At 74.9% G+C, this 56,701-nt stretch carries 48 protein-coding genes; 23 read left to right on the top strand and 25 right to left on the bottom strand.

Annotation, left to right across the window (positions count from 1 at the left end; translation table 11 throughout):
• Window positions 1-63: 63 nt before the first annotated feature.
• From AB0D10_RS15865 to AB0D10_RS15835, 7 genes are all read right to left on the bottom strand, one after another.
• Window positions 64-951 (bottom strand): NAD(P)H-binding protein, encoded by an 888-nt coding sequence (locus AB0D10_RS15865; protein WP_360256140.1) that lies wholly within the window; start codon window positions 949-951, stop codon window positions 64-66.
• Between the two features lie 218 nt (window positions 952-1,169).
• The gene (gene fabV / locus AB0D10_RS15860; RefSeq protein WP_360256138.1) at window positions 1,170-2,384 is read right to left on the bottom strand and encodes an enoyl-[acyl-carrier-protein] reductase FabV; all 1,215 of its coding nucleotides are present in this window, start codon (window positions 2,382-2,384) and stop codon (window positions 1,170-1,172) included.
• A gap of 371 nt (window positions 2,385-2,755) precedes the next feature.
• Window positions 2,756-3,694, bottom strand: coding sequence for an NAD(P)-dependent oxidoreductase (locus AB0D10_RS15855; protein ID WP_360256136.1), 939 nt, complete (start codon window positions 3,692-3,694; stop codon window positions 2,756-2,758).
• Window positions 3,694-4,797, bottom strand: coding sequence for a cytochrome P450 (locus AB0D10_RS15850; protein ID WP_360256133.1), 1,104 nt, complete (start codon window positions 4,795-4,797; stop codon window positions 3,694-3,696). The genes AB0D10_RS15855 and AB0D10_RS15850 overlap by 1 nt, the downstream gene beginning before the upstream one ends.
• A gap of 110 nt (window positions 4,798-4,907) precedes the next feature.
• Entirely contained in the window at window positions 4,908-6,554 is a 1,647-nt protein-coding gene (locus AB0D10_RS15845; RefSeq protein WP_360256131.1) for a class I adenylate-forming enzyme family protein, read from the bottom strand.
• Between the two features lie 84 nt (window positions 6,555-6,638).
• On the bottom strand, window positions 6,639-7,382 hold the full coding sequence (locus AB0D10_RS15840) for a glycosyltransferase (protein WP_360256128.1): 744 nt from the start codon (window positions 7,380-7,382) through the stop codon (window positions 6,639-6,641).
• A complete protein-coding gene (locus tag AB0D10_RS15835; protein ID WP_360256126.1) occupies window positions 7,379-8,392 on the bottom strand; it encodes a 3-oxoacyl-[acyl-carrier-protein] synthase III C-terminal domain-containing protein in 1,014 nt (337 codons plus the stop codon). The genes AB0D10_RS15840 and AB0D10_RS15835 overlap by 4 nt, the downstream gene beginning before the upstream one ends.
• Before the next feature lie 190 nt (window positions 8,393-8,582).
• Between AB0D10_RS15835 and AB0D10_RS15830 the strand changes: the two genes are divergently transcribed.
• A complete protein-coding gene (locus AB0D10_RS15830; protein WP_360256124.1) occupies window positions 8,583-14,339 on the top strand; it encodes a hypothetical protein in 5,757 nt (1,918 codons plus the stop codon).
• Between the two features lie 32 nt (window positions 14,340-14,371).
• Window positions 14,372-15,889: a hypothetical protein gene (locus AB0D10_RS15825; RefSeq protein WP_360256122.1), complete on the top strand. Its 1,518-nt coding sequence runs from the start codon at window positions 14,372-14,374 to the stop codon at window positions 15,887-15,889.
• Between the two features lie 71 nt (window positions 15,890-15,960).
• Here the strand turns inward: AB0D10_RS15825 and AB0D10_RS15820 are convergent, their stop codons facing one another.
• The 4 genes from AB0D10_RS15820 to AB0D10_RS15805 all read right to left on the bottom strand — a co-directional run bounded on the left by AB0D10_RS15820 (window position 15,961) and on the right by AB0D10_RS15805 (window position 19,995).
• Window positions 15,961-16,821, bottom strand: a complete 861-nt coding sequence (locus AB0D10_RS15820) for a YhjD/YihY/BrkB family envelope integrity protein (protein WP_360256120.1) — start codon at window positions 16,819-16,821, stop codon at window positions 15,961-15,963.
• Window positions 16,822-17,142: 321 nt separating this feature from the next.
• Window positions 17,143-17,697 carry a hypothetical protein gene (locus tag AB0D10_RS15815; protein ID WP_360256118.1) on the bottom strand — a complete coding sequence of 185 codons (555 nt, stop codon included), beginning with the start codon at window positions 17,695-17,697 and terminating at the stop codon, window positions 17,143-17,145.
• A gap of 319 nt (window positions 17,698-18,016) precedes the next feature.
• Entirely contained in the window at window positions 18,017-18,532 is a 516-nt protein-coding gene (locus AB0D10_RS15810) for a MarR family transcriptional regulator (protein WP_360256115.1), read from the bottom strand.
• Window positions 18,532-19,995, bottom strand: a complete 1,464-nt coding sequence (locus AB0D10_RS15805; protein WP_360256112.1) for an MFS transporter — start codon at window positions 19,993-19,995, stop codon at window positions 18,532-18,534. The genes AB0D10_RS15810 and AB0D10_RS15805 overlap by 1 nt, the downstream gene beginning before the upstream one ends.
• Window positions 19,996-20,161: 166 nt before the next feature.
• Here AB0D10_RS15805 and AB0D10_RS15800 point away from each other — a divergent pair, with 166 nt between their 5' ends.
• The 4 genes from AB0D10_RS15800 to AB0D10_RS15785 all read left to right on the top strand — a co-directional run bounded on the left by AB0D10_RS15800 (window position 20,162) and on the right by AB0D10_RS15785 (window position 25,188).
• On the top strand, window positions 20,162-21,718 hold the full coding sequence (locus AB0D10_RS15800) for an MFS transporter (RefSeq protein WP_360256110.1): 1,557 nt from the start codon (window positions 20,162-20,164) through the stop codon (window positions 21,716-21,718).
• Complete coding sequence (locus AB0D10_RS15795; RefSeq protein WP_360256108.1) at window positions 21,715-22,314, top strand: TetR family transcriptional regulator; 600 nt, start codon at window positions 21,715-21,717, stop codon at window positions 22,312-22,314. Before AB0D10_RS15800 ends, AB0D10_RS15795 begins: the two co-directional genes overlap by 4 nt.
• A 322-nt stretch (window positions 22,315-22,636) precedes the next feature.
• Window positions 22,637-23,095, top strand: coding sequence for a hypothetical protein (locus AB0D10_RS15790; RefSeq protein WP_360256107.1), 459 nt, complete (start codon window positions 22,637-22,639; stop codon window positions 23,093-23,095).
• A 644-nt stretch (window positions 23,096-23,739) separates the two neighbouring features.
• A complete protein-coding gene (locus AB0D10_RS15785; protein ID WP_360256105.1) occupies window positions 23,740-25,188 on the top strand; it encodes a condensation domain-containing protein in 1,449 nt (482 codons plus the stop codon).
• A gap of 119 nt (window positions 25,189-25,307) precedes the next feature.
• Here the strand turns inward: AB0D10_RS15785 and AB0D10_RS15780 are convergent, their stop codons facing one another.
• The 5 genes from AB0D10_RS15780 to AB0D10_RS15760 form a co-directional block, all read right to left on the bottom strand.
• On the bottom strand, window positions 25,308-25,952 hold the full coding sequence (locus AB0D10_RS15780; protein ID WP_360256103.1) for a response regulator transcription factor: 645 nt from the start codon (window positions 25,950-25,952) through the stop codon (window positions 25,308-25,310).
• Window positions 25,943-27,043, bottom strand: coding sequence for a histidine kinase (locus AB0D10_RS15775; protein WP_360256403.1), 1,101 nt, complete (start codon window positions 27,041-27,043; stop codon window positions 25,943-25,945). Before AB0D10_RS15775 ends, AB0D10_RS15780 begins: the two co-directional genes overlap by 10 nt.
• A 143-nt stretch (window positions 27,044-27,186) precedes the next feature.
• Entirely contained in the window at window positions 27,187-27,849 is a 663-nt protein-coding gene (locus tag AB0D10_RS15770; RefSeq protein ID WP_360256101.1) for a DedA family protein, read from the bottom strand.
• Window positions 27,850-28,005: 156 nt separating this feature from the next.
• Entirely contained in the window at window positions 28,006-28,764 is a 759-nt protein-coding gene (locus tag AB0D10_RS15765) for a TetR/AcrR family transcriptional regulator (RefSeq protein ID WP_360256099.1), read from the bottom strand.
• 33 nt (window positions 28,765-28,797) lie between these two features.
• Complete coding sequence (locus AB0D10_RS15760; RefSeq protein ID WP_360256097.1) at window positions 28,798-29,991, bottom strand: NAD(P)/FAD-dependent oxidoreductase; 1,194 nt, start codon at window positions 29,989-29,991, stop codon at window positions 28,798-28,800.
• Between the two features lie 148 nt (window positions 29,992-30,139).
• Here AB0D10_RS15760 and AB0D10_RS15755 point away from each other — a divergent pair, with 148 nt between their 5' ends.
• A complete protein-coding gene (locus AB0D10_RS15755) occupies window positions 30,140-31,069 on the top strand; it encodes an aminoglycoside phosphotransferase family protein (RefSeq protein WP_360256094.1) in 930 nt (309 codons plus the stop codon).
• Window positions 31,070-31,113: 44 nt separating this feature from the next.
• On the opposite strand, the gene AB0D10_RS15750 is transcribed toward AB0D10_RS15755, so the two are convergent.
• Complete coding sequence (locus AB0D10_RS15750) at window positions 31,114-32,208, bottom strand: WYL domain-containing protein (protein ID WP_360256092.1); 1,095 nt, start codon at window positions 32,206-32,208, stop codon at window positions 31,114-31,116.
• Window positions 32,209-32,321: 113 nt separating this feature from the next.
• On the opposite strand from AB0D10_RS15750, the gene AB0D10_RS15745 reads away from it, so the two are divergent.
• Window positions 32,322-32,720: a VOC family protein gene (locus AB0D10_RS15745; RefSeq protein WP_360256090.1), complete on the top strand. Its 399-nt coding sequence runs from the start codon at window positions 32,322-32,324 to the stop codon at window positions 32,718-32,720.
• Here the strand turns inward: AB0D10_RS15745 and AB0D10_RS15740 are convergent.
• The gene (locus AB0D10_RS15740; protein ID WP_360256088.1) at window positions 32,710-32,889 is read right to left on the bottom strand and encodes a hypothetical protein; all 180 of its coding nucleotides are present in this window, start codon (window positions 32,887-32,889) and stop codon (window positions 32,710-32,712) included. The genes AB0D10_RS15745 and AB0D10_RS15740 overlap by 11 nt on opposite strands.
• Before the next feature lie 222 nt (window positions 32,890-33,111).
• Here AB0D10_RS15740 and AB0D10_RS15735 point away from each other — a divergent pair, with 222 nt between their 5' ends.
• From AB0D10_RS15735 to AB0D10_RS15720, 4 genes are all read left to right on the top strand, one after another.
• Complete coding sequence (locus AB0D10_RS15735) at window positions 33,112-34,428, top strand: diaminopimelate decarboxylase (protein ID WP_360256086.1); 1,317 nt, start codon at window positions 33,112-33,114, stop codon at window positions 34,426-34,428.
• Window positions 34,429-34,687: 259 nt separating this feature from the next.
• Complete coding sequence (locus AB0D10_RS15730) at window positions 34,688-34,870, top strand: hypothetical protein (protein WP_360256084.1); 183 nt, start codon at window positions 34,688-34,690, stop codon at window positions 34,868-34,870.
• A gap of 253 nt (window positions 34,871-35,123) precedes the next feature.
• The gene (locus tag AB0D10_RS15725; protein WP_360256082.1) at window positions 35,124-35,957 is read left to right on the top strand and encodes a DUF4389 domain-containing protein; all 834 of its coding nucleotides are present in this window, start codon (window positions 35,124-35,126) and stop codon (window positions 35,955-35,957) included.
• A 63-nt stretch (window positions 35,958-36,020) separates the two neighbouring features.
• A complete protein-coding gene (locus tag AB0D10_RS15720; protein WP_360256079.1) occupies window positions 36,021-36,482 on the top strand; it encodes a hypothetical protein in 462 nt (153 codons plus the stop codon).
• Window positions 36,483-36,678: 196 nt separating this feature from the next.
• Here the strand turns inward: AB0D10_RS15720 and AB0D10_RS15715 are convergent, their stop codons facing one another.
• A complete protein-coding gene (locus tag AB0D10_RS15715) occupies window positions 36,679-37,533 on the bottom strand; it encodes an NPP1 family protein (RefSeq protein WP_360256077.1) in 855 nt (284 codons plus the stop codon).
• 449 nt (window positions 37,534-37,982) lie between these two features.
• On the opposite strand from AB0D10_RS15715, the gene AB0D10_RS15710 reads away from it, so the two are divergent.
• Window positions 37,983-38,402 (top strand): TOBE domain-containing protein, encoded by a 420-nt coding sequence (locus tag AB0D10_RS15710; protein ID WP_360256074.1) that lies wholly within the window; start codon window positions 37,983-37,985, stop codon window positions 38,400-38,402.
• 43 nt (window positions 38,403-38,445) lie between these two features.
• Here AB0D10_RS15710 and AB0D10_RS15705 read toward each other — a convergent pair whose 3' ends face one another.
• Complete coding sequence (locus tag AB0D10_RS15705; RefSeq protein WP_360256072.1) at window positions 38,446-39,663, bottom strand: MFS transporter; 1,218 nt, start codon at window positions 39,661-39,663, stop codon at window positions 38,446-38,448.
• Window positions 39,664-39,723: 60 nt separating this feature from the next.
• On the opposite strand from AB0D10_RS15705, the gene AB0D10_RS15700 reads away from it, so the two are divergent.
• Entirely contained in the window at window positions 39,724-40,737 is a 1,014-nt protein-coding gene (locus AB0D10_RS15700; protein ID WP_360256070.1) for an ArsR family transcriptional regulator, read from the top strand.
• A 176-nt stretch (window positions 40,738-40,913) separates the two neighbouring features.
• Here AB0D10_RS15700 and AB0D10_RS15695 read toward each other — a convergent pair whose 3' ends face one another.
• Both AB0D10_RS15695 and AB0D10_RS15690 read right to left on the bottom strand, forming a co-directional pair.
• On the bottom strand, window positions 40,914-41,447 hold the full coding sequence (locus AB0D10_RS15695) for a flavodoxin domain-containing protein (protein WP_360256067.1): 534 nt from the start codon (window positions 41,445-41,447) through the stop codon (window positions 40,914-40,916).
• A gap of 94 nt (window positions 41,448-41,541) precedes the next feature.
• Window positions 41,542-42,420 carry a universal stress protein gene (locus tag AB0D10_RS15690; protein ID WP_360256064.1) on the bottom strand — a complete coding sequence of 293 codons (879 nt, stop codon included), beginning with the start codon at window positions 42,418-42,420 and terminating at the stop codon, window positions 41,542-41,544.
• Between the two features lie 309 nt (window positions 42,421-42,729).
• Between AB0D10_RS15690 and AB0D10_RS15685 the strand changes: the two genes are divergently transcribed.
• Both AB0D10_RS15685 and AB0D10_RS15680 read left to right on the top strand, forming a co-directional pair.
• A complete protein-coding gene (locus AB0D10_RS15685) occupies window positions 42,730-43,347 on the top strand; it encodes a hypothetical protein (protein ID WP_360256062.1) in 618 nt (205 codons plus the stop codon).
• A gap of 107 nt (window positions 43,348-43,454) precedes the next feature.
• Window positions 43,455-46,175, top strand: coding sequence for a GNAT family N-acetyltransferase (locus AB0D10_RS15680; RefSeq protein ID WP_360256060.1), 2,721 nt, complete (start codon window positions 43,455-43,457; stop codon window positions 46,173-46,175).
• Window positions 46,176-46,241: 66 nt separating this feature from the next.
• On the opposite strand, the gene AB0D10_RS15675 is transcribed toward AB0D10_RS15680, so the two are convergent.
• Entirely contained in the window at window positions 46,242-46,586 is a 345-nt protein-coding gene (locus tag AB0D10_RS15675) for a hypothetical protein (RefSeq protein WP_360256058.1), read from the bottom strand.
• Window positions 46,587-47,017: 431 nt separating this feature from the next.
• Between AB0D10_RS15675 and AB0D10_RS15670 the strand changes: the two genes are divergently transcribed.
• The 6 genes from AB0D10_RS15670 to AB0D10_RS15645 all read left to right on the top strand — a co-directional run bounded on the left by AB0D10_RS15670 (window position 47,018) and on the right by AB0D10_RS15645 (window position 52,267).
• Window positions 47,018-47,389, top strand: coding sequence for a hypothetical protein (locus tag AB0D10_RS15670; protein ID WP_360256401.1), 372 nt, complete (start codon window positions 47,018-47,020; stop codon window positions 47,387-47,389).
• Window positions 47,390-47,760: 371 nt separating this feature from the next.
• Window positions 47,761-49,131, top strand: a complete 1,371-nt coding sequence (locus tag AB0D10_RS15665; RefSeq protein WP_360256055.1) for a cation:proton antiporter — start codon at window positions 47,761-47,763, stop codon at window positions 49,129-49,131.
• Between the two features lie 283 nt (window positions 49,132-49,414).
• Window positions 49,415-50,017, top strand: a complete 603-nt coding sequence (locus AB0D10_RS15660) for a CBS domain-containing protein (protein ID WP_360256053.1) — start codon at window positions 49,415-49,417, stop codon at window positions 50,015-50,017.
• Window positions 50,018-50,158: 141 nt separating this feature from the next.
• Window positions 50,159-50,833, top strand: a complete 675-nt coding sequence (locus AB0D10_RS15655; RefSeq protein WP_360256050.1) for a response regulator transcription factor — start codon at window positions 50,159-50,161, stop codon at window positions 50,831-50,833.
• A gap of 125 nt (window positions 50,834-50,958) precedes the next feature.
• Window positions 50,959-51,249, top strand: coding sequence for an SHOCT domain-containing protein (locus AB0D10_RS15650; protein ID WP_360256047.1), 291 nt, complete (start codon window positions 50,959-50,961; stop codon window positions 51,247-51,249).
• 31 nt (window positions 51,250-51,280) lie between these two features.
• On the top strand, window positions 51,281-52,267 hold the full coding sequence (locus AB0D10_RS15645; RefSeq protein WP_360256045.1) for a hypothetical protein: 987 nt from the start codon (window positions 51,281-51,283) through the stop codon (window positions 52,265-52,267).
• Between the two features lie 140 nt (window positions 52,268-52,407).
• Here the strand turns inward: AB0D10_RS15645 and AB0D10_RS15640 are convergent, their stop codons facing one another.
• Window positions 52,408-54,093: a GAF domain-containing protein gene (locus AB0D10_RS15640; RefSeq protein ID WP_360256399.1), complete on the bottom strand. Its 1,686-nt coding sequence runs from the start codon at window positions 54,091-54,093 to the stop codon at window positions 52,408-52,410.
• A gap of 356 nt (window positions 54,094-54,449) precedes the next feature.
• Between AB0D10_RS15640 and AB0D10_RS15635 the strand changes: the two genes are divergently transcribed.
• Window positions 54,450-55,493: an alcohol dehydrogenase catalytic domain-containing protein gene (locus AB0D10_RS15635; RefSeq protein ID WP_360256042.1), complete on the top strand. Its 1,044-nt coding sequence runs from the start codon at window positions 54,450-54,452 to the stop codon at window positions 55,491-55,493.
• 24 nt (window positions 55,494-55,517) lie between these two features.
• On the opposite strand, the gene AB0D10_RS15630 is transcribed toward AB0D10_RS15635, so the two are convergent.
• Window positions 55,518-56,558, bottom strand: a complete 1,041-nt coding sequence (locus AB0D10_RS15630) for a hypothetical protein (RefSeq protein WP_360256040.1) — start codon at window positions 56,556-56,558, stop codon at window positions 55,518-55,520.
• Window positions 56,559-56,701: the final 143 nt, after the last annotated feature.

Here is a 56,701-nt window from a genome sequence, read left to right as displayed (position 1 = left end):
GGGTCGCGGAAGCCCGCCGCCGGTGGTCTCGGGGGCGGGCGGGGCGGGCTTCCGTGCCGGACCTCAGGCGAGGACGGCGGGCTTGAGCACCTGGGCGCACCACTGCTCGAAGGTGGTGGGGGAGGAGGTGGCCGGGGTGCGGGTGACGCCGGTGTCGAGTCCTTCGTCCTTGGCCCGCTTCATGTCGACGAGGGCCTGGACGAACTCCTCGTCGAGGCCGTAGCCGACGAGGGTGGTGTGCATCTCGTCGAGCGGCTGGCGTTCGTAGCGGACGGGGCGGCCGAGCTGTTCGGTCATGATGCGGGCCAGGTCGGCGGGGGAGAGGTCCTGCGGCCCGAGGACGGGGACGCTGCCGGTGCCGGTCCACGAGCGGTCCAGCAGCAGGGCTTCGGCGGCGGCCGCGATGTCGGCGACGGCGACGAGGGGGACCTTGCGGTCCGGGTCGACGGTGTCGGTGAAGACGCCGTGCTCGCGGATCGAGTCGGCCTCCTCCAGGAGGTTCTCGAAGAACGACGGGTTGGCCAGGGCGCGGTAGGAGACGCCGGAGCCGGCGATGAGGTCGTCCATGGCGAGGGAGGCGGTGACGAGGCCGGCCCGGTCGGCGAGCGGGGTGCCGCGGCCGAGCGCGGACACGCCGACGACGTGGCGGACGCCGTGGGCGGCGAACGCCTTGACGGCGGGTCGGGTGAAGCGGCTGAAGCCGTCCCGCGGGGGGAGGGAGGCGTCCGGGGGAACGAGCCAGAAGACGGCGTCCGCACCCTCGAAGGCCCGGTCGAGGACCGCGGCGTCCCCGTGCGAGCCGGTGACCACCTCGACGCGGCTGCGCGCCGCGTCCGGAAGCCGCGCGGGATCGCGCACGATCACGCGCAGGTCCTCGCCGCCGGCGGACTCCAGGAGCCGGGGGAGCAGGTGACGGCCGATGTTCCCGGTGGGAGCAGTGATGACGATCATGAAAAAACCTCGTAGGTCGTGCCGGTGCGGTACGTCCCTCATCCTGCTGAGGACCACTGCGGCGCGACAACGGGAACTTCGGCACGGAATCATTGATGGAAACGGAAAAGTGCTGGTGGGAAGCCCGGGTCGGGCATCGTCGGCGCAGAATCCCGCGATCGCTCCCGGCCCCCGCCGGCCGGGCCGGGACGCCCGGCCGGGGCAGGACGCCCGGCCGGTCAGGACGCCTGGCCGGGCCAGGGGACGTCGACGGTCACCGCCGCGCCGTAGTCGACGCCCGGCACGGAGAACCCGTACAGGCGCCGGACGTGGGCGCGGAACCAGTCGAGGTCGGCCAGGCCCGCGATGGTGTCGGTGGTGGCGGCCTCCCAGCGTTCGGCGACGGCCGCCTGGACGTCGTCGGCGAGTTCCCAGGTGTCCAGCCGGATCCGGCCCTCGTCGTCCGGGGTGAGCGGGGCGGCACCGGTGAACTGGTCCCAGAGGGCGGCGAGTTGGTGGATCGGCGGGACCAGGCCGTCGCCGAGGACACCGCGCAACAGGCCGGTGTACAGGGCGATGCCCGGGATGGCGGTGGAGGACTGGGTGACGGCGGCGCCGTTGACGGAGGTGACGGCGCGCCCGCCCACCGTCCTGCCGAGCCGCTCGTCAAGGGTGCGGGCGGTGGCCTCCAGGTGGGCCTTGGCCGCGCCGATGGTGCCCTGCCGGTAGATCGCCGCCGTCAACGGCGAGCCGATGTACGACAGTGCGGCGGTGGTGAAGCCGTCGGCCAGCAGGCCCCGGCCGGCGAGGTGGTCGATCCAGCGTTCCCAGTCCGCGCCGCCCATCACGGCCACGGTCTGTTCGACGTCGTCGCCCCCGGCCGCTTCGGTCTCGACCTCGCGGACCTCGGGGACGCCCTGCTCGTCGAAGAGGAGGGTCTTGGTGCGGTCGGCCCGGCCGATCGGCTTCAGGACGGAGGCGTACGTGGCGCCGCTGTCGGGGTCGGTGCGGCGGGGTGCGGCCACCGAGTGGATCAGGAAGTCCAGCCTGCCGCCGAATCGTTGCTCGACGAGGTCGGCGACCCGGTCCTTCATCGTGTCGGAGAACGCGTCGCCGTTGAGGAAGACCAGGTCCCGCCCGGCGGTGCGGGCGAGGTCGGCGGTGGCCGCCGTGCGGTACCAGCCGGCCGTGGCGGTCCGCCGGTCGGTGGCGGCCTTCTCGAAGGAGACCGCGATCCCGCGGATTCCGGCGCGCTTGAGCCCGGCGAGGGTGGCCGCGAGGCCGTACCCCGCGGAGGAACCGACGATCAGCGCCACCGGCCCGGCACCTGACGGCACGTGGTCGGGCGCCGGGCAGTCCTGCCACATGTCGGCCACCAGCTGCCGGCAGCCCGCGGGGTGGGAGTCGAGGAAGAGGAATCCCCGGTTGCGGGGGGTGAGAACGCGCTCGCTCACGACGGCAGTCCTTCGGTCGGGCCGGAACAGGATCGCGGCGACCGCCCGGGCCGCCGCACCGGTGCAAGTCTGGGACCGCACGGAACGCGGGCAGGAGCCCTGCCTGGGACAATGATCACGAGCCGATCTTGGAGTGTTGCCACATCGCGGGCGCGGCCGGCACGGGCTCGGGCTCAGGCTCGGGTGCCGGCACGGGCTCGGGTGCGGGCACGGGCTCGGGTGCGGGCGGCGGACACCGCACGTGCGGGTGGGCGGTGGGGCCGGCGCTCGGATACGAACCACCACGGAGACGGAAGCGGCCGTGCGGCGGGCGCGCACGCCGGTGGACCGGGAAGGCGACTGCGGTCCGCCGCTCGGGTGTTGACCGTACGTCAGGGGCGGTAGTCGGTGAGGCCGTGGGTGGGGTACCAGCCCTGGGCGCGGGCGCGGGTCAGGTCGAGGACGACGCCGCGGCTGAGGAGGTCGACGGCGTACGGGGTGAGGCCGGGGAGGCGGCCGGTGCGGGCGGCGAGGCGGGCGAGGCCGGCGGGGAGGTGGGTGATGCGGGCGGGGAGGCGGTGGGCGGTGAGGACGTGGCGCAGGGCGGCGTCGCGGCGGTACGGGGTCGCGTCGGCGATGTTGTAGGCGCCGGGTGGCCAGGGCGGGGTGCCGGTGAGGCCGAGGGCGGCCAGGCAGGCGTCGGTGAGGTTGGCGACGGCGGTGAGGCTGAGCGGGATGTCACGGCCGGGCAGCGGCAGCAGGCCGTACCTGACGCGGGCGAGCAGTTGGGGGAGGAGGTGCGGGTCGCCGGGGCCGTAGACGGCGCGGGGGCGCAGGACGACGGCGCCGGCCGTGAGGGCGAGCCGTTCGGCGGCGGCTTTGGTGCGGCCGTAGCCGTTGAGGTGGCCGGCAGCGGTGGGGTGGTCCTCGGTGAGGGTGCGGATGGTGCTGCCCGGCCGGGTGGCGCGGGTGGCGTCGGGTCCGCTGGTGCGGGCGGGGGTGCGCGGGTCGTAGACGCTGGCGCTGCTGACGTGGACGAGCGGACGGCCTGCGGCGGCGCGCAGGACGCGTTCGGTGCCGGTGACGTTGACGGTGTGCTGGTGGGCTTCGGCGGGGTGGCCCGGGGGCAGGTCGGCGACGGCGGCGGCGCAGTGGACGACGAGGTCGGCGTCCGTGAGGTCGGGGTCGCCGGCGGTGGCGTCCCAGGGGCGGTGGCGGCCGACCGGGCCGGGGCGGCGGCCGTGGCAGGTGACGTCCAGGCCGAGGGCGGCTGCGGTGCGGGCGAGGTGGGCGCCGCAGAAGCCGGTGGCGCCGGTGATCGCGAGGCGCATCAGGGCCTTCCGGGTCGGAGGGTGAGCTCGGCGTAGCCGGGCAGGGCGGAGCGGCGGTCGACCCGGGCGCGGGTGACGACCGGCTGGTGGGGCGCCAACGCGAGGAGCACATCGGCGAGTTGGGTGCGGGCGAGGCCGGCACCGGGGCAGGCGTGCGGTCCGGCGCCGAAGACGGCCTGGGTGGCGTCCCGGCTGACGGCGGTGGGATCGCCGGCCGGGGGCCGGCGGTGGGCCCGGGCGGCGTGCCGGGCGACCAGGATCAGCCGGTTGCCGGCCCGTACGGGGTGCCCGGCGAGGGTGGTGTCGGCGGCGGCGACGCGGGGCAGCAGCGGGGTCGGTGCGGTCAGGCGCAGGAGTTCGGCGGCCAGACGGGGTGCGGTCGTCTCGTTGACGGCGGGCCAGAGTCCGGCGTCGGCGCACCAGGCGACGGCCCGGGGCACGGCGGCCACAGTGGTGTTCACGGCGGCGACGGCGACCATGGCGTCGCACGGCCCGGGCAGCAGGGCGGTGAGCCGGGCCGCGGCGGCGGCCGCGCCTTGCCCGCGGCGGCGGAGGCCGGGGAGGTGGTCACGGGCGGCGTGGGCGGCGGCCTCGGCAGCCGCGTGCGCGAGCCGGTGCGGGCAGCCCGTCGCGCCGGTCAGGGCGGCGGCGGTGACACCGGCCAGCTCCCTTGCCAGCGCGACGAGTTCGATGTCGAGGTCGATGTCGCCGTCGGCCCGCTCCGGGATCCGTTCGGTGAGGACGGCCTGCCAGTGGGGGCGGATCCGCTGCAGCGCGGCGGTGTTCAGCCCGGCGGAAAGGGCTCGGCGGGCGGTGCGGTGTTCGGCGCCGTCCTGGTCGAACAGCACGTCTCCGGCGGTGAGTTCGGCGGCCGCGCCGCCGGTGGTGCCGGATGCGGTGCGGTCCAGCGGCACCCGGGTGAGCGTCTCGTGGTAGGCCTCGGTGCCGTGCACCAGCAGGGTGCGGCCGAGCCGGACCACGGGGCGGCGGCGGGTGGCGGCGAGCAGGGCGAAGAGCAGTGGGTGGCTGTGGGTGTAGACCCGGCGGTCGCGGCGGCGGGCCCGGCGGGAACGGGCGGCGAGGGACACGACGTCGGGCGGCACCGGCCCGCCGGAGAGGCCCGTTCGGGCCGCTGGGCGGACGGCTGGGCGGACGGCTGGGCGGACGGCTGGGCGGCCAGGCAAGGGTACGGGCGGGTGTACGGGCGGGCGGTTCATCGCGTCAGCTCCCTCGCGCAGTGGGCGGCGGCCGCGGCCCGGTCGGGTTTGCGGGAGCGGCCCGCGAGCGGGACCTCGCCGAACAGGACGGCGTCGGGCCGCGCCGCGCCCATCCGGTCGAGCGGTCCGCGCAGGGCGGCGCGCAGCCGTCGCGGATCCGTACCCGGGGAGGGCTGGACCAGAGCGACCAGTCGTTCGTCACCGTCGCCGGCCGGAACCCCGACCAGGACGGCGAGTTCGACGCCCGGCAGGTGCAGTGCCGGTTCGTACAGGCCGGGGTAGATGTTCTCGGCGCGTCGCAGCACCATGTCCTTGAGTCGGCCGCCGAGGACGATGCGCCCGTCCGGGGTGAGGCCGGCGCGGTCGCCGGTGCGCACCCAGGGGTCGGGCTCCTCGCCGAGGTAGCGGTGGCGGACGCCCGGTCCGGTGAGCAGCAGTTCGCCGGTGCCGTCGCCCGAGCCGGTGCTGTCGCCGTCGCCGTCGCCGTCGCCGCCGCCGCCCGAGCGCTTGCCGGAGCCGTCGTCGGCGAGACGGGCGCGGACGCCGGGCAGGGGAGCGCCGACCAGGTCGCCGTCCCCGTCGTAGGCACTCTTGTCCGCCTCCTCGACCGCGGCGGCCGGGAACAGCTCGGTCAACGCGTAGACGCTCCAGGCCTGTTCGGCACCGGACTGCTTGACGCGCCGCAGCAGACCGGCGTCGGCGGGGGCGGAGCCCGTCCAGACCCGGCCGGTGAAGTGGGCCCCGGCGGCGAGCGCGGCGCGCAGCTGTGGCGGGGTGAGGTAGGTGTGGGCGGGGGCGAGCCGGTCGAGCTGGCGGCCGAGTGCGGCGGGCCGGCGGGCGGGCAGGGCGACGGTGGCGCCCGCGGCGAGTGCCGGGACGAGGACGAAGAAGGTGCCGCCGAGGACGACCGTCCCGGGGCGTGGAGCGACCAGGTCGGCGACGGTGCGCAGCCCGGCGGCCAGGCCGTCGCGGGTGTGCACGACGGCGCGCGGACGGGCGGTGGTGCCGGAGGTGAAGACGATCACCGCGTCGTCGCCGTCGAGGCCGTCGAGGCCGTCGAGGCCGCCGATGCCGGCGATCCCGCTGCCGATGCCGTCGCCGATGCCGTCGGGAATGGGGATACCGCCGTCGAGGCCGCCGCCGGCCCCGAAAGCGGCGGGCGGGGCGGCACCGGCCGGGCGCAGCCGCGGGGCGCAACCGGGCAGGCGGCGGCCCAGGGTGGCGACCGGTCCGAGCGCGGCGAGGCGGGGCAGCGCGAGGTCGGCGCGGCGGGCGAGGGGCCCGGCCCAGCCGGCCACGGCCTGGGCGGCGGCGTCGGCGAGGACGAGGTCGGGGTGGGCCAGGGCGAGCCGGGCGGCGAGCACGTCCGGCCCGGCGGTGGGGTCGAGGACGGCGATGCGCAGGCCCAGCCGCTGCGCGGCGAGCATCACCGCCAGCGCGCGCGGTCCGGGGCGGACCGCGACGCCGACGGTCGCGCCGGGGCCGAGGCCGCGGGCGTGCAGAGCGGCGCCGTAGCCGTCGGCGAGGTCGGCGAGTTCGCCGCGGCGGATCACCGGGCGGACGGCGCCGGTGCGGGTGTGACGCAGGACGGCGGGCCGGTCGGGGTGGACGGTGCGCAGGGCGTGGGCGAGGCGATCGAGCACGGCAGGGGCTGCTTTCGGGGCTCGGGAGCGATAGGGCCACGGGAACGGCGGAACGGCGGAACGGAGGAGCGGGGGCCGGAGGCCTCAGCGGACGTCGACGGGGCGCGGGCCGGCGCCGCGTTCCAGGTACCAGCGCGCCGTGCCCAGCACGCCGTACGCGCGGATCCGCCGGGTGGAGTTCTGCACCACCATGTCGCGGCTGCGCACCACCGCCGTGGTGTGCAGGCGGACCTTGTTGAGGAAGGCCCGGTCGGTGGGGGAGGGTCGGCGGGGCATACCGCCGACGGCCTGGTACAGCTCGGCGGTGATCGCCATGTTGTTGCCCGCGTGCATCCGGTACGGCGTCAGGTAGCCGTGCCGGCGGCGGTGCGCGGGCCGGACCCGGCCGAAGAAGGCGCCGAGCGCGACCAGCACCAGGAACACCGCGCGCCCGGCCGGCCCGTGCTCGTCGCGGCGGGCGGTGACCCGGCCGCAGACCAGCCCGCCCGAGGCGACCATGGCGGCCCGGGCGGCGGCCGTCCAGCCGGGTTCGGGCAGGCAGTCCGCGTCGGTGCGGGCGAGCAGGGTGGCGCCGAGGGCGATGGCGTGGCGGAACGCGGTGTCCACCGCGGAGCCGACGCCCTTCTCCGGTTCGACCAGCACCTCGACCGGGAACGGCGCGCGGGCGGCGAAGTCCCGGACGGCGTCGGTGGTGCCGTCGGTGGAGCCGTTGTCGACGACGAGCAGGGTGAAGTCCCGGTCGTGCTGGGCGGCGAGGGCGTGCAGCACGCCCCTGATCCGGGCCTCCTCCTGGTAAGCGGGGACCACCACCCACAGGTCGGTCCTCACGACGCCTCCCAGACCATGGCCATCAGGCTGACGCCGCCACCGAGACCGATCAGCAGGACCTTCTCACCGGGCGTCAACGTTCCTTGGATCCGGTCGAGTTGCACTCCCAGTGTGGCACTGGCGACGTTGCCGAGCTCCGGCACGGTGACCACCAGCTTCTCCGCCGGCACCCCGGTCAGTTCGACGAAGCCCTCCAGGTACGGGACCGTCACCTGGTGCACCAGGACACGGGCGTAGTCGTCCCAGCCGAGGCCGGTGCGGGCGGCGAGCCGGGCCAGGACGGCGGGGCCGATCTCCTCGAAGATGCCGCGCAACTCCTTGCCGCCGCCCCGGAAGTAGCTGTGTTCGTCGCCGCGCGGGTGCCGGGAGCCGCCGCCGGGAATGCCACCGGCCTCCCAGTGCTGCGAGGCGGTGGCGGTCTCGACCTCCAGGATGCCGCCGCGCTCCACGGCCTCGACGACGACGGCCGCCCCGGCGTCGCCGAAGGTGTAGCCGGCGAAGCCCTCCCGGACCTCCTTCGCGGAGACCGGAGTGCGGCGCATCGCCCGGCTCGGGGTCTCGCCGGTGACGACCAGGGCCCGCCGGGCCCGTCCGGCCAGGATCATCGCCCGGGCCAGGTCGATCCCGTTGAGGAAGCTGTTGCAGGCGTTGCTGACGTCCAACGCGTGGGCTTGTGTGCCGAGTTCGGTCTGCACGATGTGGGCGGTGGCCGGTTCGCAGACGTCCCGGGTGGCGGAGGCGAACAGCAGCAGGTCCACGTCCCGCGGGTGCAGCCCGCGCGCGGCGAGGGCCCGCCGCGCGGCGCCGACGGCGAGGGTGGAGGCGAACTCGTCGTCGGCGGCGAAGTGCCGGGTGCGGATGCCGGTCGCCTTCTCGAACAACCCGTCCGGCAGGGCGAGCCGGCCGCCCGCGCAGACCTCGTCCTGGAGCTGCCGGGAGCCGAGCCGGCGGGCGGGCAGATGGGAGCCGACGGCGGTGATGCCGATCCTCGGTATCGCTGCTGGATGCATGCCTCCCATGCTCCGGCGCTCACGGGCCGGCGAGCCTGAGTACGGGTACTCATCCCGGCCCGACCGGCTACCCGGTTCGGTCCGGGGCCGGCGGACGGGTGCGGTCCTGCTCCGGTGCGGAACTCCGTTTCACCGCCCTTGCCTTGGTTTTCGTGCGCACCTGTGGCGAGATCTGGCAGACTCCGTGGCCATGCCCCCAGTTGTGAGCGAGCTGCGCGGCTGGCTCGCCGGGTTGGACGACGACCAGCTCGGCCGACTCCTGCAGATCCCGACGGACCTCCCCGGCGCCGCGGGTATCCGGACGCAGGGAAGAGCCCCGGGGAGCGGGTGGCGCCGGCGCGAGCTGCGCGCCGCGCGGACCCACCTCGCGACCCTGCCGCTCGCCGGGCTGCGACTGATAACCCGCCAGGCCGGCGGCTACGCGGCCCATCTGCTCGCCCACGGTCACGACTACCCGGACCAGGACGCGCTCTCCCCCGGTCCGGAACAGCTGCGGCAGATGCTGACCGATCTCGAACCCCTTCTGGCGCGGGCCTATCTCCACGCCCTGGCCGATCTGGACCCCTCGGTCCTGGGACCGTACGGGGAACAGTTGCCCGAACTCGCCGCCTGCGCCGACGCGCCGGGCGTACCGGTGCGGTGCTTCTGCGGCGGCACATCACCGGAACCGTCCGATCCTTCCTGCCCGACCTCCGAGTCAGAGAGTCACGATCAGGTGAAGAACCAGCCCGCCACCGCTGCGGAACTCTCACTCTCCGCGGCCGAATTGCGCGAGACCGCGAGCGGACTGGCGGCCGTGCTGCGCGCCACCGCCGACCTCGCCGACGCCGGACGGCCGGTCGGACCGGACCTGGTGGAGGCGCTGTCCGCCTACACGGACACTCGGGAGGCGCTGCGCGACCGGCTGGCAGCGGCAGTGGCAGTGGCAGGGCACGGATGGCCGGCGGACGGGACGTTCACCGACCTCGACCGGCTGCTCGCCGAGCTCGCCGAAGCGGAGGACGACGCCCGCAACCGGGAGGCCAGGATCGCCGACCTCCGGGCCCGGTACGAGAAGTACGCGGACCTCCTGGCCCAGGAGGAGGACGAGATCGTCCGCGCCCACCTCGCCCAGGCCCGGGACCGCATCGCCGAGCAACTCACGGAGTCGGGCGGCGAGCCGGTGGGGGAGCCGCCGGTAGCGCCGGTCGGGGAGTCGCCGGCGGAGCCGTCCGCGGTGCCCGAGCCCGTGCTGCCGCACCAGCGGACGGAGGCCGGGGGTGACACCCCCGGGCAGCAGCCCGAGGACGGCGCCGTGACGGTCACGGAGCTGCCCGACAGCCCCGGAGCGCCGTCGTCCTGCGCACCGTCGCCCGGGGTACAGGACGACGGTGCGGAGGACGACGCCGCGGAGGCCCGTGACCCGGATGCCCCGGCCCGGAACACCGGCGCGGACGCGGACGCCGCCACCGACCTCACCACCTCGGACGCGCCGGAGGCCGCTCCCGAGCCCGTCCCTGCCCCGTCCCCGGCCTCTACCCCCGCTCCCGACCCGGCGCTGGACCACGACCCGGCCCCGGCCCCGGCCCCGGCCCCGGAGGGCGAGCGCCCCCCGGTCCTGCCCTGGTCCCAGCCCGCCCAGGAGCAGCTCCCGGTCGAGACCCTGATCCGCCAGGGCCGTCTCGCGGAGGCGTTCTGGTTCACCCGGGGCTCGGACGAGTCGGTGTTGCGCTCCGACACCCTGGCGTTCGCCGAGGCGGCGTTCGCCTGCGACGACGAATCCGCCGCGACCGCGGTGCTGGTCGCGTTCGGGCACAGCGCCGCGGAGTTCCGGGACGACCGGACCGCCCAGGTCGCCGCGACCGTGGCGGCGCTGCGTGCGGGCCTGGTGGCGGGGTGGCCGAACGACCTGCTCAGCCAGGGCGAGCCGGGAGCGGGCCTGCCCGAGCCCTGGGCCCGGCTCGTGGACGCCGCCACGCAGACCGTCCGGCACTGCCGTCGCCTCGACCCCAGCGGGGGCTGGCTGGTCGACTCCACCCTGCCTGGTGTGACCCGTGAGCTGATCGGCGAGGAGGCCCGCGGCCTGCTCGCCGAGCTGCCCCGGCGCCGCATCGGCTACGAGCGGGCGACCCAGGTGCTGGCCCGTCTGGTCTCCGAGGGACAGCCGCTGGGCGTCACCCTCGGCGCGGTCGTGGCCTGGGCGGACGGCGAGGCCGGTCTGCCGGAGCTCGACCAGGTCGCCGAGTTCTTCGCGCGGCGCGACGCGGGAGAGCGGCTGATCGAGGCCGCCGACGCCCTGGTCGCCAGCCCGATGCAGGCCAAGGAGTCGATCGAGGCCAAGGCCAAGCGCGCCCTGCTGCGGGCGATCACGAGCGTGGGCGACCTGCTGGCCCGGGCTCGGAACATGGCGGCCTCGCAGGCCGCCACCCGGGCCGAGTCCGGCACCTCCCTGAGCCCGTTGCTCGCCGCCGTCTCGAACGAGCAGCCGCTGCCGGGTGTGGACGGCGCGCTGCTCGACCTGCTCTGCCAGTGGCTGCGCGGCGAGGGCCCGCGGAGCACGCCGCTGGTCGTCGCCGAGGACTCCGAGGGTTTCCCCGAGGACCTGCGCGAGCACCAGCCGGACACCCGACCCCTGCTCGCGCTGACGGCGTTGCCCCGCAACGCCGACGGGAGCCCCGACCCGGACGCGGACGGTTTCGCCGACGCCCTGCTGCCCCTCCTCGCCCGCGTCGACGCCGAGGCCGCCCTGCGCGAGCACTGCGAGCACGGCGACATCCACCTCGCCGAGGACCTGGCCACCGCCCTCGCCCAGGGCGCCGTCCCGGTCGTGGACGGCGCCGCCGTCCGGCTCGCCGACCAGGCCCGGACCATCGAGGCGGCCCGTACGGAGTGGACGGCCCGGCTGCGCACCGAGCACGCCACCGCCTCCGGCCTGCTGGCGGAGCTGCGGACCCAGCAGACGCTCGACCCGGCCACCGCACGGGAGTTCAGCGGTGAGCTGCTGCGCCTGGAGCTGCCCCGGCCGGCCGGCTCCTACCGCGCCACGGTGGGCCAGATCGTCGCGCTCGCCGGGCAGTTGACCGAGGCGGTGCGCGAGTACGCGGTCAAGCTCCGCGCGGACATCGCCGAGCTGGACCTCACCGGGCGCGACCGCGCCCGGTTCGAGGAGCTCCTGGCCAACCAGGACACCGTCACCGCCGAGGAGTTCGTCTACCTGGCCAAACGCGGCGAACCGCTGCCCGACTGGAACACCTCAGACTGGGGCAGCGAGCTGACGGAGTTCATGGCGGGCCTGGAGAAGCCGATGGAGGCCGCCCGGCTCCCGCAGGGCTTCAGCGCCCGGCCGTGGGCCCTGCACTACGCCGCGGGGGACCTCACCGACGGCGTGCACCCGGCGCTGGACGCCTGGGAGGCGCTGTGCGACTCCACGCTGCGCAGCTCGGAGTGGCAGCGCCACCTCCAGCCCGTGCTGCGGATGCTGGGCCTGGAGCCCGAGCAGGGGTCCCTCGCCCCCGTCGAGGACGGCCGGCGCCGTTTCGGCCAGGTGCGGGGGACGGTGCGCGCGCGGGTGAGCGAGTCCCGTCCCGGGTACGTCGCCCCGCTCGGCTCGGCGGCCAACGGCCGGTACACCGTGGTGATCGTCTCCGAGGAGCAGGTCGGCCGCAGCGTGCTGGACCTGCTGGACGAGTACGACAACGGCGCCACGCTCATCCTCTACCTCTACCCGATGGGTCTGGCCGGCCGGCGCCAGCTGGTGGCCCGCGCCCGGGCGGGCATGCGGCAGGCACTGGTCGTCGACCCGGCGGTGCTCGGCTGGATCGCGGCCCGCTTCCCGCGGTCCTTCCGCGCCACCCAGCGCGTCACCCTGCCCTGGACGGCCTTCAACCCCTACACGCCGTTCGTGGCGGGCCTGGTGCCGCCGGAGGTGTTCTACGGGCGCCGCGAGGAGATGACACAGGTCGTCGACCCCCTCGGCGGACTGTTCCTCTACGGCGGCCGGCAGCTGGGCAAGTCGGCCCTCCTGCGCCGCGTGGAGGCGTCCTTCCCCACCGCGCCCAACCGGCAGGCGGTCTACATCGACCTGAAGGCCCGCGGGATCGGGGAGGCCGAACCGGCCGAGCGGATCTGGTACGAACTCGCCCGGGAGCTCCAGCGGATCGGGGTCCTGGACGCCAAGGGTTCGGCCGACGCCAAGCCGGACGTGGTCGCCCGTCAGATCGAGGCCTGGATCATGGCCAACCCCGAGCGCCGCCTGCTCGTGCTCGCCGACGAGGCCGACGCGTTCCTCACCGCGGACTCCCGTTCCGCCCGTGGCCGCGGCGGCGAGAGCATCTTCCCCAACGTGCAGGCCCTCAAGGCCCTGATGGAACTCAGCCGGCGCCGCTTCAAGGTCGTCTTCGCGGGCCTCCACCAGGTCCAGCGCTTCAGTCACCTGTCGAACGTGACGACCCTGCACGGCGGCCCCGACGTGCTCGTCGGCCCGCTGCGCACCTCCGAGGCGCAGCGCCTGGTCGCCGAGCCGATGGCCGCGCTCGGCTTCGTCTTCGAGCACCCCGCGCTGGTGTGGCGGGTGCTGGCCGCGACGAACTACCAGGCTTCCCTGGTGCAGATCTTCTGCGACCAGCTCGTCTCGGCCCTGCGGGCCAAGCCCGCCGCCGACGCCCGGTGGCCCATCACCGTCACCGCGGCGGACGTGCGCGCCGTCAGCGCCTCGCCCAAGGTGCACCAGTACATCGCCGAGCGGCTGCGGATCACCATCAACCTGGAGGACCGCTACCGGGTTCTCGCCCTGGTGATGGCCCTGCGCAGCCTGGAGGACGGGCACCGGATCGGCTACCAGCCCGAACAGCTGCTGCAGGAGGCGCGCCGGCACTGGCCGGACGGATTCCGCGGCCTCACCGTCACCGCCGTGCGCATCTACCTGGAGGAGCTGGTGGGCCTGGGCGTGCTGGTCCAGCAGCCGGGCCACAACCCCACCTTCGCGGTCCGCAGCCCCAACGTCGTCAACATGCTCGGCACCCGGGACTCGCTCGAACTCGAACTGCGCGAGACCGAGTTCAGCCTCCCCTACGAGTACAACCCGCGCTTCTCCCGGCGTCTGCTCGGCCAGAACTCCAAGGGGGTGCAGAAGCTCAGCCCGCTCACCGAGGAGCAGCTGCACACCGTCACCGGCCAGGGGGTGAGCGCGGTGTGCGTGACCGACGCGTTCGGCCCGGACCTGGTCCTCAAGGCTGTCGAGGTCTACGCCGGCGCCCGCGGCATCACGGTCAGCCGTACGAACGGCCCCGACCTGGCCGCGCACCTTGCCGTGCGGGCCCCGGAGCGGACCCCGCAGCTGGTCCTGGTCGACATGCGCCACCGCGGCCAGGCCGAACTGGACGACGCCCTCGCCCGGCTCCAGGCGCACACCGCCGTGACCCGGTCCCGCAAGAAGGCCCCGCAGGCCGTCCGGTCCGCGGTGATGCTGGTCGACCCGATGGGCGTCTACGCCCGCACCGACCTCGTCGGGGACGCGATCCGGCCCGGTCGGTGGACCGCGGACAGCCTGCGCGCCTGGCCGGAGTGTCCCTTCGACACTCCCGAGCGGCGCCGCCAGCTGGTGGAGGCCACCGGAGGCTGGCCCGAACTGGTCGAGGCGACCATCCACCAGGCCTCCCGCACCAACACCCCGCTGGAGGCCGCGCTCACCGGCATCCACACCGGCACCGCCGATCCCGAGTTCGCCCGCCGGCACCTGCAGCGGGTCGGGCTGGACACCGAACTGGCCGAACTGCTCACCCACTGGACCGAACTCCTGGACGCGCCCGAGGAGGACACCCCCGCGCGGATCGCGGACATCATCGGCGTACCGGAGGACCGGATCCTGGACCTGGTCCGGCGGCTGACCGACCTCGGCGTCCTCGACCAGGGGGAGAGCGGGATCTCGCTCGACCCGGTGACCTTCCGAGCGCTCGCGGCCCGCGCGTGACGGCCGCAGGGACGGCCGCAGGGACGACCGCCGTGACGCGCGGCGAGGCCGGGCACCCCGGCCTCGCCGCCCTGCCCGGCGCCAGGCTCTGGCTGCGCCACGTCGCCGACGACCTGGAGGCGGGCACCAGCTGCCTGCTGCTGTTCCCCGCCACGATGCCCCGTCCGGAACCGCTCCTCGCCGACCTCCTGGCCGGCCAGCCGCACTGGCGCACGGTGCCACCGCCGGACGCCGCGCACCAGGGCCCTGCGGACCGGCCCGGCGTGGACCGCCCCGGCGTGGACCGCCCCGGCGCGGACCGGGGCGCCGCTGAGGCCCCCGACGAACGGTTAGCGGCCGCCGCCGAAGAACCCCTGTGGTCCGGCCAGCTCCCCGTCCTGGACATCGACGACGACTTCGTCACCGGCGTCATGGCCGCGGCCTTCGGCACCGACAGCCCGGCACCCGCACCCTTCGTCCCGCGCGCCCGGACCGCCCCCGACCGAGCCCGGGGCATCGAGGCCCGACTCGAAGGCCTCCTCGACAGCCACCCCACCGGCACACTGCGGGACGTCTACCAACGGCTCACCACCGGCCCGCACACGGACGGTTGCGTCTACGTCGTCGACGCCACCCGCGAGGACGACCCCGAAGCCGTCGCCCACCTCCTGCTGCGCCTCCCCGCCGCAGCCAAGGAAGCCGGCCTGCCACCCCACCAACGCCCCAGGCTCCTCGTCGCCGCCACCCCGGACCACCTCCCCGCGGCCTACCCCGACCGGCTCGGCAGTGAGGACATCGCCGTCCACTGGTGGTGGGGCGCCCTCAGCCGGATCGACACCGCCGCGGTCGCCACCGTCAACCGGCCCCGTCGCAGCCGCTCCGCCCTCACCGGCCGGGGCCGGATCGAGGAAGCGGTCGCCCTCGCCACCGTCGTCGAGGTCTGCGGCCCCTACCTCGATCACGCGGCCCACCTCGCCACCCACTGGGACGGCCGCCCCGACACACTGCGCCACGCCCTCGCCGCCGCCTGCGCGACGCACCCCCCGGCCACCGCGGCCGCGCCCACGACCCACCGCACGGGCGGCCTGTCCGGCCGGCCCCCCTCCTCCCTGCGCGACCCGTGGAACGCGGGTGCCGTGGACTCCTGGGACGGCCACCTGCGAGCCCACCCCGCCGCCGTGCTCGCCGCCGGAGCGGAGCGGTCCCTGGACAAGCTGGTGTGGCTCGCCCAGAGCCGCACCCTGCTCCCGCTCATCGACGACGCCCGGGAGGCCCTGGTCACCGCCGTCCTGCCCAGCGCGCGCCTGCCCGCCGACCGACTGGCCGTCAGCTACGGCCCCGAGCGCCGCTCCCAGCCGGTCGCCGCCGCCACCACCACGGACACCGCCGAACTGCTGCGCGGAATGGAACTCAACATGCTGGCCCGAGCCAGGCGGGACGGGCACGTCAGGCTCACCCTCCCGCAGAGCGCCCGCCTCGCCGTCCTGCTCGACGCCCGCAACTGCCTCTCACACCGGGAACCGCTCCGCACCGAGCCGCTGGCGAGGCTGTACGAGCACCTCAGCTCGTGACGCCGGCCGGTGAGGCCGTCGTTGCCGTGCCGTGCCGCGCTGTGCCGTGGCCGTTGTCGGCCGCGGGGGGTTCAGTGCCTCTTCGTCAGGTGGTCGAGGACGGTCCGGCCGCGGGTCGTCTGCCAGCGTGACCGTGCCTGGCGGAGGACCGTGTCCCACTGCTGGCGGACCTCGTTGTCCGGCGGGCGTTCGCCGCGGCCGATCCGGTCCAGCTCGTTCTGCACCTCCCGGCCGAGGGCTGCCGAGCCCACGGTCGCGAGCATGGCGCCGAACAGGGCGGAGAGCATGGCGAAGACCGCGCCGATCGCGCCGTAGCGGTCCGTGTAGGAGTTGAAGAGGTGGGGCAGGTAGACGCTCATGGCCACCGAGTAGCCGCTCAGCACGGTCGCCCCGATGACCCCGAACGGCACGAGGTCGAGCCGGGGGATCCGGCCCGCGGACAGGAACCGGCCGCCCCAGATGAGGAAGGCGGCGGTCAGCGGCGCCTCCACGACGGCGGCTCCCAGTTCCAGCGGTCGGCGGCCGAGAAGGGCGTGCACCCAGCTGCTCAGGGCGGTGTACACGGCCAGCAGGGCGATCCACTTCAGGCCGTTCACCGTGTTGCGGACACTCAACGGCTGGAGTTCCCAGCCCTGTTCGAAGAGCCGCTGGGCGGCCCGCGCGAAGCTCAGCACCGAGACGAGGAGGAAGGCGATCCCGAAGAGCCCCGCCGTGGTCCACTCGCTCGACGGGGCGAGGAGGTGGCGGACGGCGTCGGCGCCGTCCCCGGTGAGGCCGTAGCGGTCGATGACGCGCTGGGCGACGTCCTTGCCGCCCAGGCGGACCACGAGCGCACTGAGGAGGATGGCCAGCGGCACCAGGGCCGTCAGCGCGGAGGAGGCCAGGGCCATCGAGCGGTCGAAGCCCACGAGCCGCTGGAACCGGCTGACCACGCGCAGCGCGAAGGCCGGGCGGAGCCAGAAGGTCGCCGTCCTCAGGATGGTCTCGCGGCTGATCCGGATCGTGTGGGCCTCCGGCGTAGCGGTGGCGGGTCGTCGCCGGAGTGATCCTCCCGCGCCGGGGCCCGATCGGACCCGGCAACCCGCCGGGTGTGGTCCTTCGGGTCTCGCCGCGGAGGCGCAGCGAACGCGGGTGAGGACGGGCGGCGCGGGAGGGTCGGCGCAGGAGGGCGGACACGGACGCACGGCCCCCGCCGCCTTCGGCAGCACTCCCGGGCCGCGAGCCGGTGACGGCGGAGCCCGTCGCCCCCCGGGTCAGCCCAGCGTCACGCCGCGCTCCCGGGCCAGTTCCTCCAGGCCGTACCGGGCCACGTGGTCGGCGTTGCCCAGGTCGATCGTCCGGACGCCGTCGGCGGCCAGCCGCTCGTTGACCTCGTCCAGGTGCTGCCGGACGAGCTGCTTCTCGGCGTCGGTGGTGCGGCCCTTGTGCGGCTTTCCGGCGTGCTCCAGGCTGGCGTAGTTGACCCGCTCCCTGGCGCCGGCCGGAGCCGCCTGCACCGGGACGGTCCGGGCCACCCGCTTGGCGCCGCGCAGCACCTCGGCCATCGGGGCCGCCGACGCCAGCCGGTTGAACGCCTCGGCCTCCAGGACGACCGTCTCCGGCTCCTCGACGTCCGGGTAGTGCAGCTCGACCGTCACCAGGTCGAGCGCCAGCTCCTCCATCGCGCCGAGCTCGTCCGCCAGCGCCTCGATCTCGACCGGGCCGTCCTCCAGCTCGGGGTGCTGGCGCACCACGATGCGCACCAGGTCGCCGTCGTCCTCCACGTGCTTGCCGGTCAGGTCCGAGAACCGGATGATCTTCTGGCCCATGTCTGCCTCTCGCGATGACTGTGATCAGCCGAGAGCCTAGCCCGGACTGGCCCGCACCCGGTCGAACTGGCGATCGGTCAGCCGGGCGGCGTGGCCGGTGCCGTCAGGGCGGGCGGCTGCCGGGGCGGTGTCGGTCATCGGGTCCGTCCTCGCGGGTCGGGAGCGTGTGCTCTCGGCGATGTCGCACGCCGCGGACGGACACCGGCGGCATTCGGACGGTGCGTTCGCACGGTGCGTGCGGACGGTGCGTTCCGGTGCGCTCGGGCCGACCGCACCCCGGCGGCGGCGCACCGCACCGCGCCACCGTCGGGGCAGGGACTCAGCCCAGGAGTGTGGCCACCAGCCGGTCGAGGGCCCGGATGTCCTCCGCGGGCAGGGCGCGCAGGGCGTCCGGCGGGGTGGTGAGGATGTCGATGGCGCGGGCGGCCTTCGTCGCGCCCTCCTCGGTGAGGTGGACCAGCTTGGAGCGGCGGTCGGCGGGGTTGGTGATGCGTTCGGCGAGGCCGCGCCGCACCAGGTCGTCCACGATGACGGTGGTGTACGGCGGGTCGGCGCCGAGCCGTTCGGCCAGCTCCCGCAGGGTGATCGGCCCGGCGGCGAGCCGGCGCAGCGCCCTGACCCGGCTGAAGCTCATGCCGAGGGCCTCGGAGACGGCCTTGCGGCGGTCGTAGCGTTCCAGCACGAGCGCGTTCATCCCCTGCCAGACCCGGGCCGCGATCCGGTCGTCGGCCTCGGTGGCTGCGGCAGTCCCGGCGGCCGGGTCGGTCTCGTCAGTCCCCTTGGTCCCGTTGGTCCTGCCGGCCTCCGGGGGCCCGTCGGCGTCAAGGCGCTCCATCAGGCGTCCACCGTCTCCTTCGTCTCCCTGGTCCCCTCACCCGCCTCCTCGGCGGCGAGCCGCTCCGCTGTGCGTTCGGCGGTCGCCCGGGCCCAGCGGCCGGAAGTGAGCGTACCGGTGACCAGTACGGCGGCTCCGCAGCCGGCGATGATCCACCACGCGGTCCGTGCCGTGGCGGTGAACGTCGCGGGGTCGGTGTGGGCGGCGCCGGCGACCAGGGCGCCGATCACGGCCACGCCCAGGGACTGGCCGACCTGCCGGCTGGTGGAGGCGACGGCGGCCGCGACGCCGGCCTGGGAGCGGGGCATCCCGGAGACGGCGGTGTTGGTGATGGGCGCGTTGACCAGGCCGAATCCGGTGCCGAAGAGCAGGAAGGCGAGGACCAGCAGCCAGGTCGGCAGGTGCGTGGAGTAGCCGAGCGCCTGGAGTACGGCGCTCGCGCTCAGCGCCGTTCCGGCGAGCAGCAGGGGTGTGCGCGGCCCCCGGGAGGCGACCATGCGTCCGGACAGCGGCGCGGTGAGCAGCGACATGACGGCCATCGGCAGCATGAACAGCCCGGCGTGCAGCGGGTCGAGTCCGCGGACGTCCTGGAGGTAGAGGGAGGTGAGGAAGAGGAAGCCGCCGAGGGCGGCGAAGGCGCCGATCGCGATGACGGTGGCGCCGGCGAACGGCGCGGAGCGGAAGAAACGCAGGTCGATCAGCGGGTCGGTGCGCCGGGGTTCGTGCCACAGGAGGGCGAGCAGTGCGGCCAGGGCCGCGGCCGTGCAGCCGAGGACGAGGGGCGAGGTCCAGCCGTGGTCCGGCGATTCGATGATCGCGTAGGTGAGTGCGGCGAGCAGGACGATGACGAGCAGCTGGCCGAGCGGGTCCGCCCGGCGGGCGCGGGCGGCCCGGGACTCGGGTATGTAGCGGCCGGTCAGGAAGAGGGCGGCCAGGCCGATCGGGACGTTGATCCAGAAGACCGCCCGCCAGCCGGCCGACTCCACCAGGGCGCCGCCGATGATCGGTCCGGCGGCCATGCTGATGCCCACGACGCCGCTCCACACGCCGATGGCGCGGGCGCGCCGGCGGGAGTCGGTGAACGTGTTGGTGATGATCGACATGGCGACGGGGTTGAGCATCGACCCGCCGACGGCCTGGAGCATGCGGGCGGCGATCAGCCAGCCGAGCCCGGGGGCGAGGCTGCACAGCAGGGACGCCCCGGTGAAGACGATCAGTCCGATCCGGAAGACCCGGCGGCGGCCGATCCGGTCGGCGGTGGAGCCGGAGAGCATGAGGAACGAGGCCAGCACCAGCGTGTAGGCGTCGACCGTCCACTGGAGTCCGGAGACCGAGGTGTGCAGGTCGCGTCGGACGGCGGGCAGGGCCACGTTCAGGATGGTGATGTCGAGGCTGACGATCAGCAGGCTCATGCAGCAGATGGCGAGCACGAGCCAGGGCCGCGGTCGGGCGGCTTCGGGCATGACGGACGCTCCACAGGTATTTGTGTTGTTGTAATCATTGTGAGCGTACAACTAAATCGCCGATCGACACCAGCCCTTTCGGTGGACCTCGCCCCCGGTGTGCAGGCGGCTCATGTCATCATGTGAAGACATCAATTGGTGACTACATCGGGGAGAGTGTTCGATCGTGCACGCAGCGGACTTGCGGCAGCGGGCCCTGATGCCCGTCCTGGTGTTCCTCGGCACGGTCGTGGCCGTCATCAGCAGCCTCGGCGCGCCGCTGGTGCCGACGATCGCCGCCGTCGACCACGTCTCCCTCACCGAGGCGCAGTGGTCGCTGACCGTCACCATGCTGGTCGGGGCGGTCACCACCCCGGTGATGGGACGACTGGGCGACGGGCCCCGGCGGCGGGCCGTGATGCTCGCCGCCGTCGCCACCGTCCTGGTGGGCAGCGTGCTCGGCGCGCTCCCGCTGGGCTTCGAGTTCCTGGTCGTCGGCCGGGCCCTGCAGGGCGTCGGACTCGGCCTGACCCCGCTCGCGATCGCCACCGCCCGCGACTGCCTCACCGGCGAGCGGGCGCGCTCCGCCGTCGCCCTGCTCTCCATCACCACCGTGGCCGGCGTGGGCCTCGGCTATCCGCTCACCGGCCTGCTCGCCCAGTCCTTCGGCCTGCACGCCGGCTTCTGGTTCGGTACGGCCATCAGCGCTGCCGCCCTCGCCGCCGGAGCACTGGTGCTGCCCGCGGCCGCCGCCGACCGCCGGCCCGCGCCGCTGGACACGCTCGGCGCCGTCCTGCTCGGCCTCGGCCTCAGCGGCGTGCTGCTCGTCCTCAGCGAGGGGGAGAACTGGGGCTGGACCGCCCCGGGTCTGCTCGCCCTCGCCGTCGGCGTCGTCCTGGTGTCGGCCTGGTGGGTCCGCCACGAACTGCGCACCGCCCACCCGCTGGTCGACCTGCGCTCGCTGCGCAACCGCGTGGTGCTCACGGCCGACGTCGCCGGGCTCGTCGCCGGCGTCGGGATGTACCTGCTGATGTCGCTGCTGACGCGGTTCGTGCAGACCCCGAGCTCCGCCGGCTACGGCTTCGGCGCCCCGGTCACCGTCGCGGGCCTCGTCCTGCTGCCGTTCTCGGTGACCAGCGTGCTGTCCAGCAAGGTCGTTCCGGTCCTGGCCCGGCGCACCTCCGCGGCGCTGGTGCTTCCCATCGGCTGCGCACTCTCGCTGCTGTCGATGCTGGTCTTCCTGACCGCCCACGACCGGCTCTGGGAAGCGTTCGCGGTGCTGGCGATCGCCGGACTGGGCGTCGGCTGCACGTTCGCCGTGATGCCAGGACTCATCGTCGGCGCGGTGCCCGCCGACCAGACCGGCAGCGCCGTCGGCTTCAACCAGGTGCTGCGCTACGTCGGCTACTCCACCGGCAGCGCGCTCAGCGCCGCCGTGCTGCAGGCCCACACCGCACCCGGGCATGCCCTGCCCTCCGGCGACGGCTACCGCGTGGCCACTCTGATCGGCTGCGCGGTGTGGGTGCTGGTCGCGGTGATTACCATCGTCCTGCCGCGGCACCGTGCCGCGACCGGCCCCGGCGTGACCGCCACGGGCGTGACGGCCCCCGGCGTGACCACCACGGCAGGCGGCCGACCGTCGGGGCGGACCGTGGACGAGGAGCAGCCGGTGAACGAGAGCACGACCGTGGCCACCCCGGGCGGGAGCACCCCGCCGGGACGCGACAGCGGAGCGCGCACGTGACCCGGCCCCCCGACCGGGCACGCCGACGGGACGCGGCCCGCAGCCGCGAGGAACTGCTGAACGCGGCCGGCGAACTCTTCGCCGAACGCGGATTCGAACGCACCACCACCCGGGAGATCGGCGAACGCGCCGGCGTCGACCCGGCCCTGATCGCTCGCTACTTCGGCGGCAAGACCCAGCTCTACCTCGCCCTCGTCCGGGCCGAACACGGCGACGAGACCCCCGCCGACCTGCTCGACCCCCAGCGGCTCGGCGACCTGCTCGAACGCTTCCGGCGTCGCACCAGCCCGATCCTGCAGATCGTCATGCTGCCCTCCGACGACGCCTCCGTCCGGGAGGCCGCGCAGGCGCACCTGTACCGGCGGCTGGTCGACCCGCTGCGCGAGCGCTTCGAACGCGAAGGCCTCGACCGCCCCGAACTGCGCGCGGAACTCGCCGTCGCGGCGTTCGGCGGCGTGATCCTCGCCCGCTCCGCCGGTGCACTCGACCACCTCGCCGGGGCGCAGCCCGCCGAGGTGATCGACCTGCTCCACGAGCTGCTGAGCGCGGCGGGAGGGCACGTGCCGCCCGCCGACGCACCGCCGTTCGGCGACTGAGGGACGGGACCCGGGGCGCGGCCAGGACCGTCCCGTCGAACGTCCGGGTCGGCCGCGTCGTCCGGCTACCGAGTCGATCGGTCGCTGAGTCGCTGGGTGTTTCCGCAGGTCAGGGTGGTGACAGGGACTGAAGTGACTGAGATTCGGGATTGGGTGCGCGTTCTGCCCTTGTCCTTCGCCACTGAACCTTGACCGGTTGCCCCAACCTTGACCAACGCCAGTGTGTGCCGGCGAAGTCTGATCGCCGCAGGTCACCGGCATCCAGCGGCACAATGCCTCGGCCGGTCCTTCGCCGGCCATCGGCAAGGAGGACAATCGGCCCATGAGCTTTCTGCAGGAGAAGGTGGAGCGGAACGATCTGATCAGAGTGGTGATCACTGGTTCGCCCGCCCCGCAGCAGTTCACCGCGATCGTCGAAGAGGTGTACTCGGCACGGGTCTTCGAGGGCCACGCGGGATCGGAAATCCGCTTCGTCGGCAAACCGACTCACTGGGGTCAGCGGTCACTCGCCGTGGGCCAACGCGCTCTCCTCTTCATCAGCCGTGTCTCCGGCAGGTGGTACGAGGACGCCTGGGAGGGCGATCTTCCCATCGAGGAGATCGACGGCTCCGAGTACGCGCTCTACCGGGTCGCTCATGAAAGTGTCCTCACCTTCGACGGGCTGTCCGACTCCCTCCGGGCCAGCTGCCGACCGCACCCCACCCTGCCGATCACCACGTGTTTCAACCTCGCCGCGTTGGAGTGTCATCTGAACGGCCTCATCAAGCAGGCCCTGCTGTAGACGAGCGGTCTGCGCGCGGCTCGGCAAGTGATCGAGCTATTGACCAAATCCCAGTGAGACGGACAGGCGGACGAGCATCGATCGCAGTGGGCCTGCCCGCGACCTTGGGATTCACGGTCAAACCTCAGTGGCAACCCGTCAAGGTTCGATGAGCGACTCAGTCGCTCAGTCGCTCGGTGTTTCCGCAGGTCAGGGCGATGGCAGGGACTGAAGCGACTGAGTTCCGGGATTGGTCCCACGTTCTGCCCGCGCGCTGTTCCGCCGGTGCGCCGGTGCGCCGGTCCGCCGGGACCTCGCTGCGTCGGACCGCCGCGACGCCCTCGTCGGCCGACGGGCGGCGACCGGCGGCTTTGGTGTCGGTGCCCGGCCTGCCGGGCACCGGGGCCGTCAACGCTCGGGCACGTCGTCACCCGATCCGGGAGCCCCGTGGCCATCGGCCGCCCCCCGGGCGCGGAAGCCCGCGCCGCCCGTGCCGGTGGTGGGCGTCGGGGAGCCGGGAGCGGGGGGAGTCCGTTGCCCGTCACCCGATCGGTGGGTGCCCGTATCCGAGTGCCCGCCGGCCGCGTTGGTACGGCACCAGTCGGTAGGCCGGCACACGACTGCTCTGGTACCACCCGACGACGACAGCGGCAGAAGAGGGCGGCATGCTCCAGATCTCAGTCGAGGACTCCGAGATCGGCCCCGGCGAGGCCCACCGGTGGCACCTGGTCCCCCTGACCGGCGCCGACGGGCCCGCCCCGCGCCGGATGACCGGTTACAACCAGGCGAAACATTTCACCGTTGCCCAGCACGCGCAGAGCGTCGACGAACCGATCCGCTCCTACGTGGCGTCCAGCTTCGAACTCGCCGGCCGGGTGGACCTGGACGCGCTGGCCGCCGCGCTGCTCCACCTGGTGCGGCGTCACGAGGTGCTCCGGGCGGTCTACCAGCCGCTGGGCGGGGACCTGGGCTGCGAGGTCCTCGACGCCGAGGAGGTGGCCGTCAAGCACGTCTACGCCGGCCCGCTGGAGACACCCGAGGAGGTCACCCGCCACCTTCAGGAGGCGTTCGGGGAGGTGGACACGCTCTCCTGGCCGCTGATCACGATGGGTGCGGTGGTGCGCGCGGAGTCGACCACCGTCTGGTTCTCCTGCGACCACCTGGTCACCGACGGCCTCTCCAGCGCGATCGCCGTCAACGACATCGCCACGGCCTACCGGAGCCTCGCGGCCGCGGACGCCGGGTGCGGTGAAACCGGGCGCGCCGACACCGCCGGCGCCGACACCGCGATCGCCGGTAGCGCGACCACCCCCGCCGCGCCCCGGCAGCCGGGCAGCTACCTGGAGTTCAGCCGCGCCCAGCGCCGGGTCAACCGGGCGATGCGCGCCGCCGACGCGCGGCTGGACTACTGGCGGGCGTTCCGCGACCGCAACGGCGGCCTCTTTCCGGCTTTCCCGCTCGACCTCGGGGTCCGGCCCGGCCGGCTGTACGCGCCGGTCGCGAGCACCGAACGGCTGTTGACGGCCCGGCAGATCGAGGAGTTCGGCGCAGCCTGCCGGGCCCGCGGCGGGCGGCTGTCCATGGGGCTGCTCGCCGGCCTGGCGATCGCCCTGCGGCAGGAGGGCGGGCCCGCGGTGTACCGCGGGCTGGTGCCGGTCAACGAGCGCGGCCGGGGCGACTACGCGGAGTCGATGGGGTGGTTCATCAACACCCTGCCGATCGAGTTCCCGGTCGGGCCGCAGGCGGGTTTCGGCGAGGTGCTGGCCGCCGCGCAGGACGCGTACGGGCAGATGCAGGCCCACGCCGGGGTGCACTTCGTGAAGGCGTGGCGGCTGCTCGCCCCCGCCGAGTACGCGCGGCTGCACTACTGGCCGCACGCGGTGAACTTCTTCTCCTACATCGACTTCCGCCGGCTGCCCGGTGCCGGGCAGCACAGCGCGCAGCGGGCCCGGCTGCACGTCTGGGTCTCCGGCTGCAACGGCGTCCTGCACTGGCTGCACCGCACCGACGAGGGCCTGTTCGTCAACACCATCCACGTCGACACCGCGCAGGCCCGGACCACCAACCGGGCGCTGCTCGACGGCTTCACCCGCTGCCTCACCGAGGCCTCCTGACGCCTCCGGACGCTGCGACGACCGGCCGCTGAAACCTTCCGCCAGTGCCGCTCCGGCGCGGGCGCAGGCGCAGGCGCGGGCGCGGACGCCGGGTCCGGCGTCCCGTCCCGGCCCGGCGGCTACGCGCCGAGGTGGTGCAGGACGGCCAGGACGCGGCGGTTGTGGTCGGTGGTACGCGGCAGGTCCAGCTTGTCGAAGACGGCGTTGAGGTTCTTCTCCACCGCGCTCAGCGAGATGTGCAGCCGCTGCGCGACGGCGGTGTTCGTCCAGCCCTCGGCGAGCGCCTCCAGGACGCTGCGCTCCCGCGGGGTGAGCCGGGCCAGCGGGTCGACGCGGGTGGTGTGCACCACCAGCCGGCGGACCACCTCCGGGTCGATCGCCGTGCCGCCCGCCGCGACCCGCTCCAGGGCGTCCAGGAACTCCTCGACCTCGGCGACCCGGTCCTTCAGCAGGTAGCCGACCCGCTCCGCGCCCGCCTCCAACAGCCGGGCCGCGTAACCGCGTTCGACGTGCTGGGACAGCACCAGCACGCCCACCTCCGGCCACTGCTCGCGGATCTGCACCGCCGCCCGCAGTCCCTCGTCGGTGTGCGTCGGCGGCATCCGGATGTCCACCACCACGACGTCCGGAGGCTGTTCGGCCACGGCCGCGGTCAGCGACGTCGCGTCGCCGACCGCGGCCAGCACCTCGTGCCCCTCCTCGGCGAGCAGCCGGACCAGCCCCTCCCGCAGCAGGGTCGAGTCCTCGGCGAGGGTCACGCGCATGGCAGCTCCGCGGTGATGACGGTCGGGCCCCCGGCGGGGCTGTGGACGTGGAGGGTGCCGTCCAGTGCGGCGACCCGACCGCGCAGCCCGGTCAGGCCGCTGCCCGCCGGGTCCGCGCCGCCGTCGCCGTCGTCCTCGACCCGGACGGTGAGCAGCGGGCCCGCCCCGTGCAGCCGGGCCGAGACCGCCGAGGCGCCGGAGTGCTTGGCGGCGTTGGTGACGCACTCGGACACCACGAAGTAGGCTGCTGTGCGTACCGGTTCGGGCAGGGGGGCGGGCACCTCGTAGTGCAGCCGCAGTGGGATGGCGCACCGCTCGGCGACCCCGCCCAGCGCCTCCTCCAGCCCCAGGGTGTCCAACGCCGACGGGTAGGCCCGCCAGGCGACCTCGCGCAGCTCGGTCAGCACCTCCCGCGCCTCCCGGTGCGCCTGGTGCAGCAGTTCCCCGGTCCGCTCCGGGTCCCGGCCGCGCCGGGCCCGTCCGAGCAGCATCGCCAGCGCCACCACCCGCTGCTGGACGCCGTCGTGCAGGTCCCGCTCGATCCGCCGCCGTTCCGCGTCCACCGCCCGCACCACCGCGGCCCGGCTGTCGGCGAGTTCGGCGATCCGGCGGCGCAGCAGCTCCGCCTCGGACGGCCCGAAGCACTCCCGCGCCGTCCGGGCGTCCAGCGCGGCGAGCGAGAGCAGGCCCTGCACGGCGAGGAACAGCAGCACCCCGCCGAGCAGCACCTGGGTCGCCAGTTCCTCCCAGCCGAGCGAGCCGCGCGCCACCCCGCCGGCCAGCAGCACGGCCAGCCCCGCGCCGAACACCAGCAGGCCCAGGACGACCCCGGTGAGCAGCCCGGTGCCGCTGCGCACCGCGAGGTAGCGCAGCAGCCTGCGGTCGTCCGCGCGGTAGTGCCGGGGGAAGCGGTCCCCGAAGAACGCGCTGCGCCGGGCCCGTTCCAGGCCGGAAAGGCGGCGCACCCCGGAGAGCAGGCTCCGCTCCGCGTACGGGCGGGTGCGCGGCCAGAGCAGGAAGGGGCCGAGGGCGACGCCGGCGGACAGCAGGTACAGCGCGGCGAGTGCGGCGCTCGGGCAGCCGAGCAGCATTCCCGTGGCGCGGCGCTGCCATGACGCGGTGTCTGTTCCGTCCCCCTGCACGGGGGCCGAGTCTACGGGCCCGGCCGGTGCGTCCGTCGGGCCGCTCGTCGGACTGGGCAAGAGACTCGGCAGAAGGCCGGGCAACGGACCGGTCAACGGGCGCGGCGGTGCTGGGCGGTGGTGTGACGCCCGCGCCACCGCAGCACGACGTACCCGGCCACGGCCACCACGACGACCACCAGGACCGCCTTCGAGAACAGGCCGACGTAGGTCTCCACCGCGTCCCAGCGGTCCCCGAGCAGGAAGCCGGCCATCACCAGCACGCTGTTCCAGACCAGGCTGCCGAGCGTGGTCAGCATGACGAACGCGGGCAGCGGCATCCGCTCGACCCCGGCCGGGACGGAGATCAGGCTGCGGAAGATCGGCACCATCCGGCCCAGCAGCACTGCCTTCGTCCCGTGCCGGGCGAACCACGCCTCGGTGCGCTCCAGGTCGGTGGCCTTGACCAGTGGCAGCCGGGCCCAGATCGCGTGCATCCGCTCCCGGCCGAACAGGGCGCCCAGCCAGTAGAGGACGACGGCGCCGGCGACCGAGCCGAGGGTGGTCCAGGTCAGGGCGGAGGCGAGGCTGATCACGCCCTGTCCGGCGGCGAAGCCCGTCAGCGGCAGGATCACCTCGCTGGGCAGCGGTGGGAACAGGTTCTCCAGGGCGATCGCCAGGCCGGCGCCGGGGCCGCCCAGGGTGTCGACCAGGTGGGCGGCCCACCCGGCGAACCCGTCGGCGGGCTGTGCGGCGGCGAGGACGGCGTGCGGCATGACGGCTCCCTGACGGTTGTGTCGGAGCGCTGCTGCGCTCAGGTACCGTCCACGCTAGAAACCGCTGGTCAGCGGCAGTATGCGGGTTTCCGGAGAACCGTCTGCGGGATTCCGCACCCCGTACCCTGCGGTTTCCCGCAGGGTACGGGCGGGGTGTCAGCTGGGGCGGGGGGTGGCCAGCGTGCCGTTGACGACGACCCGGAACATCCAGGCCAGCCGGTCCTCGGGCGCCCCGGACACCAGGTCGTCGCCGAGCGCGGCGATCCTCGGGTGGGTGGCGGCGGGGGCCGCGCGCAGGGCTTCGCCGAGTGCGTGGTGCTCCGCCTCGGCCGTCGGATCGGCGTCCCGGGCGGACTGCTCGGCGGCGGTCGCGGTGGCGGTCAGCAGCAGGACGTCCACGCCCCAGGCCGCCTGGGCGTCCGGCACGCCGCCCTCGTGGAGCAGGGTGAGAAGCGCCTCGACGAGGGCCAGGTAGTGGGGCCCGGACGGCCGGGCCACCAGGGCGGCGTGGGCGAGCGCCGGGTGCCGGAACAGCACCGCGGTGCAGGAGTCGAGGACCAGCGCCAGCCGCTCGCGCCAGTCCCCGGCCGCCGTCACCGGGCCGAGGTCGACCTGGCCGAGGTACTCCTCCAGGATCGCGGCGTGCAGGTCCGCGGTGTTGGCCACGTACACGTAGAGCGAGGCCGGCCCGGTGTCCAGGTCCTGTGCCAGCCGGCGCATCGTCACCCGCTGCAGCCCCTCCGCCTCCAGGATCCGGACCGCGGCGGCGACGATCGCCCGGTGGCTCAGCGCGGGCTTGGCCGGCCGCTCGCGGCGGCTGCGGGGACGCGCGGGGGAGGAGGCCGGGGAGGGGGCGGCGGAGGGGGCGGCGGCGGAGGGGGCGGCGGAGGGGGCGGCGGAGGGCGAACCGGTCATGCCCGACAGCGTAGCGATCGTGTTCGTGACGAACTAGTTCGCGGGTGCGGGTGCGGGTGCGGCAGTAGGCGTGGTGGTGGGTGTGGGCTCGGGCGCGGTGCCGGCGAACAGCTCCGCCAGACCCCGCAGGCCGTCCGGCCCGAACATCAGCTGCAGGCTCGCCGCGGATTCGGCGGCCGAGGCCTCGGAGCGCGGGAACAGCGCGTCCTCGTAGGCGGCCAGGGCGGCCTCCGGGTCGCCCGGGTGGCGGGCGAGGGCCAGGCCCAGTTCGGCCCCGTCGAGCATGGCGAGGTTGGCGCCCTCCCCGGCGAACGGGGACATCAGGTGCGCGGCGTCGCCGAGCAGTGTCACCCCGGGCACGCGCTCCCAGCGGTGGCCGACCGGCAGGGCGTGGATGCGGCGCGGCACCAGGGCGCCGTCGGCGTCGGCGACCAGGGCGCGCAGGTCGTCGGCCCAGCCGTCGAAGTGGGCGAGCACGGCCGTCTTGGTGGCGGTGCGGTCCTCGGCGTCGACGGAGTCCAGCCACTCCTCGCCCACCCGCAGGGCGGTGTACACGTGGACGCTCCCGTCGCCCTCGCGGTGCGCGAGGAAGCCGCGGTCCTCGGCGACGGAGAGGAAGAACCCGCCGCCCACCAGGGCGGCCACCGCCGGGTGTCGGGTGTCGACCTCGTGCAGGTCGGCCTCCAGGAAGGAGATGCCGGTGTAGACGGGCCGCGCCCGGGACAGCAGCGGCCGGATCCGCGACCACGCGCCGTCCGCGCCGACCAGCAGGTCGGTGGTGATCGCCGTCCCGTCCGCGAAGGCGACCTCGTGCCGGCCGTCGCCGAGCGCCCGGACGCCGACCGCCTTGCGCCCCCAGTGGACGGTGCCGGCGGGCAGTGAGCCCACCAGCAGCGCCCGCAGGTCGCCGCGGTCGACCTCGGGGCGGCCGCCGGTGCCGTCGTCCTCCTGCTCCAGCCGGACGACGCCGTCCGGCCCGACAAGTCGCACCGCCTCGCCGCCCTGGTGGACCAGCCGGCGGAACCGCTCGTGCAGCCCGGCGGCCCGCAGCGCCTGCTGGCCGGAGTCCTCGTGGATGTCGAGCAGGCCGCCCTGGGTGCGGGCCTCGGGGGAGGACTCCAGGTCGAATACGGCGGCCGGGACGCCGTGGACGTGCAGGACGCGGGCGAGGGTGAGGCCGCCAAGCCCGGCTCCGATGACGGCGACGGGGTGGTGCTGGGTGCTCATGGTTCGCTCCTCGTGGTGCTCGGGGGTCGGTCCGGTTCTTCCTCGACAATAGCGAACATGTTCGTAACGAACAAGTTCGTTCGGCGGGCGACCGGGCCGTGACGGCACGGGGCGGGCGCTTGGGCCCTGTCCGGCCTAGGGTGCCGGGATGATGACGATGCCGGAGGAGTTCGCGCGCAGCACCGTCGAGCGTGAGGGCGAGGCCGGGGCGCGGTGGATCGCGGCGTTGCCCGGGACCGTGGAGGCCTTGCTGGGGCGCTGGGCCTGCGTGCCGGACGGCGAGGTCATGCACGGGGGCGTCGGTGTCGTCGTCCCGGTGCGCCGGCGGGGCGGGGAGAGCGCCGTGCTGAAGGTGTCGTTCCCGCATCCGGGGAACGTCCACGAGCCGGACGCGTTCGTGGCGTGGGCCGGGCGCGGCGCCGTCCTGATGCACGAGCGCGACGACGAGTGGTACGCGATGCTGCTGGAGCGGGTGGAGCCCGTGACCCTGGCGGAGGTCGAGGACGGCGACGAGCTGGTGGCGGTCGCCGGGCGGCTCAACCGCCGCCTGGCCGTCCCCGCGCCGCCCGGCCTGCCCCGGCTGCGCGATCAGGCCGCGGCATGGGAGGAGCAACTGCGCGCGGACGCCGAGGGGTTGGCGCACCCCTTGCCGGGCCGCGTGCTGGACGCGGCGGTGGCGACCGTCCGGGAACTGGGCCGGACCCAGCCGGACACCCTCGTCCACGGTGACCTCCACGCGCGGAACATCCTGCGCGCCGGCCGCGAACCATGGCTCGCCGTCGACCCCAAGGGGTACGCCGGGGATCCCGCCTACGACGGCGGCACCCTGCTGAAGTCCCGCGCGCTGACGCTCCTCGACGCGGACGACCCGCGCAGGGCCGTCCACCGCATCCTGGACGTGTTCGCCGAGACGGCCGAACTCGACCGCGAACGGGTCCAGCGGTGGGCCCAGTTCCATGCCGTCCAGGCGGCGTTCTGGGGCCGCCGCCACGGCTTCCGCGTCGCCCGCAGCGGACCGCGACTGGACTGGCTCACCCAATTCGCGGACCGGTTGGCGGAGTTGCTCACCGTGCGGTAGTCCGCGGGGGAGTGCCGGCCTGCCCGCCGTCGGGGCCGGCGGCGTCAGGTCCGGCGGGCGTGGGAGGCGAGGCGGTCGGCGAACGCGGCGACGAGGGTGCGCAGTTCCTCGGGGCGTTCGATGACGAAAGGACGGTCGATGGCGGCGAGGACCGGCGGCAGCCAGTCGAGCCGCTCGGCCCGCAGCGCGACGCGCGTCCAGCCCTCGGTCGTACCGTCGCCGCCCGTTCCCGTTCCCGTCCTGGTCCCCGCCCCGGCTCCTGGTTCCGCCCGTGGTCCCGGTTCGGGCGCGGGTTCGGACGCCTCCAGGGCCGCGACGCTCCCGGGGAGGTGGAGGCGGATCCGCTCGGCCGTGGCCCGGATCCGCACCACCACCTCGTGCCGGTACCCGGCCGTGGCGAACCCCGAGAGCACCCGCTCGGCCGGGTCCGGTCCGGCGGGTGCGTCGAAGGTGCCCGGCTGGGCCCGGGCGCCCGTGACGCGGTCGAGCCGGAAGGTCCGGTCCTCGCCGATCCCGGGGTCCTCGCCGGTGACGTACCACCGGCCGGCGTGGGCGACGATGCCGTACGGGTGGAACGTGCGTTCGGTGGTGCTGCCGTTGCGGTCGGTGTACCGGACGGCGACGGGGCGGCGGTGGCGCACCGCGTCGGCGAGGGTGAGCAGGACCTCGGCCTCCGGCGCGGCGGCGGTGTCAGGCCGGTCGGGGTGGCCGGTCAGGTCGGGGCGTCCGGTCGGATCGGTCCGACCGGTGAAGGAGAGGGAATCCAGCAGGGCGTCGAGGCGGCGGGCGACGTGCCGGGGCAGCACCCGCCGGATCTTGGCCGCCGCGGTCTCGGCCGCCGTGCGCTGGGCGGTCGCCAGGCCCGTCCGGGGGCCGGCGATCAGTCCGAGCAGCACGGCCAGCGCCTCGTCGTCGTCGAGCATCAGCGGGGGCAGGCGGTACCCGGGGGAGAGCCGGTAGCCGCCGTACCGGCCGCGCACCGACTCCACGGGCACGTCGAGGTCGACCAGGTGGCCCACGTAGCGCCGCACGGTGCGCCCGTCGACGCCGAGGCGGTCGGCGAGTTCGGCGACGGTCCGGGTACCGCCCGCCTGCAGCAGTTCCAGGAGGGTCAGCACGCGGCCGGTGGGTCGGGACACGGTTCACAGCCTAGGGCGAATAGTGGACCGGTTCTGTCCACTATTCCTCCTAGTCTGCGGAGCGCACGGCCGCACCGGCTGCGGTCGGCTCCGCACACCCGAGGAGAATCACCATGGACTTCGTTTCGATCCGCGTCATCACCGGCGACGTCGCGCGCCTGGTCGGCTTCTACGAACGGGCCCTGGGGGTGCGGGCGGAGTGGGCCACCGAGGACTTCGCCGAACTGCGGACCACGGGCGCCACCCTCGCGATCGCCGGCGTCCGCACCGTCCCGCTGTTCGCCCCGGGCTCGGCCGCCCCGGCGGCCAACCGCAGTGTGATCACCGAGTTCCTCGTCGACGACGTCGACCGCCTCCACCGGGACCTGACCGGGTTCGTCACGGACTTCGTCACGGAGCCCACCACGATGCCCTGGGGCAACCGCTCGCTGCTGCTCCGCGACCCCGACGGCAACCTCGTCAACTTCTTCACCCCCGTCACCCCGGCCGCCGTCGCCAAGTTCACCCGCTGACGGCACCCCCGGTGCGGGCCGAGGGGCCGGTGCCCGCGGGGTAGCCGATCTCCGCGATGTCCCCGGCCAGGTCCGCGAGGGTGAGGGTGAGCTCAGGGTTCAGCGAGGACACGAGTGCCCGGCTCAGCGGCCGCAGGGCGTACACGTCGCGCACCGCCCCCAGGTCCACGGGGACCTCGTCGTAGTCCTCGGCCTCATCGGGGCATCGTGGCCGCGGCGGTCGGGGGCGCGAGCGCGGCGGTGCACCGGCGCCCGGTTCGCCGGCACCCCGCGATCCCGGGGCGTGGGATGAGGATGGGCCCGCCGGCTGACGGGCAGTCTGGTCGCACGGCCCGCCGGAGCACCCCCGGGGCCGTACGACCGAGACGACCGGACGACGGAGCGTGCCACCATGGCGAACCCCCAGCCGACAGCCCCGCACGGCCCCGAGCGCCGCGAACTCATCCTCCGAGCGGCGGTCCGCGAGGGGCTGCTGGACCCCGAGGAGGCACGGCTCGCGGCCTTCCTTGACCTGGACGCGGTGGCGGCGACCGTCGACTCGCTGCACCGCGCGTTCCCCGGCCCGGTCGAGGTGCTGCACGCCTTCGCGGCCAAGGCCAACTGCCTCGTTCCCGTCCTGGAACGGCTGCGCACCCTCGGCATGGGCTGCGAGGTGGCCAGCCCCGGCGAGTTCGCGCAGGCGCTCGCGGCCGGGTTCGAGCCGGCCCGGATCGTCTTCGACTCCCCGGCCAAGACCCGCCGCGAGCTGGCGCGGGCGCTGGACCTCGGGGTGGCGGTCAACGTGGACAACTGGCAGGAGCTGTCCCGGATCGACGAACTGCTGACGACCCGGCGGACCCGCTCCAGGATCGGGGTACGGGTCAACCCGCAGATCGGCGCCGGCGCCATCGGGGCCATGAGCACCGCCACCGCGACCTCCAAGTTCGGCATCACGCCGGCCGAGGACGGCAACACCGGGCGGCTGGTCGCGGCCTTCCGGGACCGGCCCTGGCTCGGCTGGCTGCACTGCCACGTCGGCAGCCAGGGCTGCCCGCCGGACCTGATGGCCGAGGGCGTCGCCGCGACCGTCGCCCTCGCCCGCAGGATCAACGCCGAGCTGGGCCGCCGTCAGGTGGTCGGCCTCGACATCGGCGGCGGCCTGCCGGTCAACTTCGCCGACGACCGGGTGACCCCGGACTACCCGGACTACGTCGAACGCCTACGGGCGCACGCGCCCGACCTCCTCACCGGCGAGTTCCGGCTGGTGACCGAGTTCGGCCGGTCCGTGCTGGCCAAGAACGGCTTCACCGCCGCCTACGTGGAGTACACCAAGACCTCCGGCGGACGGGCCATCGCGATCACCTCCGCCGGTGTCCAGGTGGCCACCCGCACGGTCTTCGCACCGGAGGCCTGGCCGCTGCGGGTCACCGCGTACGACCCCACCGGCGCGGCCAAGCACGGGGAGCCGGTCGAACAGGACGTGGCCGGCCCGGCCTGCTTCGCCGGGGACCTGGTCGCCGAGGCCAGGCCCCTGCCCCTGCTGGAACCAGGGGACCTCGTCGCACTGCTGGACACCGGGGCCTACTACACCTCGACCCCGTTCTCCTACAACAGCCTGCTGGAGCCCGCCGTGTACGGGGCCGCCGTGGCGGCCGACGGCGCCGTGCGCTTCGAGACGCTGCGCCGCGCGCAGACCGTCGAGGAGCTGTTGGACCGCACCGGCGGGTGAGCCCCTCCGGGCCGCCCGCCCGCGGGCGGCCCGGCTCGCGGTCGGTCGCCGACGAACCACGCGATACCCGGCCAGGTACCGGCCCCCGGCCAGGTCCCCGGCGTGCCGTACTGGCCGCCGTACCCGGTGGCGATGCCGCAGCCCCGCAACGGTCTGGGCACTGCGGCCATGGTGCTCGGCATCGTCGGTACGGTCCTCAGCCTCGGCATCATCCTGTTCTGGCTGTCGTGGCTGCCGGCCCTGCTCGCCCTGATCTTCGGTGTCATCGGCATGGGCTACGCGCGCAAAGCTCCTCGGCGGCTCGCTGGCCCCCGGGCAGGAGGCCACCAGCCTGTCCGCCTACGCCCTGCCGAACAGCGCGGCCGGCACGTTCACCGTCGAGTTCGACTACGGCAGCGGGCTGCAGCGCAAGAACGTCATCTGGTCCGGCTCCCCCAGCTGACCCGGAACCACCTGGCCGGCCCGTCTCCTCCGAACCCGAGCAGACGGGCCGGCCGCGTGCTGTCCCCGGCCATGTGCTGTCGCCGGCCATGTGCTGTCCCCGCGCCACGCGTCTCCCCGGGCCTCGGCTGACCCGTCCGGCGCAGCGTGGCGTGCGGGCCGGGCGGGGTGCTGCGATCTTCGGAGGACGCCCGGCCGCGCCCGACCGCCGGGTCCCGTCGTCCCGTCGTCGTCCCGAGACCGTGGAGGCCCGGATGTGGCAGGCACCCCCAGCCCCCGTCAGCCGTGAGTGGCTCCCGGTGCTGGACATGCCGGCGGCCGCTGCGCAGAACCGCTGGACGGTGCTGCTGCGCGCGCTGCTGCTGATCCCCCAGTTCGTGGTGGTGTGGGCGCTGTCGGTGGTGGCCTTCTTCGTGACCGTCATCGGCTGGTTCGGCGCGCTGGTACTCGGCCGGCTGCCCGGCTTCGTGGTGGACTACCTGACCGCGTTCGTCCCGTACGAGACCCGTGTCACGGCCTACCTGATGCTCACCGTGGACCGCTACCCGCCGTTCGCGTTCCACGCCCCCGACTACCCGGTGCAGGTCGGGCTGCGACCGGGGGCGTTGAACCGGCTCGCCGTCCTGTTCCGCATCGTCCTCGTCATCCCGGCGTCGATCGTGCAGGGCCTGGTGTACGCGGGCTGGTGGATGGTGGCGTTCGTCGTCTGGGTCGTGGTGCTGGTCCTCGGCCGGATGCCGCAGCCGCTGTACGAGGCGACGACCGCGATCCTGCGCTACCGGCTGCGGTACGAGGCCTACCTGGTGATGCTCTCCTCCGCCTACCCCAAGCGCCTGTTCGGCGACGAGCCGGGCAGCGAGCCGGACGGACCGGTGTCGGCCACCCGCCCGCTCGTCCTGAGCGGCGCTGGGCGCGGCCTGCTCGTCGTCTTCATCCTGCTCGGCGTGGTCTCCTGGACGACGAGCTCGGTCACCGCCTCGGTGGACTCGGACGACGACGACTCCGGCAACCCGACCCGGCACGTGGACGCGCCGCTCGTGCCGGGCCCCGCCGACGGTCCGCAGCGGAACCTGCCGGGTCGGTCGTAGTCGACCGTTCCGCGGCGGCCGGGGGCCGGTCGGCCCGTATTCGATCTTCGCTACTCTGATCGAATGACCGACAAGCTGGTGCACCGTTACCGTCAGGCCGTGGAACCGCTCTTGGCCGTGGGGGAGCGGATGCTGGACGTGGCCACCGTCTACCCGGTGGCCGGGGCCGAGGGCCTCGGGGACGGACTGGGCGCCAAGCTCGGGAACAAGCTCTCACGGATCGGTGCGGTGTCCGGGGAGACGGGGAGCCTGGCACAGAGCTTCCCCACCGGTGAGGGCGCGGCCATGCACAAGCTGCTCCTGGTCACCGACCGACGCGTCGCCTTCGTCTCGACGAGCGACATCCGGAAGGCCGGCGAGGTGCACTGGCACGTGCCGCGCCACTTCGTCACCCGCGTCGAGCGCCGCCCGAGGCTCCAGGCCATGGCCCGGTTCCGGCTGCACTTCGCCGACGGCTCGGCGGTCTCTGCCCTCACCCTGCGGCGACGCACCATCGAGGCCCTGGCGGACCAGCTGGGACGGTAGTCGGGTCGACCTCCCCGGGGCCGTGTCCGTGGGACTACCGGCTCTCCGAGGCCCCACCGCCGCCTCCGGACCGCTCCGTGCCTGACCGGGCCCCACCGACCCGGACGTCGCGGACCCGGACGTCCGCGGGGACGCCCGGGGACCGCCCGGGCCCGGTGTACGGGGGAAGCACCGGGCCCGGGCGGTGTCGACGGCGTCAGGCCCAGGGGTTGAACGGGATGCCCGCGGGCTTCGACGCGTTGAGGAGGTTGCGGAAGCGGTCGTCCTTGTCGGTCGTCTTGATGGTGGCCGATCCGAAGTCGGCGTTGTTCAGCCGGTCGCGCAGCCAGGTGCTGGGCCAGCCGTTCCAGTCGACGATGGGGGGCTGGCGCCAGTTGTGGTAGTGGTTCTCCGGCGGCTCGTCGTTGTTGTTGGCCAGCCGGAACAGGTGGGTGAGGCCGGGCAGGCCGTCCTTGTGGTAGACGACCTTGGGGTGGCTGCCGTCGAACCGCACGGACGAACGCGGGTACGTGGCCTGGCTGCTGTGCTGGGTCAGGCTCAGGTACTCGACCCGGTTGGACGACTGCTTGACCCAGGAGATGACGTGCTCCCAGTCGTGGCGGTGGCCACCCGAGCCCTGAACCGTCTGGTCCTTCTCGAAGTAGCTGGCGTACACGATGGCGCACCAGCCGTTGTTGCACTTGGAGCGGGCGTAGGTCTGGGACCGGTCCAGGTCGGACTGGTCGCGGCAGTTCCCGTTGATGGCGCCGGTGGTCTTCAGGCCCGGGTTGAGGGTGCCGTCCGGGGCGATGGCGGAGACCGCGTAGCAGCCGTCGACGTCGTAGTCGTAGGCGGGCGAGAACGACGCCTCGTAACCGCCGGCCCGCTGGGGCAGGTCGGGCAGCGAGTCCGCCTGGGCGGCCGTCCCGGGGAGGGTGAGCAGCAGCGCGCCGGCGCCGACGAGCGTGGCGATCCCGCGCCGGCCGCGGCCGGGCCTGGTGGTCCCGGTGGTCCCGGTGGTCCCCGTGCCCGTGGCCTTGCGGGCCTGACCTCGTGTCAAGAAGTTCTTCATCGTCACCTGGTTCCATGGTCGTCGCACTGGCCGGCCGGCGGTGACCGGCGGCCCGTGACGAGCATGGCGTGCGCACCGGCCCGGGCGGAACAGTCGCATGACGTACGGACACGGAGACCGTCTCTATACGACCTGACTCGACCGGGTCTCCGTCAAACGACCCAACCGGTCCGCTGCGGGAGCCGGTCCGCGGGACGCGCGCCACCCGGTGGGGCCTCCGGACGCGTACGCCCCGAGGGCGCACGGACGCGAGGCCCCGGCCTCGTGGGTGTCCCGCCGCCGTGTCGGATCGTGGGACGGAAGATCGGCGGCCTCCGATCTGCGGTCGGCTCCGGCGGTGCTCGTTGGCATCCGCGAGGAGGCTTCTGCAGGCCGCTGACCTGGTGAATACGGTGGTGAACGCAGGGCAGGACGAGGTTCCGGTGCCCCCGAGACGTGAGGTCGATCCCATGAGCCTGAGCATCCGCAACCAGATCCCCGGCACCGTCACCTCCGTGACCACGGGCGAGGCGATGGCGACGGTGAAGGCCCGCCTGGACGGTGGTCAGGAGATCACGGCGGCCGTGACCGCCGACGCCGTCAAGGACCTCGGCCTCGCCGAGGGCACCGCCGTGCGCGCCATGGTGAAGTCCACCGAGGTCTCGCTCGCGACCGGACCGGTGTCCGGTCTGAGCATCCGCAACCGGATCCCCGGCACGGTGGTCGACGTGGTAACCGGCGCCGCCATGGCGACGGTGAAGGTCGCCGTCGACGGCGGCGAGCTGACCGCGGCCATCACCAGGGAGGCGGTGACCGAACTCGGCCTGGCGGCCGGCTCCCCGGTCGTCGCGCTGATCAAGTCCACCGAGGTCTCGCTCGCGACGGCCTGACGCGGGTGGTTGACGGCCGGACGGCGTGCGGCCGTTCCGGGGCCTACTCCGGCGCCGGGGAGGCGTCCTGCCTCCCCGGCGCGGCCGCCGCCCGGCCCGGCGTCCGGGAGCGGCGCAGCCCCGGGGCCAGCAGCAGGGTGGCGGTCAGCGATGCCGCCGCGGTCGCCGCCATCGCGGTGGCCGGGGACGTCAGCTCGGCCGCCGCGCCGGCCGCCGCCGCACCGACCCCCTGCAGGGTGAGCATCCCCGAACCGTGCAGGCCGAGCGCCTGCCCGCTCAGCTCGTCGGGCGTCAGCGCCACCAGCCGCTCCTGCAGCAGCAGCCCCGACGCGTACCCGGAGGTGGCGAGCGTGACCAGCACCAGGGCGAGCGGCAGCCCCGGGTCGAACGCGAAGAACAGGTACGGGGCGGCGAGCAGGACGCACAGCGGGACGGCCAGCCGGTCCCGCCACCCGGCGGGCAGGAAGCGGCCCGCGACGGCGTCGCCGACCAGCATGCCGCCCGCTCCGCAGGCGAACAGCAGGCCCGCGTCACGGGGCGCGTACGGGACGTACAGCGACTCCACGCCGACGACCAGGCCGTTCGGCACCCACAGCGCGAGGTAGACGTACCGGCGCGGCACGGACGACCAGAGCAGCGCGTCGGTGCGCCACGTCCCGGCGACCGACGTCCTGCCGGTGTGCCGGGGCGGGCGCCGGCTCAGCCCGAGCCGCGCCACCGCGGCGGCCAGCAGGTACAGGCCGGCGGCCGACAGCAGCGTGCCGCGCGCCGAGAGCAGTGCCACCAGTGCGCCGCCGACCGCGAAGCCGCCGATCTGGACGACCCCGGCCGACATGTTGAGGACGGACCGCCCGAGCAGGTAGCCGTCCCGGGTCAGCACCTCGTTGAGCAGCCCGTACCGCGCCCCGCCGCCCACCGAACCGACGACGCCGAGCACCAGCAGCACCGCGAACACGGCCCCGACCGGCAGCCCCGGCACGGCCTGCACGGCCGTGCCCGCGCCGAACAGCAGACCGAGACCGGTCAGGGCGGCGCGCGGCGGCAGCCGGTCCGCCCCGGACAGCACGGTGGCCGCCCCGACGACCTGGGCCAACGCGGGGCCGAACATGGCCAGGGAGGACAACAGGGCCGACTCCGTCCGCTCGAACACCAGGATGCCGAGGGCGAGCCCGCCCACCGTCTGGGCGGCGGTCTGCCCGGCCGAGGCGAGGAGGAGCGGGGTGAACTCGGCGGTACGGAAGAGCTCCCGATACGTACGCATGCGGCAGAGTCTCTTCGGGGCGACCGACCGGTCGTCAGTCTTTCGCAGGGAGGCGAAACGATGGGCTGGTGGCGGATCGACGCGGACACCCTCGCCGGGGGACGGTTCGTCACCTCCCCCCTGGCCGAGACGCTCGCCGCCCTGAAGACCCTGCACCGCGCCGGCGCGGCGCACCCGGGCGAACACCACTGGCTCACCACCCACCTCGCCGGATACCGCGGCCACCTGGCCGAGGAGCCCGTCACCGCGGCCCTGGTCACGGCCGCGCTCGGGCACCGGTGGAACGCTACCTTCCTCACCCCCACCCCCCTCGGCGACGGCGACCCGACGTTCGCCGAGGAACTGGAGCAGGTCCGCGACACCCCGCCCGCCGTGGTGCGCGCCGACCTCGCCGAGACCCTCGGCGGCCCGCTGCCGGACCGGCTGCGCCGTGACGACCTCGCCCGGCGCGCCGCGGACCTGCTGGAACGGGTGTGGACCGAGACCGTCCGGCCCTCCTGGCCGCGCCGCCGCCGGATCATCGAGGCCGACGTCGTCGCCCGGACCGCCCGGCTCGGCCGGGACGGCTGGGCCGTCACCCTCGACGGGATGCGGCCCGGCATGCGCTGGCTCGGAGCGGACCGGCTGCAGATCACCGACTGTGACGGCCCGCCGCGGGAACTCTCCGGCGCCCGGCTGATGTTCGTCCCCGTCACCCCGGCCCAGAGCTGGGTCTGCTGGGACGCCCCGGGGGCCGACGGCCGGCGCACGCTCACCGCCCGGCGCTACGCGGTCGTCTACCCCTGCTCGGGCGCCCTGGTCGACGACGAGCGCCGCCCCGTACCGCAGGCCCTGGCCGCCCTGCTCGGCGCCGCCCGCGCCGAACTCCTCATCCTCCTCGACACGCCGAAGACCACCACCCAGCTGGTGGCCCTCACCGGTCAGACCCTGGGATCGGTCGGCCGGCACCTGCGGATCCTGCGCGAAGCCCGGTTGACCCGGCGCCGCCGCGCGGGCCGCTCGGTCCTCTACTACCGGACCCCGGCGGGCCAGGTCCTGGTCGATGCGCAGCAGCCCGCGTCCGGCGCGCCCTGACGGCGGTGTGCCGCGGGCCCGCGATCGCGCGGGGCGGCGTGCGCGCCGACTTGTGTCAGAGCACTTACTGAGTATCCGTCAGTAGTGGTGCTTCGGCTATGAGTTCAGGGTCGGGAGCAGGAGCCGGGCCGCGGCCAGGGGTCAGGGGTCAGGGGTCAGGGGTCAGGGGTCAGGGGTCAGACCAGCTTCGCGCCCCAGGCGCGGGCACGGTCGAGTTCGCCGGCGCGCAGCGGCCCGTCGTTGTCCTCCACGATGAATCCCTCGGGTTCGGCGACCATGTCGTAGTGGTGGTGGGAGAGCCGGTGGGCGATGCCGTTGGCGGCGCCGCCGGACCTGGCCATGTCGACCCGGGTGTCGAACGCGGCGGCGTGGGTGCCGGGTTCGGTCTTCGGGAGGTCGTGGAACCAGGCCCGCAGGCCCGGGCCCTCGGCCGTCGCGCGGGCCTCTTCGGCGGCCTTCTCGTGGCCCTCCTTGTGACCCTCGGCACTGGCGGCCATCCGGCGGCTCAGCCCGGAGGACATGCCGTGCATGTGCGTCGGTCCGCCGACCACCAGCAGGTCCGCGGAACGGGTGACGTCCTCGCTGACCTCGGCCACCGGGAGGCAGTCGACGGCCGCTCCGGGGTCGGCCTCGTGGACGCCCTCGGCGATCGCCTCGGCGATCTCCCGGGTGTTGCCGTACATGCTCTCGTACACGATCACGGTATGCATGGTCTCCACCTTTCCTCGCTTCCAGCCTCGCTCCGGAACTGTCCTGCGGAGATGGGCCGTTCGGCCTGTTCCGGTCGGCGGAAGGTCCGTCGCCCTACGGGTGGGTGGCCGGGGCCGTCACGACCGGGCAGCGCGCGCGGTGCAGCAGGCCGTGCGGGACGGAGCCGAGCCGCATGCCGGTGAAGCCCCCGCCGCCCCGGCGGCCCACGACCACGGCGAGCGCGTGCTCGGAGGCCCGGGCGAGCTCCTCGACCGGGTGGCCGCGGACCAGTTCGTGGGTCACGGTGACGTCGGGGTGGCGGTCGTGGCGGCCGACGGTGGAATCGAAGAGCAGTCGGCGCAGGATCCGGTCGGTCGCGTCGTCGTCGAGGTTGCCGACCGGCGGGCGCTGCCAGACCCAGAGGACGCGCAGGACGGCCCCGCGCTCGGCCGCGAAGTCGAAGGCGAAGTCGACAGCGGGTTCGGACGACGGGCTGCCGTCCACGCCGAGGACGACGTACGGCGGGTCCTGGGTGGTGTGCTCGGGGTTGCGGACCACGACCACCGGGCAGTGCGCCTGGGCGCTCACCGGGACGGCCACCGAGTAGGTGCTCAGCGCCTCCGCGGCCCGGCTCAGTCGGCGGGAGCCGAGGACGACGAGCGCGGCGTGACGGGATTCGCGGCACAGCGCCGGCGCCGGGACCTCCTCGGGGACGTCGGTCGTCAGGGCCAGCCCCGGGTGCCGGCCCCAGGCCACGTCGGCGGCCCGGTCGAGGGCCTGTCCGGCCTGCTCGCGCAGGGCCTTGTGGTAGCGGTCCTCGTCGAAGGGCCGGAACTCGCGGTACAGGGTCGGGACGGCGTGCACCAGGCGCAGCGACAGGCCCCGGCGGTCGGCCTCGTCGGCGGCCCAGGCGGCGGCCATCGGGCCGGTGTCGTGGGCGTCGACACCGAGGACGACGGAGCGGCCGGGGCTGTCGGAGTTCGCGGGGGTCATGGCGGTCCTCCTCGGGTTCGGCGCTGCGGGCCTGCTCCCACGCTAGGCACCGGTCCCGGCCCGCCGCGAGGGCCGACCGGCCCGGTCAGCGGAGACCGGCGGCCCCATCCCACCGCCCGTGCCGCCACCGCCCGTGCCGCCACCGCCCGCGTCGCCGCCGGCGTCGCCACCGTTCGCGCCGCCACGGCCCGGCGGCCCGGGTGGGCCCTCGGGACCCGGGACCGGGGCCGTCCGGCCCTCGGGGATCGGGCAGCGGCCCGGCAGACTGATCCTGAGAGCAGAAGCCCCGTGGCACGGAGGAGGCGCGTGATGTCCGTCGCAGCCACCCCGCCCAGTCACCCCGTCTTCCACACCTCCCTGCGTGGGCACGTCCGCCGGGCCGTCGGCCGTGATCACAACCCGCTCTGCCGCCCGCTCGACCGGGTGTACAGCGGCCTGATCACCGGGGTGGCGCTGATGCTCCTCGTCGCCTCCGTCCTGGCGGTGGTCGCAGCGGTGCTCGTGTACGGGGCGCAGACGCGTGACGCGACGCAGCTGGCCCGGCACCGGCACGTCGTCACGGCCGTCACCACGGGCCCGGCGCAGCTGGTCGACCCCGGGGCGGGCCGTGTGCGGGAGCACGCGCCGGCCCGGTGGACGTACCCGGTCGGCCCCGGTTCCGGCTTCGTCCCCGTGCCGGACGGCACGTCCGTCGGGACGGCCGTCCCGGTCGGGCTGAGCGACGCCGGCCGGCCGGTCGGTGCCCCCCGGCCGACCGGACTGATCGTCTCGGACGCCGTCCTGACGGGCCTGGGCACGGTCGCCGCGCTCGGGTTCGTCACGGAGGGCTGGTTCGTGCTGTGCCGCCGCCGGCTGGACCGGCGGGCCGAGCGGAGCTGGGAGGCCGCCTGGGAGCAGGTGGAGCCGGGCTGGTCCGGGCGGCGGTGAACGCCCCGGCTGTCGGTGATCGCCCCGCTGTCGGTGACGCCCGGCAGGCGGTGACCGCCCCGCCGGTGGTGCATGCCCTGCGAGTGGTGAAGCCCAGGAGGTACGTCATGTCCGCCGTCCCACCGCCGACCACCGCCGAGGCCCTGCTGGCCGACGGCACCACCGTCGGGATCCGGCCGTTCGCCCCGGACGACCGGCGGGCGGTCCTCGACCTGCACGCCGCCGGGATGTCCGAGGAGAGCCGCCGGATGCGCTTCTTCGGGGTCAGCCGCAACGCGCCCGCGCAGGCCGCCGCCCGGCTGTGCGGGGCGCCGCGCGCCGGCCTGCTGGCGTTCGGTGCCTGGGCGGGGGAGGAGCTGATCGGCGAGGCCGACTGCGAACTGCTGGACGACCCGCCGCGGACGGCGGAGCTCGCGCTGGCGGTGGCCGACCGCTGGCACCACCGGGGCGTCGCCACCCTGCTGCTGGAACACCTGGTGCACGCCGCCCGCGCGGCCGGCGTCCGCTTCTTCGAGGCCGACACGCTGTCCGGCAACCGGGCCGTCCACCGGGTCTTCGCCGACCTCGGGCTGCCCGTCGAGCGCCGGTACGCGCAGGGCGAGGTCAGGCTCAGGGTGCCGCTGGACGAGGGCGACGAGCGCTACCGCGCGGCGGTGGACGAACGGGGCCGCCGGGCCGACGTGGCGAGCCTCGCGGCGCTGCTGCGCCCGGCCTCGGTCGCCGTCGTCGGGGCGTCCCGCCGGGAGGGCTCGGTCGGGCGGAGCGTCCTGGCGAAGATCCGGAAGGGCGGTTTCACGGGAGCGCTGTGGGCGGTCAACCCGCACGCCGCCGAGATCGACGGCAGGCTCGCCTACCCGGACGTCGCCGCGCTGCCCGCCGTGCCGGACCTCGTCGTCCTGGCGGTGCCCGCCGACGTCGTCCCCGGGGTGGCCGAGGAGTGCGGCGCGGCCGGTGTGCGGGCCCTGGCGGTGCTCACCTCCGGCCTCGGCCCGCAGGAGGCCCGCCGCCTGATGCGGGCCTGCCGCCGGCACAGCATGCGCCTGGTCGGGCCCAACAGCCTCGGCCTGGCGCAGACCGACCCCGCCGTCCGGCTGGACGCCGAGTTCGGCGGCGCCTTCCCCAGGCCGGGCACGGCCGGGGTGGCCGTGCAGAGCGGCGGCGTGGGCATCGCACTGCTGCAGCGGCTGGCCTGGCTGGGCATCGGGGTGTCGAGCTTCGTCTCGCTCGGCGACAAGTACGACGTCAGCGGCAACGACCTGCTCCAGTGGTGGGAGTCGGACGGCCGGACCGACCTCGCGCTGCTCCACCTGGAGTCCTTCGGCAGCCCGCGCGCCTTCGGCCGCACCGCCCGGCGGGTCACCCGTACCGTCCCGGTGCTCACCGTCGACGCCGGCCGCTCGACCGCAGGGCGCCGGGGTGCGGCCTCGCACACCGCGGCCGCCGCCACCCCCACCGTCACCCGCGAGGCGCTGTTCCGCCAGGCGGGCATCACCGCCGTCCGCAGCATCGACGAACTGGTCGAGGCAGCCGCCCTGTTGCACGCCCAGCCACTGCCCGCTCCGCGCGGCGCGGTCGCCGTGGTGTCCAACGCGGGCGGCATCGGCATCCTGGCCGCGGACGCCTGCGCGGAGGCCGGACTGGAGCTGCCGGAACTCCCGGCAGGCCTCGCGACGTTCCTCCCGCCCGGCGCCTCCGTCCGCAACCCGGTGGACACCACGGCCGCGGTAGGGCCGGTCGAACTCGCCCTCTTCCTGAGGGAGCTGGAGCGTGTCGAGGCCGTCGACGCGATCCTGGTGTGCCTGGTGCCGACGGCCCTCGGAGCGGTTCCCGACCAGGACCCGGCACGCGCCCTGCTGGAGGGCCCGGCCCGCCGCGCCGTCCCGATCGCCGCCGTCCTGCTCGACCAGCAGGTGCCCGTGCGGCACCGCACCTGCGCCGACGGCGGGCTGCTGCCCGCCTACTCGGACTCCGTCGCGGCCGCCCGGGCCCTCGCCCACGCGCGCGACCGCGCCCGCCGGCTCGCCGAACCGCAGCCCGTGCCGGTCGACGTCCCCGGCTGCGACCGGCCCACCGCCCGCAGCCTGGTCGACGGCTTCCTCACCGCCCACCCCGGCGGCGGCTGGCTCGACCCGCTGACCACCGCCGACCTGCTGGACGCCTACGGGCTGCCGCTGGTCACCTCGGTGTGGGCCCGCGACGAGCACGCGGCCGTCGCCGCGGCGACGGAGCTGCGCCGGCACGGACACGACGGGCGGACGGCCCTGAAGGCGTACTGGCCGGATCAGGTCCACAAGAGTGCGCTCGGCGCGGTCCGCACCGGCCTCGCCACGGACGACGAAGTGCGCTGCGCCTACCGGGAGTTCGCGGAGCGGTTCGGCGCCGAGCTGGCCGGCGCGGTGGTCCAGCCGATGGCCGCGCCGGGCGTCGAACTGCTCGCGGGCGTGGTCCAGGACCAGGTCTTCGGCCCGCTGGTCGTCCTCGGCATGGGCGGCACCGCCGCCGAGGTGCTGGCCGACCGGGCTGCCCGGCTCGCCCCGCTCTGCGAACGCGACCTGACCACCATGGTCACCGAACTCCGCGGCGCACCACTGCTGTCGGGCACCGGCGGGGCGCCGCCCGTGGACCTCGCGGCAGTCCGCTCCGTCCTCGCCCGGTTGTCCCGGCTCGCCGAGGACTTCCCGGAGTTGGTCGAGACCGACCTCAACCCCGTCATCGCCCGCCGGGACGGCGCCGTGTGCGTGGACGCCCGGGTGCGGCTCGAACGCCGCCCCTCCTTCGACCCCTACCTGCGGCGGCTGCGGCGACCGGCCGCCGCCGAGGGGGAGTGACCGCCGCGGCCGTCCCCTCGTTCGGGTGGTGCCCGGGCCGTTACGCCGGTGGTGCCGTCGCGGTCGTCACGCCCGTACCTGCGGGTGCGCGGTGGGGTGCACGACCGCCCGCACGCTCCGGATGACGTGGGCGAAGCTGTGCACCATCGCGCCGGTCACCAGGAACAGGGCACCGATGAGGAACCACCCTTCCTTCTCGTCGAGGGTCAGGGCGGCAGGGCGCGCCGGCCGGTCCGACGCGGAAGCGGGAGACGTCGTGCCCCTGGCGATCGAGATGACGCCCGACAGTGCGTGCGCGACCGCGCCGGCGAGGAGCGCCGAGGAGCCGAGCACGAGCCATCCGAGTCGTCCGAACTCGTCGGATCCGATGGCAACGCTGGGACGTGACACGTGGTGATGGGTGCCGCGCATTGGTCTCGCCTCCTTGGCCGGATGCGGTGAGGACGATCCCCCTCCGACGTTCCCAGGGCGGGGCCGGTTCGCCATGGGCCATCCGGCCCACACCTGAAGGGCCGGAGGGCGTCGGGACCACGCGTCACGCATCGCCCCGGTAAGGGCCGGGCCCCCGCAGACGCCCTGTCGTGCGGGAGAGGAGCGCCGGACGAGGCCGGAGGGACCAACGCCGTGGTCCGTGCGGCCCAGGCCGGGGCTGAGGTTCGGCCCTACGGTGGTCGTAGGGCTTCCGATCCGAGGCCGTGCCGTCTCCCCGCAGGCCCTCCGGCCAACTTCTCCGCGCCCGCGTCCCCGTTCCCGGTGAGGCGGCTGCTCTCGAAGGAGTCGATGTCATGACCAGCAGTGCCACCGAGGCGGGCCGCACCCCCCACGCCCCCGAGCGACGCCCCATGGCGACCGGGTGGACCGTCTTCGCCGGGATCATGCTGATCGCCGGCGGCATCATGGCGATCTTCCAAGGGATCGCCGGCATCACCAAGGACGACCTGATCGTCGTCACCCGGCACTACGTGTATTCGATGAACACCACGGGATGGGGCTGGATCCATCTGATCCTCGGGATCGTCATCGTCCTGGCGGGCGTGGCGCTGTTCACCGGCGCCGTCTGGGCCCGTGCCGTCGGTGTCGTCGTCGCCGGGCTGGGCATGATCGCCAACTTCCTGTGGCTGCCCTACTACCCGTTCTGGGCGATCGTCCTGATCGCCATCGACGCCTTCGTCATCTGGGCCCTGTGTGTCGGGACGACCAGGAAGGAGACCTGACGGGCCCGAGGCAGTCCTGACAGGCCCGGGGCAGTTCTGACGGGCCCGAGGCAGTCCTGACGGGCGCAGCGGAGGAGTGTTCCGGGCCCGACCATTTTCGATCGGCCCGGCCCCGGGATCCCCCCGGGGCCGGGCCGCGCGGTGCTCCCGGGCGGTGCCCGGGTGCGTGCGGCCCGCAGGACCCGTCCCCCGGACGGATCACCCCGGGGTGCCGCTCGTCGGGCCCTACGGGGCAATGGTGGTCAGCGGCGCCACGGCCGCGCGAGAGTGCCGGGAGCCCCGATGAACGAGCCGCCGCCGCAGCCGCCGTCCGTGCCCGGGACGGGCCGGCGGGAGGCGCGGCGCCGGTGAGTGGCGCGGGGTGGGCCGGTGTGGCGGTCGCCGGTGTCACCGCCGCCTACGCGCTCGCCTCGCGACGCCTGGCGAGCACACCCCTGTCCGCGCCCATCGTGTTCGTGGGAGCCGGCATCGCCACGGGGCCCGTCGGCCTCGACCTGATCAGCGCCGAGCACGACCGCGGACCGCTGCTCACCCTGCTGGAGGCGGCGCTGACCCTGGTCCTGTTCACCGACGCCATGGCGGTGCGCCCGGAACAGCTGCGCACCGGCGCCGCCCTGCCCGTCCGGCTGCTCGGGATCGGTCTGGCGCTCAGCATCGCGTCGGGCTGGCTGCTGGCCTGGCCGCTGCTCCCCGGGCTCACCGGATGGGAAGCGGCCCTGGTGGGCGCCGTCCTGGCGCCGACCGACGCGGCGCTCGGCGCCGACGCCATCGCCAACCCGCGGGTGCCCGGCCTGGTGCGCCAGGGGCTCAACGTGGAGAGCGGGCTGAACGACGGCATGGTGCTGCCGTTCTTCGTCCTGTTCCTGGCGGCCATCCCGGGCACGGCGTACGCCGAGGAAGGGGTCGGCGGGACGTTCTGGCGGGCGCTGCTCCTCAGCACCGTCCTCGGCCTGGCCGTCGGCGGGGCCGGCGGCCGGTTGCTGCGGTCCGCCCGCGACCACGGCTGGATCACCCGGCAGTGGCGGCAGATCCTCGTCCTCGCGATCGCCGCGGCAGCCTACGCCCTGGCCACGGTCACCCGTGGGAGCGGCTTCATCGCCGCCTGGGTGGCCGGGTTCGCCTTCGCGTACGCGATGCGCGGCAGCGGCAGCGGCAGCGGCAGCGGCAGGGGCAGGGGCAGCGTCCCGTCGGCGTCGGCGGTGTCGGCGGCGCCGTCGTCCGCGGTGCCGGTGCCGGTGCCGGTACCGGACGGCGACGACACCGCCGACTTCGCCGAGGACCTCGGCAACCTGCTGGCCATGCTCAGCCTGCTGGTCTTCGGCGCCGTGCTGCTCGGCCCAGCCCTGGAACACCTCGGGTGGGGCATCGTCGGCTACGCCGTGCTCAGCCTCACCGTGGTCCGCATGGTCCCGGTCGCCCTCTCCCTGGTGGGCACCGGGCTGAAGCTGCCCACCGTGGCCTACATCGGCTGGTTCGGCCCGCGCGGGCTCGCGTCGATCGTGCTCGGGCTGCTGGTCGCGGAGCAGCAGGTCCCCGGGGTCGTGCTGGTCGGCCGGGTGGTCGCGGTCACCGTCGGCCTCAGCGTGCTCCTGCACGGGGTGTCCGCGATGGCGTTCTCGGACCGCTACGGCCGCTGGTACGAACGCGCCGCCGCGCGAGACCAGGGCCTGCGGGAGAGCATCGGCACCTCGCACGCGATCCGGCGCCGCAGGCTCGACGTGACCGGCCCACCGGGGGAGTGAGACCACGGCCCGGCAGCCCGGCAGCCCGGCGGACCGGCAGCCCGTCCACCGGACGGCCGCCTCGTCCTGCCGTTCTGCCGCCCTGCCGACAGGTCGCGCCGTCCCGGGCCGGACCGGCCCGGGAAGCAGGGACCGTACGGCCCTGTCCGCAGGCTCCCCGGCCGACGGACAGTGAAGGCGGGACCGCCGTCGGATGCCGCCGCCGCGCCGCCCCGGGCCGGGGACGCCACCGGGCGGGCCCCGGAACACCCGCGCCTTTCGCGTCGCGTCGAAGGAGGCCACGATGACCGGCACACCGAGCACCGTCGCCGACGTCATGACCCACGCCGTGGTGGCCGTCGGCCGGGACGCCGACTTCCGCGACATCGCCGACACCCTGCGGCGCTGGCGGATCAGCGCCGTCCCCGTGCTGACCGGCGACGGCCGGGTGGTCGGGGTGGTCTCCGAGGCCGACCTGCTGGTCGCCCGGGACCGCGACGGCGAGCGCGCCGACGCCCTGACGGCCGGGCGGATGATGTCCGTGCCGGCCGTCACCGTGCACCCCGGCAGCCCGCTCAACGAGGCCGCCAGGGCGATGGCCCGCGGCCACCTCAAACGGCTCCCGGTGGTCGACGGGCAGCACTACCTGGTCGGCATCGTCAGCCGCGGCGACCTGCTGAAGGTCTACCCCGGGGACGACCGCGAACTCGCCGACCGGGTCCGCTTCGAACTGGCCGCCGCCCTCGGCCCGCGCGCCGCCGTGGACACCGGCGTCCGCTCCGAGAACGGCCGGATCACCCTGACCGGCGCACCGCCGGGCACCCTGTCCGCACCGCTCCTGGAACGCCTGGTGCGCGCCGTACCCGGCGTGGTCGGCGTCGAACTGCGCCTCGCGGCGCCGGCCTGACGGGCCCGACCGGGCGGGGCGACGGCGGCCCCGCACGCGCCCGGCCGCCGTCGCACCGCACGTCCGGCGCGGTGCGCCCGGCGGCGTCGACGAGCAGAATCGGTGGTGTCACCGTCCGTTCGGCCCACGGAGGAGGAGGCCATGGACACGCCCCGGCCCGTACGCGTCTTCCTGCTGGACGACCACGAGGTGGTGCGGCGCGGCGTGCGCGACCTCCTGGAGGCCGAACCGGACATCGAGGTCGTCGGTGAGGCGGGCACGTGCGCCCAGGCCCTCGCCCGGGTGCCGGCGCTGCGCCCCGACGTCGCCGTGCTCGACGTACGGCTCCCGGACGGCGACGGCGTGAACGTCTGCCGGGAGCTGCGCGACCGGGAGCCCGGGCTGGTCTGCCTGATGCTGACGTCCTTCGACGACGACGACGCCCTGCTCGACGCGATCATGGCCGGCGCGGCCGGGTACGTCCTCAAGGAGGTCAAGGGCGCCGACGTGGTCAGCGCGGTCCGTACGGTCGCCTCCGGCCAGTCCATGCTCGACCCGGCCACCACCCGCAGGCTCATGGAGAACCTGCGCCACCACGAGGAGAGCGACGCCGACGCGGCGCTCGCCGGCCTCACCCCGCGCGAACGGGAGATCCTCGCCCTGGTGGGGGAGGGCAAGACGAATCGCCAGATCGGCCAGGAGCTCTACCTCGCCGAGAAGACGGTGAAGAACCACGTCTCCCGGCTGCTCGCCAAACTGGGCGTCGAACGCCGCCTCCAGGCCGCGGTCCTCGCCGCCCACGCGGACCCCGACCAGCAGCACCACCGCCCGTCCTGAGCACCCGTGGGAAGCGGCCGGGCCCGAGCGGGCCCGCAGGTAGTGCCGAACGGCCCAAGCGGTACCCGGGCCGCCGGCCGCACGGTGGAGGTGGGCGAACTCCCGCCACGGCCGAGGAGACGGCGATGATGTACTGGAACGACGGCGGCATGAACGGCTGGGGCCTCGGCCTGATGACCGTGAGCATGCTGCTCTTCTGGGCGCTCGTGGTCTTCGGCGGGATCGCCCTCGTCCGGTACCTGGGCCGGACGGCCCCGCACGGCCCGGCAGCCCCCGCGCCGCCCGCGGCACCGCCGCAGCGGCCCACCCCGGAACGGGTGCTCGCCGAACGCCTCGCCCGCGGCGAGATCGACCCCGACGAGTACCGCGCCCGGCTGGACACCCTGCGCGGCGGCGATCCGCCCGCCGTCGGCTGACCGCGGCGGACCACGCACCCTGGAGGCGGCCATGCCCACCCTCGCCCTCGACGCCTCCGCGCTGGAGAAGCTCGTCTCCGCGGCGGTCGCGGCACCCTCGATCCACAACAGCCAGCCCTGGCGCTTCCGGCTCCAGCCGGACACCTCGACCGTGGAGGTCCGCGCCGACCGCAGCCGCGCCGTCCCGGCCGCCGACCCGCAGGGCCGGGCGCTGCACATCTCCGTCGGCGCGGCCGTCCTCAACCTGCGCGTCGCCGCCCGTCACCTCGGCTGGGCCCCCGAGGTGCGCCTGCTGCCCGACCCGTCCGAACCCGACCTGTTCGCCGCCGTCCGGCTCGACGCCCCGGCGGGTGCGCCGGCCCCGGGCACCGAGCAGCTGTACGCGGCGATCTGGCGCCGCCACTCCATCCGCACCCCGTTCACCGGCGAGCCGGTCCCGCCGGCCGTCCTCGACGAACTGGCCACGGCCGCCCGCTCCGAGGACGCCCTGCTCCACCTGCCCGACCACCAGGAGACCGCCCGGCTGCTGCACCTCACGGCCGAGGCCGAGCGCCGCAACACCACCGACGAGGCGCAGCGCACCGAGAGCCGCAACTGGATCCGCACCGGCCGGACCCCGCCGTACGGCATCCCGGTCGACGCGCTCGGCCCGCAGGACTCCTCCGGGCACCTGCCGATGCGCGACTTCGCCGCGCTCCACGCCGCCGAGCACCGGGCCCCCGCATCCTTCGAGGCGGAGCCGCGCCTGGCCGTCCTCGCCACCGGGCACGACACCCCGCAGGACTGGCTGCGCGCCGGCCTCGCCCTGGAACACGTGCTGCTCGCCGCGACCGTCCACGGCGTCCGGGCGTCCCTGCTGCACCAGGCCATGGAGTGGCCCTACCTGCGGTGGGAGGCCCGGGACCCACACCGGGGCCCCGGCTACGTCCAGATCCTGATCCGTCTCGGCTACGGCCCCGAAGGCGCCCCGACACCCCGCCTGGCCCCCGGCGACGTCCTGGACCGTCCCGGTCGGTAGGCGGCCGGCGGGCCGTCGCCCGGCCGGTAGTCCCTCCGTCAGGTCGGGGCCGGGTCGTGCGCGGCTGATCCGAGCGCCGCGGCGGAGTGGGAACGCCGTCGCGAACCGTCGGTCTCTCAGCCGGTTTCTCGGTCGGTTTCTCAGTCGGCGGGCAGGGGGACCCGCCAGTGCAGTTCCGTGCCGCCCTCGGGGCGGGTGCGGGCGGTGAAGGCGCCGCCCAGGGCGGTGGCCCGATCGGCGAGGTTGGCGAGGCCGCTGCGGCGGCCGCCCCCGGGGAGGCCCACCCCGTCGTCGGTGACCGTCACGGCCAGCTCGTCACCGGCGGCCACGGTGACCTTCACCGTTGCGGCCCCGGCGTGGCGGGCGGCGTTGGACAGGGCCTCCTCCAGGACGGCCACCGCCGCGTCCGCGACCTCGGCGGGCACGGTGACGTCGAGCAGCCCGGTCATCCGCAGGGTCGGGGCGAAGCCGAGGGAACGGGCGGCGCGGTCCACGACCTCGACGACGCGGGCCCGCAGGCCGGACGCGGCCGGCCCCCGCTCGCGCAGGCGCAGGCCGAAGATGGTGGCGCGGATGGTCTTGGCGGTCTCGTCCAGGTCGTCGATGGCCCGCAGCACCCGGTCGGTCGCCTCGGGGTGCTCGATGAAGCGGGTCGCGCCCTGCAGGGTCATCCCGGTCGCGAAGAGCCGCTGGATGGCGAGGTCGTGCAGGTCGCGGGCGATCCGGTCGCGCTCCTGCAGCAGCGCGAACCGCTCCGAGTCCCGGCGCCGCTCGGCGAGTTCCATCGCCACCGCGGCCTGCCCCGCGAAGCCGAGCAGCGGCCCGGACTCGTCCTCCTCGAACAGCGGCGCGCCGGAGGCCCGGGCCAGCAGCAGCACGCCGCGGATGCCGCGATCGGCCGTGCCGACGGGCACCGCGACCGCCGGGCCCAGGCCCTTCCAGCGCGGCGGCCCGGCGGTGATCCTCGGGTCCTTCTGGACATCGGGGCTCACCACGAGCCCGCCGGTGCGGAAGGCCGCGCCCATGAACGAGCCCTCGACCGGCAGCACCAGGCCGCGGTGCGCGTCCTCGCCCAGCCCGACGGCGATGCGCACCTCCAGCTCCGTGGTGTCCGGCAGCGGCAGGGCGACGACGGCGAGGTCCGCGCCGGCGATCTCGGAGGCGCGGGCGAGCAGCAGGTCCAGCACCTCCTGCTCCGCGCTGCCCGACAGCAGGCTGCTGGTCACCTCGGCACTCGCCTCCAGCCAGCGCTGCCGCTGCCGGGCCCGGGCGTAGAGCCGGGCGTTGTCGATGGCCACCCCGGCGGCGACGGCGAGGGTGGCGAGGACGGACTCGTCCTCGGCGTCGAACTCCCCGCCGCCGCGCTTCTCGGTCAGGTAGAGGTTGCCGAACACCCTGTCCCGGATCCGGATCGGCACCCCCAGGAAGCTGCGCATCGGCGGATGGTTGGCCGGGAACCCGTAGGAGGCCGCGTGGTCGGAGAGCCGGCTGAGCCGCAGCGGCTCGGGGTGGCGGATCAGCTCGCCGAGGATGCCGTGCCCGGACGGCAGGTCGCCGATCAGCTTGACCCGGTCGTCGGTGACCCCGACCGGGATGAACTGCGACAGCCGCTGGTCCTCGCCGATCACGCCGAGCGCGCCGTACTCGGCGTCCACCAGGGTGACCGCCGCCTCCACGATGTGCTGCAGGGCCTGGGTCAGTTCCAGGTCCCGCCCGACCGCCAGCACCGCCTCCAGCAGGCTGTGCACCCGGTCGCGGGTGCCGCGGGCGGCGTCCAGCCGGGCCTGGAGCTCGTCCAGGAGTTCGTCCAGCCGAAGCTTCGGCACGGGCGCGCCCGGCTCCGAGGCGCTGGTGTCCGACGCGCTGGTGTCCGAGGCGCCCGGCTCCGACGTACTGGTGTCCGAGGCGCTGGTGTCCGAGGCGCCCGGCTCCGACGTGCTGGTCTCCGACGCGCTGCCCAAGGCGTCCTCCCTGGCTCGCCCCCGATGGCCCACTGCGACCAGACTAGGCGTGATCTCCCCCGGCAGCCGGGAGCGAAGGGGGCCGAACGGCCCGCCGGGAGCACCCCACCGGGCCCCTGGTGACGGGCGCGGCCGCGGACAAGGCTGGAGAGCACCGGCGGTGTGAGCGGGACCGCCCCGGCCCCGCCGTCCGCCCGCCCGCCGAGAGGAGCGACCGCGGCATGAAAGCGCTCATCTACCACGGACCCGGCCGCCGCACCTGGGGCGACGTCCCCGACCCCGTCGTCCGCGACCCCGAGGACGCCGTCGTCCGGGTGGACGCGGTCACCATCTGCGGCACCGACCTGCACATCCTCAAGGGGGATGTCCCCGAGGTCGCCGCCGGCCGCGTCCTCGGCCACGAGGCCGTCGGCACCGTCACCGACACCGGACCGGGCGTGCGCGCCGTCGCGGCCGGCGACCGCGTCCTCGTCTCCTGCATCTCCGCGTGCGGCCGCTGCGCCTACTGCCGCGCCGCGAGCTACGGCCAGTGCACCGGAGGTGGCGGCTGGATCCTCGGCCACCTCGTCGACGGCTGCCAGGCCGAGTACGTCCGCACCCCCTTCGCGGACACCTCCCTGCACCAGCTGCCCGACGCCGTCCGGGACGAGGACGCCCTGCTGTTCGCCGACATCCTGCCCACCGCCTTCGAGGTCGGCGTCCGCAACGGCCGGGTCGGGCCGGGCGACACCGTCGCGATCGTCGGCGCCGGGCCGATCGGCCTCGCCGCGATCCTCACCGCCCGGCTCTTCAGCCCCTCCCGCGTCATCGTGATCGACCTCGCGCGGAGCCGCCTCGACGCCGCCGCGCGCCTCGGCGCCGACACCACGCTCACCGTGGCCGACGCCACCCCGGAGGCCGTCCGGGCGCTCAGCCGGGACGGCCTCGGGGTCGACGTCGCGATCGAGGCGGTCGGCGTCCCCGAGTCCTTCGAACTCTGCACCCGACTGGTGCGCCCCGGCGGCCGGGTGGCCAACGTGGGCGTCCACGGCAGGCCCGCGGTACTCCACCTGGAGGACCTGTGGATCCGGGACGTCACCGTCACCACCGGCCTGGTCGACACCGACAGCACCCCGTTGCTGCTCGACCTGCTCGCCGTCGGCAGGCTGGACGTCGGCGGACTGGTCACGCACCGCTTCGGGCTGAGCGAGATGCAGGACGCCTACGCCGTCTTCGCCGACGCGGCCGGTGTCGGGGCGCTCAAGGTCGCGCTCTTCCGGACGTGACCCGGCCCCGAACGCCCCGGCCCGTCAGGCCACGTCGACGGTGAGCGCCGCCGTGTGGACCTTGCCGTCGGTCTGGAACTGCAGGAACGCCCGCCAGTGCCCGGCTTCGCCGAGCAGCGCGTAGAAGGTCAGGGCCGGCCCGCCGTGGTCGCCCCGGACGGGGGTGAAAGGGTGGAGGTGGGCCAGCGCCCGGTCGCCCTCGTGGACGATGCTGAGGTGGGCGTAGCTGTCGAGGTACGGCTGGAGGTCGGTCACCGGCAGGCCGTCCTTGCTGATCGTGACGGTGAGCGGGGCGGGCGTCCCGGCCGTGAGCTGCCCCTGGACGGCGACGGTGTAGCCGTCGACGGTGGTGGTGCCGGTCGGGGCGGGCAGCGGCTGGGCATCGGCCCGGCCGGGCACGGTCACGGTGCGGCTGAGGACCGTTTCCCGGCCCTTTCCGGGACCGGTGTTCGGTGTGAACGCGGCGTACAGGCGCCAGTCGCCCGGTTCGAGGGCGGTGAGGCCGGCAGCCCAGGTGCCGTCGGCGGCCATCGTGGGGTGCAGGTGCTGGTACCCGGTGAGGTCGGAGCGGATCGCGTAGAAGTGCAGTTGCTTGGTCTGGACTTCGGCGAAGTCGGTGACCGGGCGGCCGTCCGGGCCGGTGATGGTGAACGGGTAGGAGACGGCCTGGGCGGCGGGCAGGGTGCCGGTCGTGGAGTCGAAGCGGTAGCCGTCGCGTTCGGTGGCGAGGCCCTCTCCGGTCGCGTCGGCCGGCATGCCGGCCATGCCGGGCGTCCCTGCCATTCCCGGCATCCCCGGCATCCCTGGCATCGCTGCCATTCCCGGCATCCCGGAGGATGCCGCACCGGGCGCCGTCGCCGTCACGCCGTGCTCCGTGCCGGGCGGGCCGGCATGGTCCGCGTGCGGTGACGACCCGCGCGCGGGCAGGGTGAGCAGAGCGATCGAAGCGACCGCCAGGACGAGCGAACAGGCGTAGAGGATGCGGTGCCCCGCCCAGCGCTTGGTCGCGGGGGGAGCCCCCTGCTCGGCGGACGCCGACTTCTCGTGCTCGCTGCCGGTGCTCATCCTCGCCCGTTCTCCTCTCGGCCCGCCGGTCGGGCCGCGCTGTTCAGGAGATCCGGGCGGTGGCCGGCGATAACGGAAAGTCGCGGGCGACGGGGGCGGGGGGGGGCGCGCCGGCCGCCCCCCCCCCCCCCCGACGGACAGGG

This window comes from Kitasatospora sp. NPDC048545, assembly GCF_040651155.1.
GTDB lineage: Bacteria > Actinomycetota > Actinomycetes > Streptomycetales > Streptomycetaceae > Kitasatospora.
The sequence above is the reverse complement of the archived record's forward strand: the minus strand, read 5'-3'. Positions and strand labels throughout refer to the sequence as shown.

Coding starts and splice junctions, on each gene's coding strand:
- AB0D10_RS15645 (WP_360256045.1), top strand. CDS start 51,281: ATGCCCACCCTCGCCCTCGACGCCTCCGCGCTGGAGAAGCTCGTCTCC.
- AB0D10_RS15680 (WP_360256060.1), top strand. CDS start 43,455: ATGTCCGCCGTCCCACCGCCGACCACCGCCGAGGCCCTGCTGGCCGAC.
- AB0D10_RS15755 (WP_360256094.1), top strand. CDS start 30,140: ATGATGACGATGCCGGAGGAGTTCGCGCGCAGCACCGTCGAGCGTGAG.
- AB0D10_RS15655 (WP_360256050.1), top strand. CDS start 50,159: ATGGACACGCCCCGGCCCGTACGCGTCTTCCTGCTGGACGACCACGAG.
- AB0D10_RS15770 (WP_360256101.1), bottom strand. CDS start 27,849: ATGCCGCACGCCGTCCTCGCCGCCGCACAGCCCGCCGACGGGTTCGCC.
- AB0D10_RS15715 (WP_360256077.1), bottom strand. CDS start 37,533: ATGAAGAACTTCTTGACACGAGGTCAGGCCCGCAAGGCCACGGGCACG.
- AB0D10_RS15830 (WP_360256124.1), top strand. CDS start 8,583: ATGCCCCCAGTTGTGAGCGAGCTGCGCGGCTGGCTCGCCGGGTTGGAC.
- AB0D10_RS15675 (WP_360256058.1), bottom strand. CDS start 46,586: ATGCGCGGCACCCATCACCACGTGTCACGTCCCAGCGTTGCCATCGGA.
- AB0D10_RS15630 (WP_360256040.1), bottom strand. CDS start 56,558: ATGAGCACCGGCAGCGAGCACGAGAAGTCGGCGTCCGCCGAGCAGGGG.
- AB0D10_RS15725 (WP_360256082.1), top strand. CDS start 35,124: ATGTGGCAGGCACCCCCAGCCCCCGTCAGCCGTGAGTGGCTCCCGGTG.
- AB0D10_RS15775 (WP_360256403.1), bottom strand. CDS start 27,043: ATGCTGCTCGGCTGCCCGAGCGCCGCACTCGCCGCGCTGTACCTGCTG.
- AB0D10_RS15690 (WP_360256064.1), bottom strand. CDS start 42,420: ATGACCCCCGCGAACTCCGACAGCCCCGGCCGCTCCGTCGTCCTCGGT.
- AB0D10_RS15855 (WP_360256136.1), bottom strand. CDS start 3,694: ATGCGCCTCGCGATCACCGGCGCCACCGGCTTCTGCGGCGCCCACCTC.
- AB0D10_RS15745 (WP_360256090.1), top strand. CDS start 32,322: ATGGACTTCGTTTCGATCCGCGTCATCACCGGCGACGTCGCGCGCCTG.
- AB0D10_RS15765 (WP_360256099.1), bottom strand. CDS start 28,764: ATGACCGGTTCGCCCTCCGCCGCCCCCTCCGCCGCCCCCTCCGCCGCC.
- AB0D10_RS15635 (WP_360256042.1), top strand. CDS start 54,450: ATGAAAGCGCTCATCTACCACGGACCCGGCCGCCGCACCTGGGGCGAC.
- AB0D10_RS15805 (WP_360256112.1), bottom strand. CDS start 19,995: ATGCCCGAAGCCGCCCGACCGCGGCCCTGGCTCGTGCTCGCCATCTGC.
- AB0D10_RS15785 (WP_360256105.1), top strand. CDS start 23,740: ATGCTCCAGATCTCAGTCGAGGACTCCGAGATCGGCCCCGGCGAGGCC.
- AB0D10_RS15650 (WP_360256047.1), top strand. CDS start 50,959: ATGATGTACTGGAACGACGGCGGCATGAACGGCTGGGGCCTCGGCCTG.
- AB0D10_RS15720 (WP_360256079.1), top strand. CDS start 36,021: ATGACCGACAAGCTGGTGCACCGTTACCGTCAGGCCGTGGAACCGCTC.
- AB0D10_RS15685 (WP_360256062.1), top strand. CDS start 42,730: ATGTCCGTCGCAGCCACCCCGCCCAGTCACCCCGTCTTCCACACCTCC.
- AB0D10_RS15705 (WP_360256072.1), bottom strand. CDS start 39,663: ATGCGTACGTATCGGGAGCTCTTCCGTACCGCCGAGTTCACCCCGCTC.
- AB0D10_RS15790 (WP_360256107.1), top strand. CDS start 22,637: ATGAGCTTTCTGCAGGAGAAGGTGGAGCGGAACGATCTGATCAGAGTG.
- AB0D10_RS15865 (WP_360256140.1), bottom strand. CDS start 951: ATGATCGTCATCACTGCTCCCACCGGGAACATCGGCCGTCACCTGCTC.
- AB0D10_RS15835 (WP_360256126.1), bottom strand. CDS start 8,392: ATGCATCCAGCAGCGATACCGAGGATCGGCATCACCGCCGTCGGCTCC.
- AB0D10_RS15780 (WP_360256103.1), bottom strand. CDS start 25,952: ATGCGCGTGACCCTCGCCGAGGACTCGACCCTGCTGCGGGAGGGGCTG.
- AB0D10_RS15710 (WP_360256074.1), top strand. CDS start 37,983: ATGAGCCTGAGCATCCGCAACCAGATCCCCGGCACCGTCACCTCCGTG.
- AB0D10_RS15670 (WP_360256401.1), top strand. CDS start 47,018: ATGGCGACCGGGTGGACCGTCTTCGCCGGGATCATGCTGATCGCCGGC.
- AB0D10_RS15660 (WP_360256053.1), top strand. CDS start 49,415: ATGACCGGCACACCGAGCACCGTCGCCGACGTCATGACCCACGCCGTG.
- AB0D10_RS15695 (WP_360256067.1), bottom strand. CDS start 41,447: ATGCATACCGTGATCGTGTACGAGAGCATGTACGGCAACACCCGGGAG.
- AB0D10_RS15700 (WP_360256070.1), top strand. CDS start 39,724: ATGGGCTGGTGGCGGATCGACGCGGACACCCTCGCCGGGGGACGGTTC.
- AB0D10_RS15810 (WP_360256115.1), bottom strand. CDS start 18,532: ATGGAGCGCCTTGACGCCGACGGGCCCCCGGAGGCCGGCAGGACCAAC.
- AB0D10_RS15760 (WP_360256097.1), bottom strand. CDS start 29,991: ATGAGCACCCAGCACCACCCCGTCGCCGTCATCGGAGCCGGGCTTGGC.
- AB0D10_RS15735 (WP_360256086.1), top strand. CDS start 33,112: ATGGCGAACCCCCAGCCGACAGCCCCGCACGGCCCCGAGCGCCGCGAA.
- AB0D10_RS15815 (WP_360256118.1), bottom strand. CDS start 17,697: ATGGGCCAGAAGATCATCCGGTTCTCGGACCTGACCGGCAAGCACGTG.